49 protein-coding genes, 2 tRNA genes and 1 pseudogene are annotated in these 41031 nt (G+C 69.7%); 22 read left to right on the top strand and 30 right to left on the bottom strand.

The window, feature by feature from the left end:
• Positions 1-36 precede the first annotated feature (36 nt).
• From ABT085_RS11030 to ABT085_RS11050, 5 genes are all read left to right on the top strand, one after another.
• On the top strand, positions 37-390 hold the full coding sequence (locus tag ABT085_RS11030) for a hypothetical protein (protein ID WP_351604581.1): 354 nt from the start codon (positions 37-39) through the stop codon (positions 388-390).
• Positions 358-435 (top strand) — tRNA-Ser (locus ABT085_RS11035). The genes ABT085_RS11030 and ABT085_RS11035 overlap by 33 nt, the downstream gene beginning before the upstream one ends.
• A gap of 608 nt (positions 436-1043) precedes the next feature.
• Positions 1044-1370: a hypothetical protein gene (locus ABT085_RS11040; RefSeq protein ID WP_351604583.1), complete on the top strand. Its 327-nt coding sequence runs from the start codon at positions 1044-1046 to the stop codon at positions 1368-1370.
• Positions 1364-1440: transfer RNA gene (locus tag ABT085_RS11045), tRNA-OTHER, on the top strand. The genes ABT085_RS11040 and ABT085_RS11045 overlap by 7 nt, the downstream gene beginning before the upstream one ends.
• A 192-nt stretch (positions 1441-1632) precedes the next feature.
• Positions 1633-2115 carry a hypothetical protein gene (locus ABT085_RS11050; protein WP_351604585.1) on the top strand — a complete coding sequence of 161 codons (483 nt, stop codon included), beginning with the start codon at positions 1633-1635 and terminating at the stop codon, positions 2113-2115.
• 359 nt (positions 2116-2474) lie between these two features.
• On the opposite strand, the gene ABT085_RS11055 is transcribed toward ABT085_RS11050, so the two are convergent.
• Positions 2475-2939: an NUDIX hydrolase gene (locus ABT085_RS11055; RefSeq protein WP_351604587.1), complete on the bottom strand. Its 465-nt coding sequence runs from the start codon at positions 2937-2939 to the stop codon at positions 2475-2477.
• 18 nt (positions 2940-2957) lie between these two features.
• On the opposite strand from ABT085_RS11055, the gene ABT085_RS11060 reads away from it, so the two are divergent.
• The 11 genes from ABT085_RS11060 (at position 2958) to ABT085_RS11110 (ending at position 10222) form a co-directional block, all read left to right on the top strand.
• Complete coding sequence (locus ABT085_RS11060; protein WP_351604589.1) at positions 2958-3737, top strand: GntR family transcriptional regulator; 780 nt, start codon at positions 2958-2960, stop codon at positions 3735-3737.
• A gap of 138 nt (positions 3738-3875) precedes the next feature.
• The gene (locus ABT085_RS11065; protein WP_351604591.1) at positions 3876-4238 is read left to right on the top strand and encodes an SCO3933 family regulatory protein; all 363 of its coding nucleotides are present in this window, start codon (positions 3876-3878) and stop codon (positions 4236-4238) included.
• Between the two features lie 2 nt (positions 4239-4240).
• Entirely contained in the window at positions 4241-5602 is a 1362-nt protein-coding gene (locus ABT085_RS11070; RefSeq protein ID WP_351604593.1) for an FtsK/SpoIIIE domain-containing protein, read from the top strand.
• Between the two features lie 83 nt (positions 5603-5685).
• Complete coding sequence (locus ABT085_RS11075) at positions 5686-5889, top strand: hypothetical protein (protein WP_152891730.1); 204 nt, start codon at positions 5686-5688, stop codon at positions 5887-5889.
• Positions 5889-6566, top strand: a complete 678-nt coding sequence (locus ABT085_RS11080; RefSeq protein WP_351604595.1) for a DUF2637 domain-containing protein — start codon at positions 5889-5891, stop codon at positions 6564-6566. The genes ABT085_RS11075 and ABT085_RS11080 overlap by 1 nt, the downstream gene beginning before the upstream one ends.
• A gap of 19 nt (positions 6567-6585) precedes the next feature.
• Positions 6586-6777 (top strand): mobile element transfer protein, encoded by a 192-nt coding sequence (locus ABT085_RS11085; protein WP_351604597.1) that lies wholly within the window; start codon positions 6586-6588, stop codon positions 6775-6777.
• 12 nt (positions 6778-6789) lie between these two features.
• The gene (locus ABT085_RS11090) at positions 6790-6945 is read left to right on the top strand and encodes a hypothetical protein (protein ID WP_202919750.1); all 156 of its coding nucleotides are present in this window, start codon (positions 6790-6792) and stop codon (positions 6943-6945) included.
• 24 nt (positions 6946-6969) lie between these two features.
• Positions 6970-7287 (top strand): SpdD-like protein, encoded by a 318-nt coding sequence (locus ABT085_RS11095; RefSeq protein ID WP_351604599.1) that lies wholly within the window; start codon positions 6970-6972, stop codon positions 7285-7287.
• Positions 7288-7374: 87 nt separating this feature from the next.
• Positions 7375-8793, top strand: a complete 1419-nt coding sequence (repSA, locus tag ABT085_RS11100) for a replication initiator protein RepSA (protein ID WP_351604601.1) — start codon at positions 7375-7377, stop codon at positions 8791-8793.
• On the top strand, positions 8790-8987 hold the full coding sequence (locus ABT085_RS11105) for a helix-turn-helix domain-containing protein (protein ID WP_152894571.1): 198 nt from the start codon (positions 8790-8792) through the stop codon (positions 8985-8987). Before repSA ends, ABT085_RS11105 begins: the two co-directional genes overlap by 4 nt.
• Positions 8987-10222 carry a tyrosine-type recombinase/integrase gene (locus ABT085_RS11110; protein WP_351604604.1) on the top strand — a complete coding sequence of 412 codons (1236 nt, stop codon included), beginning with the start codon at positions 8987-8989 and terminating at the stop codon, positions 10220-10222. The genes ABT085_RS11105 and ABT085_RS11110 overlap by 1 nt, the downstream gene beginning before the upstream one ends.
• Before the next feature lie 336 nt (positions 10223-10558).
• On the opposite strand, the pseudogene ABT085_RS11115 reads toward ABT085_RS11110, so the two are convergent.
• Positions 10559-10894: pseudogene (locus ABT085_RS11115) on the bottom strand (UTRA domain-containing protein); the annotation flags it as partial.
• Between the two features lie 2 nt (positions 10895-10896).
• Here ABT085_RS11115 and ABT085_RS11120 point away from each other — a divergent pair.
• Entirely contained in the window at positions 10897-11109 is a 213-nt protein-coding gene (locus ABT085_RS11120; RefSeq protein ID WP_351604606.1) for a hypothetical protein, read from the top strand.
• A gap of 387 nt (positions 11110-11496) precedes the next feature.
• Here the strand turns inward: ABT085_RS11120 and ABT085_RS11125 are convergent, their stop codons facing one another.
• The 3 genes from ABT085_RS11125 to ABT085_RS11135 all read right to left on the bottom strand — a co-directional run bounded on the left by ABT085_RS11125 (position 11497) and on the right by ABT085_RS11135 (position 13609).
• A complete protein-coding gene (locus ABT085_RS11125) occupies positions 11497-12114 on the bottom strand; it encodes a hypothetical protein (protein WP_351604608.1) in 618 nt (205 codons plus the stop codon).
• Between the two features lie 432 nt (positions 12115-12546).
• On the bottom strand, positions 12547-12708 hold the full coding sequence (locus ABT085_RS11130) for a hypothetical protein (RefSeq protein ID WP_351604610.1): 162 nt from the start codon (positions 12706-12708) through the stop codon (positions 12547-12549).
• Positions 12709-13231: 523 nt separating this feature from the next.
• Complete coding sequence (locus ABT085_RS11135) at positions 13232-13609, bottom strand: hypothetical protein (protein ID WP_351604612.1); 378 nt, start codon at positions 13607-13609, stop codon at positions 13232-13234.
• Positions 13610-13748: 139 nt separating this feature from the next.
• Here ABT085_RS11135 and ABT085_RS11140 point away from each other — a divergent pair, with 139 nt between their 5' ends.
• The gene (locus ABT085_RS11140) at positions 13749-14249 is read left to right on the top strand and encodes a YfbM family protein (RefSeq protein WP_351604614.1); all 501 of its coding nucleotides are present in this window, start codon (positions 13749-13751) and stop codon (positions 14247-14249) included.
• A 1058-nt stretch (positions 14250-15307) separates the two neighbouring features.
• On the opposite strand, the gene ABT085_RS11145 is transcribed toward ABT085_RS11140, so the two are convergent.
• Positions 15308-15868 carry a hypothetical protein gene (locus tag ABT085_RS11145; RefSeq protein WP_351604616.1) on the bottom strand — a complete coding sequence of 187 codons (561 nt, stop codon included), beginning with the start codon at positions 15866-15868 and terminating at the stop codon, positions 15308-15310.
• A gap of 586 nt (positions 15869-16454) precedes the next feature.
• Here ABT085_RS11145 and ABT085_RS11150 point away from each other — a divergent pair.
• Both ABT085_RS11150 and ABT085_RS46680 read left to right on the top strand, forming a co-directional pair.
• Positions 16455-17927 (top strand): sialidase family protein, encoded by a 1473-nt coding sequence (locus ABT085_RS11150; RefSeq protein ID WP_351604618.1) that lies wholly within the window; start codon positions 16455-16457, stop codon positions 17925-17927.
• 110 nt (positions 17928-18037) lie between these two features.
• Positions 18038-18112 carry a 50S ribosomal protein bL37 gene (locus ABT085_RS46680; RefSeq protein ID WP_100661309.1) on the top strand — a complete coding sequence of 25 codons (75 nt, stop codon included), beginning with the start codon at positions 18038-18040 and terminating at the stop codon, positions 18110-18112.
• A 71-nt stretch (positions 18113-18183) separates the two neighbouring features.
• Here ABT085_RS46680 and ABT085_RS11155 read toward each other — a convergent pair whose 3' ends face one another.
• The 6 genes from ABT085_RS11155 to rpsB form a co-directional block, all read right to left on the bottom strand.
• On the bottom strand, positions 18184-18873 hold the full coding sequence (locus tag ABT085_RS11155; protein ID WP_351604620.1) for a GNAT family N-acetyltransferase: 690 nt from the start codon (positions 18871-18873) through the stop codon (positions 18184-18186).
• A gap of 170 nt (positions 18874-19043) precedes the next feature.
• Positions 19044-20333, bottom strand: a complete 1290-nt coding sequence (locus ABT085_RS11160; RefSeq protein WP_351604622.1) for a phosphatidate cytidylyltransferase — start codon at positions 20331-20333, stop codon at positions 19044-19046.
• A complete protein-coding gene (frr, locus tag ABT085_RS11165; RefSeq protein ID WP_351604624.1) occupies positions 20333-20890 on the bottom strand; it encodes a ribosome recycling factor in 558 nt (185 codons plus the stop codon). The genes ABT085_RS11160 and frr overlap by 1 nt, the downstream gene beginning before the upstream one ends.
• A gap of 184 nt (positions 20891-21074) precedes the next feature.
• Positions 21075-21833, bottom strand: a complete 759-nt coding sequence (pyrH, locus tag ABT085_RS11170) for a UMP kinase (RefSeq protein ID WP_351604626.1) — start codon at positions 21831-21833, stop codon at positions 21075-21077.
• Between the two features lie 202 nt (positions 21834-22035).
• Positions 22036-22872: a translation elongation factor Ts gene (tsf, locus tag ABT085_RS11175; protein WP_351604631.1), complete on the bottom strand. Its 837-nt coding sequence runs from the start codon at positions 22870-22872 to the stop codon at positions 22036-22038.
• 94 nt (positions 22873-22966) lie between these two features.
• The gene (rpsB, locus tag ABT085_RS11180; RefSeq protein ID WP_351604633.1) at positions 22967-23863 is read right to left on the bottom strand and encodes a 30S ribosomal protein S2; all 897 of its coding nucleotides are present in this window, start codon (positions 23861-23863) and stop codon (positions 22967-22969) included.
• A gap of 369 nt (positions 23864-24232) precedes the next feature.
• Between rpsB and ABT085_RS11185 the strand changes: the two genes are divergently transcribed.
• Positions 24233-24868 (top strand): peptidoglycan DD-metalloendopeptidase family protein, encoded by a 636-nt coding sequence (locus ABT085_RS11185; RefSeq protein ID WP_502982709.1) that lies wholly within the window; start codon positions 24233-24235, stop codon positions 24866-24868.
• 143 nt (positions 24869-25011) lie between these two features.
• Here the strand turns inward: ABT085_RS11185 and ABT085_RS11190 are convergent, their stop codons facing one another.
• From ABT085_RS11190 to proS, 18 genes are all read right to left on the bottom strand, one after another.
• Positions 25012-25569: a TetR/AcrR family transcriptional regulator gene (locus ABT085_RS11190; RefSeq protein ID WP_351604671.1), complete on the bottom strand. Its 558-nt coding sequence runs from the start codon at positions 25567-25569 to the stop codon at positions 25012-25014.
• Positions 25570-25693: 124 nt separating this feature from the next.
• Positions 25694-26536, bottom strand: coding sequence for an RNA polymerase sigma factor WhiG (gene whiG, locus ABT085_RS11195; protein ID WP_351604635.1), 843 nt, complete (start codon positions 26534-26536; stop codon positions 25694-25696).
• A 278-nt stretch (positions 26537-26814) separates the two neighbouring features.
• Positions 26815-28005 carry a DNA-processing protein DprA gene (dprA, locus tag ABT085_RS11200; protein ID WP_351604637.1) on the bottom strand — a complete coding sequence of 397 codons (1191 nt, stop codon included), beginning with the start codon at positions 28003-28005 and terminating at the stop codon, positions 26815-26817.
• Positions 28002-29624, bottom strand: coding sequence for a YifB family Mg chelatase-like AAA ATPase (locus tag ABT085_RS11205; protein WP_351604639.1), 1623 nt, complete (start codon positions 29622-29624; stop codon positions 28002-28004). Before ABT085_RS11205 ends, dprA begins: the two co-directional genes overlap by 4 nt.
• Before the next feature lies 1 nt (position 29625).
• Positions 29626-30027: a YraN family protein gene (locus ABT085_RS11210; RefSeq protein WP_351604641.1), complete on the bottom strand. Its 402-nt coding sequence runs from the start codon at positions 30025-30027 to the stop codon at positions 29626-29628.
• A 77-nt stretch (positions 30028-30104) separates the two neighbouring features.
• Positions 30105-30413 carry a DUF2469 domain-containing protein gene (locus ABT085_RS11215; protein WP_003965949.1) on the bottom strand — a complete coding sequence of 103 codons (309 nt, stop codon included), beginning with the start codon at positions 30411-30413 and terminating at the stop codon, positions 30105-30107.
• A gap of 56 nt (positions 30414-30469) precedes the next feature.
• Positions 30470-30979, bottom strand: a complete 510-nt coding sequence (locus ABT085_RS11220; RefSeq protein ID WP_351604643.1) for an NUDIX hydrolase — start codon at positions 30977-30979, stop codon at positions 30470-30472.
• Positions 30969-31748, bottom strand: a complete 780-nt coding sequence (gene lepB, locus ABT085_RS11225; protein ID WP_351604645.1) for a signal peptidase I — start codon at positions 31746-31748, stop codon at positions 30969-30971. The genes ABT085_RS11220 and lepB (ABT085_RS11225) overlap by 11 nt, the downstream gene beginning before the upstream one ends.
• 117 nt (positions 31749-31865) lie before the next feature.
• Complete coding sequence (lepB, locus tag ABT085_RS11230; protein WP_351604647.1) at positions 31866-32855, bottom strand: signal peptidase I; 990 nt, start codon at positions 32853-32855, stop codon at positions 31866-31868.
• Positions 32743-33843: a signal peptidase I gene (lepB, locus tag ABT085_RS11235; protein WP_351604649.1), complete on the bottom strand. Its 1101-nt coding sequence runs from the start codon at positions 33841-33843 to the stop codon at positions 32743-32745. Before lepB (ABT085_RS11235) ends, lepB (ABT085_RS11230) begins: the two co-directional genes overlap by 113 nt.
• Positions 33836-34552, bottom strand: coding sequence for a signal peptidase I (gene lepB / locus ABT085_RS11240; protein ID WP_351604651.1), 717 nt, complete (start codon positions 34550-34552; stop codon positions 33836-33838). The genes lepB (ABT085_RS11235) and lepB (ABT085_RS11240) overlap by 8 nt, the downstream gene beginning before the upstream one ends.
• A gap of 45 nt (positions 34553-34597) precedes the next feature.
• The gene (rplS, locus tag ABT085_RS11245) at positions 34598-34948 is read right to left on the bottom strand and encodes a 50S ribosomal protein L19 (RefSeq protein ID WP_152892233.1); all 351 of its coding nucleotides are present in this window, start codon (positions 34946-34948) and stop codon (positions 34598-34600) included.
• 134 nt (positions 34949-35082) lie between these two features.
• Positions 35083-35916, bottom strand: a complete 834-nt coding sequence (gene trmD, locus ABT085_RS11250; RefSeq protein WP_351604653.1) for a tRNA (guanosine(37)-N1)-methyltransferase TrmD — start codon at positions 35914-35916, stop codon at positions 35083-35085.
• A complete protein-coding gene (gene rimM / locus ABT085_RS11255) occupies positions 35913-36470 on the bottom strand; it encodes a ribosome maturation factor RimM (RefSeq protein WP_351604655.1) in 558 nt (185 codons plus the stop codon). Before rimM ends, trmD begins: the two co-directional genes overlap by 4 nt.
• A gap of 141 nt (positions 36471-36611) precedes the next feature.
• Positions 36612-36851, bottom strand: coding sequence for an RNA-binding protein (locus ABT085_RS11260; protein WP_095579114.1), 240 nt, complete (start codon positions 36849-36851; stop codon positions 36612-36614).
• Between the two features lie 2 nt (positions 36852-36853).
• A complete protein-coding gene (rpsP, locus tag ABT085_RS11265) occupies positions 36854-37273 on the bottom strand; it encodes a 30S ribosomal protein S16 (protein WP_351604658.1) in 420 nt (139 codons plus the stop codon).
• 273 nt (positions 37274-37546) lie between these two features.
• Entirely contained in the window at positions 37547-38146 is a 600-nt protein-coding gene (locus ABT085_RS11270; RefSeq protein ID WP_351604660.1) for a hypothetical protein, read from the bottom strand.
• Positions 38147-38407: 261 nt separating this feature from the next.
• Complete coding sequence (gene proS / locus ABT085_RS11275; RefSeq protein ID WP_351604662.1) at positions 38408-39823, bottom strand: proline--tRNA ligase; 1416 nt, start codon at positions 39821-39823, stop codon at positions 38408-38410.
• A 198-nt stretch (positions 39824-40021) separates the two neighbouring features.
• On the opposite strand from proS, the gene ABT085_RS11280 reads away from it, so the two are divergent.
• Positions 40022-40885 (top strand): SAM-dependent methyltransferase, encoded by an 864-nt coding sequence (locus ABT085_RS11280; protein ID WP_351604664.1) that lies wholly within the window; start codon positions 40022-40024, stop codon positions 40883-40885.
• The last annotated feature ends 146 nt before the right edge of the window (positions 40886-41031 follow it).

Below are 41031 nucleotides of genomic sequence, written 5' to 3' on the forward strand. Positions count from 1 at the left end.
GGGTGGTACTGGTCATGAGCGGGTGGTTCTCCTGTCGTGCCCTCTCAGGCTAACCCGACGAAGCGGGACGTCTCACCCAAGGCTGACAGAGAGGGGATCGAGGCGCTCGCGCTGACTCATCACGCGTCGATGTGGGCCAAGCAGATCACAAAGATCACTGGTGATGACGTCGATGGCATCGAACTTGATGCCATGGAACCGGTCCTGGAGGTAGAAGGCCTCGCTGACAACTGGTGGCGCGGTACGGATTCGCTGGTCGCGATCTACACAGGCGAGGCGCGATGCCTGTCCTTTCCAAGGGGGCGTACTGCGTTGATCTACTCCGGCCTTGACAAGTGGGGCCTATACGGAGGTGTCGGCGACGGATCGCCTCGGGCGGAGCAGTCTTGAAATCTGCCGGCTTCGCCTTCCCAGGTTCGAATCCTGGCGCCGCCACCCTAACGGGAATCGGCCCCTGACCAGCAAGTTTGGTCAGGGGCCGTTCTCGTTCCCGGCTCACGTCAGTGACCGCCGCTCCCCGCTGTTCCCCGCCCGTTCTGGCACGGCCGTGGCACACGACGTGACCTTGATCATGCGGCGGCGTTCCGCGCCTGCTTCCTTGATCGGCGGTACCGACGCCACTTGGGCGCGAGCTCACCGCACGCGGTCACCCAGACGGCAAGAACAGCGCAAGAAACGATGCCCTCGTGCTCTCCAGTGAGCCTGCCCACCGCCCACAGGGCTGGCGTCGTGATGAGCCAGGCCACGAGCAGGTGTCTCGTCTTCGGCCACCAGTGCGGATTCTTCACAGGCGGGACGGTATCAAGGGCCATCGGTCCGTCTGGCGACGGCAAGAGGTCGGCAAGTCGGGCAGCCTACGCCGGGATAGTCGCGAGCTTTGAAGCTGTGGCCTCATCCTTATCAGGTCAATCACGGGAAGCTGTTGAGGCCGGTTGACCAGCTAGGCGCTTCGGTCAAGCGTCCGCCGAGATCTGGTGCTGGCCATCGCTGTTCGCGCTTGTTGGTGTCAGGCGCTGATGTCAGCACCCGGGATCATCGCTCGCATGACACAGAACCAATACGTGCTGAGGATGGCCGATCTCCGGCGGGCCTGCTCTGTACTCCTAGATGAGACAGAACGCCGGTTCGGACTGGAGGTGGACCTCTCCAGGGTGTCCACGGACTACTACTGGACTCTCGACCTTGCGACTGCGTTCGACATGAGCGAGACGCCAGCAGCACCACTTGGCTGCGGACAGGTCAGCGACGATGTCGCCGAGATTGCGGCGCTTGTGCGACGCGATCCTGAGGACGTGATCCCCCTCTGGCACGACCTCGATCACCTCGCTGGTGTGCTGCGTCTCCTTGCGCACCTCGACCTGCCGCGGTGAGGCCTGGCAGGCAGTCTTGAAAACCGTCGTGGCGCGAGTCACCGTGGGTTCAAATCCCACACCCACCGCAGGTGAACGGCCCCTGACCAGGCATCCAGGTCAGGGGCCGTCGCATGTCCACCCACCGTGATAGCCCGGTGTTCCCCGTGGTTTCCCGCTCGAACGGGCACGGTAGGGGCACGCTTCCCATCCCCGGCGATGCCTTCGACTGGCCTGTGCTGCGTGCAGAGGCGCGCTCAGAAGCAGACGGCAAGATGACCGTATGGTCGACGACGAGAGCACGGGCTTCAGCCTGCCGCGAGGAGCGACGGGCTTCTACAGCCCGAAGGACGGCCCGCTTCCCGAAACTGATCTGCGGGTTTTCCGAAGCGCTCTGCACGCGGCCGCTCGCGCCGCCGGAGGCAGGGTGGGCAAGGTGGAGGGCCGGGCATACCCGCGTACGTTCCACACCGCGTCGGTCGTCAATGACGAGGGCAAGCCCAGCAGCATCATCTTGTGTCACGCCTATCACCCGTGGATCGCGTTCGCTCGGGAACGTCGGGACTGGTACAGCGAGGAGTTCCTCGAACCGCCATCCTGGGCCGGCGCCTTCGCGCACGCTGGGTTTGTGGTGCTCAACCGCGAGCAGCTCACTACTCCGCTTTCCGACGTGGACACCTCGGTGCTTACACAGGGCGAGTGGCGCGAAATTCGCTTCTACGGCATCACGACGCTGGGCGGGGTGATCTTCAATGCATGGGACTGACGGGGCGAGGTTGACCACGCGGTCGGCGGAGCGGCTTTGGGCGGGAGCTGCCATGGGGCGAGTGATCATGGCCCCTTAAGCTTCCGGCGAGTCGGGCAGTCTGTGGACCTGCCCGTTAAAGCACGACGTTGGGGCCATGATCTTCGAGGCTCGCCCCATGGTGGCTGCCTAAAGCCGTGGAGCCGACCGCCCCAGCCACGACGGGTTCTCACCTCATGCCGCCGGCCAACCCTCTCCAGGGCGCGCGTCGGCGCAGCGCGGGCGGAGCGGGCCGAAGGCAGGAGCGGCGCCCGGCGCGGAGCCGGGAGCGCGCCCGGCGGAGCGGAGCGCAGCCGGGACTTGATGATGGAGAGAAAGTCTTATCCCGTTGGGATGAGGTGCCGACCGTCGTGGCTGCGAACGTGGGGTCCGTTGCCGTCCAGGGCGTCCAGGAGCCTGACCGCGAAGGCTTCGGACATGCGCTCGCTGACCTCGTTCGGCGTGAGCCATGAGACTGCCGTGGACTCTGTCGAGGTGCGTTCGGTGCCGCTGGAGGGCTTGCAGCGGAAGACCAGGGCGATGATGCCGCGGGGCATGTTCTTGTAGACGCCGGTGAGTTCGTCCACCTCGACGTGGATGCCCGTCTCCTCCAGGACCTCGCGGGTGACGCCGGCCTCGGGGGTCTCGTCGAGTTCGAGGATGCCGCCCGGGAGCTCCCAGTTGCCGTTGTCGGCTCGGCGGATCGCCAGGAGGCGGCCGTCCTCCCGCACCACTACTCCGGCAACGGACACAGAGTGCAGCGGGGGCGGTGTCGCTTCCTGTGGTTGACTCATATAGAGGAGCATAGGAGGCAGGGAAGGACTATGGGAACTGCGGCGGGTGGGGTCGGTTCCGGGCCTCGGTACGTACAGATCGCGGACGAGATCGTGCAGCAGATCCGGGCGGGGGTTCTCAAGCCTGGCGACATGGTGCCGAGTGAATCGGAGCTGGTGGAGCGCTACGGCGTCGCCGGCGGAACGATTCGTAAGGCCATGGTCGAGGTGCGGGCGAGTGGGCTGGTTGAGACCCGGCACGGCAAGGGTTCGATCGTGAAGAGCCGACCTCCGGTGCGGCACCGCTCGTCCGATCGCTTCCGGCGTTCGCTCCGGCGGGGAGGGCAGGCGGCCTATCTCGCGGAGTCCGCGCAGTCCGGGGCCACTGCCAAGGTCAGCGTCCTCTACATCGGGCCCCTGGAGGCGCCCGAGGATGCCGCCGCACGTCTGGGTGTTCCCGTCGGTACTCAGGTGCTGGCGCGTCGGCGTCTCTACTTCCGCAACGGCACGCCCGTCGAGACCGCCACGTCCTACCTTCCCTGGGACGTCGTGAAGGACATCCCCGAGCTGTTCGCCGAGAACCCCGGCGGCGGTGGCATCTACGCCCGGCTCGAAGACCACGGGCACGAGTTCGCCGAGTTCGTCGAGACGGTGCAGGCGCGGCCGGCCTCCAAGGCGGAGGCCTCGGAGCTCGCGCTGAGCCCCGGTGCGCCCGTGGTTCACCTGATCCGGGAGGCTCGTACGACCGCGGGTCGCGTGGTCGAGGTGTGTGACACCCTCATGGCCGCTGACCAGTTCGTTTTCGAGTACCGGATCCCCGCCGAGGACTGACGCACGCTCAACTTTCCGCAGCCCGCCACGAGTTCTTCTTCGTGGCGGGTTGACTCATGTATAGGAGTGAGGCACTCTTCTTCATGTCACTCATATACATGAGTGACGGAGTGCAACATCTATAGAGGAGTGATCTCTGTGCGTCAGATTCCTGTCGACACCTCCGGTGCGGTCGTGATGGTTGCCAAGTCTCCGCAGGTCAAGGTGCGTGACCGCCGTACCGGTGAGATCGCCACTGACACCGAGACCGGGGCGAAGCTGATGACCGTGGACGTGATGTTCGCGGCGAACGAGGAGGTGGAGATCCTGTCCATCACCGTCCCCGAGCCGGGCATCTCCGGTGAGCTGGCCATGGGTACGCCGGTCGCACTCACGGGCCTGATCGCCCGCCCTTGGGAGAACGACTTCAACGGCCAGCGGCGGCACGGCATCGCGTTCCGCGCGGTCGCAGTCACCTCGCTCGCCAGCGCTGCCGTCGCCGCAGGGTCCAAGGCGGCCTGATCGTGACCCGCTTCGCGGTTGTTCTGGTGCTGGTCGTCGCTGCCGCGGGTCTCCTGCGGTGGCGGCGCCCCGCCTGGTACTGGTTGACCTTCGGGGTCACGTTGGCCGTGTTACGGGTCCTGACCCGGTACCGGACGGTGATGGACGCGTGCGGGCTGACCGTCCCGCCCGCGCGGTGGCGGCTCGCCCTCGCCCGTGCCGCCAACCGGCCGATACCTGAGCCGCGTCCGCCGCGCATCCTGCGGCTGCGGCCGACTCGTACCGGCCTGGTGCTGCGGCTCAAGCTCCGCCCCGGCCAAGACGCGTTCGACATCGCCGCCGCGTCGGACCGGCTCCGACACTCGTTCTCGATGTACGGCGTGACCTCGCGCGAACTGCGCTCCGGCGTCGTCGAGGTGCGGATGACCGGCTACGACGTACTCAAGCGGGTGCAGATGCCTGCCAAGACCGATCCGCAGCCGATGCGGGTGCCGGTCGCCCTGCGGGAAGACGGCTCGGTGCACTACCGCGACTACCGGGCGGTACCCCACGCCCTCACCCTGGGCGCCACGGAGTCCGGCAAGTCCGTCTACCAGCGCAACCTGGTCGCGGGGCTCGCCCCGATGGACGTCGCCCTCGTGGGCATCGACTGCAAGCAGGGGGTCGAACTGTTCCCGCTGGGGCGCCGGTTCTCCGCGCTGGCCGACGATCCCGACACCGCCGCGGAAGTGCTCGACGCGCTCGTGGAAAGGATGGGGCGCGTCTATCAACTCATCCGGTCCCAACAGCGAATCACGTCCGACGTGCCGGACGCGGAGATCGCCGCCGACATCTGGGACCTGCCCGACGACCTGCGCCCGGTCCCGGTCGTGGTCCTGGTCGACGAGGTCGCCGAACTCGCCCTGTACGCCAACAAGGAGGAGGAGAAGCGCCGGGACCGGATCATCACCGCTCTGGTCCGCCTCGCCCAGCTCGGCCGCGCGGCCGGCATCTACCTCGAAATCTGCGGGCAGCGCCTCGGCTCCGAACTCGGCAAGGGCATCACGATGCTCCGCGCCCAGCTCACCGGCCGCACCGCCCACCGCGTCAACGACGAGACCTCGGCCAACATGGCCTTCGGCGACATCTCCCCAGACGCCGTCCTCGCCGCCATCCAGATCCCGGCCGAGCTGCGGGGGATCGCCATCGCGGGCGACTCCTCCGGCGGATGGCACCGCATCCGCGCCCCGCACACCTCGCTCCGCCAGGCCGTGAACATCTGCAACCGGCACGCCGACCGGACCCCGGACGTGCCCGAGCTGGCCCTGTTCCGGCCTGCTCTCCTCGGCTCCGCGCCTGACTCTGCGCTCATGCCGCTGGTCAAGGCCTCCTCGGCCACCGCCTGATCCCTGCCCCGTCCCCACGGCAGGCGCGACCGCCTTCGCGCCAAGTCCCTACCCCGCCATGCCCAGAGAAGGGAGATCCCGTCATGTGCCCGGACTGCGAGGACTTCGCCCGGACCGTGCTCCTGCTCGGCCAACTCGCCCTGTACGCCGACACGGTCGGTGCGGACCTCGACTTCGTGGCCGTCGTCAGCCCGTCGCTCGCCGTCTCACTGCCCGAGCCGCCGCCCGGCCTGTTCCCGGACGACTACGACCCCGACGGCGGCCCTGCCTACCCCGGTGACTCTTGATGGGCGGCCGTCACGGCCTCCGTGTCGACGCGGTCCTGATTCAGGCCGTCATCGCCGGGGCCCTGTCCTTCGCCCACCTGCACGACCTGGCCGCCGCGGCCGGACAGAACGGCTGGAAGGCCTGGGCCTACCCGGTCAGCGTCGATCTGCTCCTGGTCGCCGCCTGGCGACGCCTGCGCAGTGAGGGACCGTCCCGGCTGGCCTGGTGCTGGTTCGTCGTCGCCCTGTTCGCCTCGCTCGGCGCCAACGTCGCCACCGCCGGATTCCTCGACCTGACCGACCCGCCCGCCCTCCTCCGCCTCGGCATCGCCGGATGGCCCGCGCTCGCCTTCCTCGGGGGAACGCTCCTCGCGCACTCCCCGGCCCCGGAGCCGGAGACGGCTCCGCCGGCACCAGTCACCCCGATGCCGGACGCCGCGCACTCGCACGAACTGCCGTTGCCGGACGCCGATCCCGTATCGGTCACGGAAGCCACGCCCGAGCCTGCTGCGGCCCCCGTCCCCACCGCGGAAGTCACCACTCCCCCGCAGGTCCCCGCCGTCCTGGTCGACCACGCACGCAAGGTCGCCGACGAATACCGCGCCCGTACCGGCTCCGCGATCGACCCCGACACCCTCCGCTCCCGCCTCGGCGTCCCGCCCCACCTCGCCGATGCCATCGCCGCCCACCTCAGCTGACCGCAAGGGAGAACAGACCATGCCCGCCCGCGACAACTTCCACTCGCTGATGCGGATCGGCCCCGTGCAGATCGGCACCCACCGCGACCGCAACGGCCGCATCACACACGCCGCCGTCTGCACCACCGACCGCTGCGGCTGGTCCGCCGACTACTCCAGCCAGACCGCCGCCCAGCTCGCCGCCCGCACCCACCGCTGCCGCGTCGCTTAGGAGACACCGTCCGTGGACGTCCCCCTCTGGTTCGCCCTGCTCGCCGTCGGCTACCTCGGCGTCAAGCTCGTCCGCCCGCCCTGGTGGCTGATCTGCGTGCTTCTCCTCGGCGGCTACCTCCTCGCCGACAGCCTCTTCGCTCCCGTCATCGACACCGCCGTCAAGTAGCCCGCCGCGAAAGGAGAAACGCCCATGTTCCGGCCCAAGCTCCCGACCATGCCCCAGCCCACCGGCCTGTTCACCCCGCCCGCCGTCATCCGGTCGACCACCATCACCCCGGCCGCCCCGGTCCCGCAGCCGGCCCCCATCACCCCCGCGCCGACCCGCCCGGCCGTCCAGCTCACCCCTGGCACCGCGCTCGCCCTCGTCGGCGGCGGCACGGCCGTCGTCCTGGTCCTCGGCGCCGTCCTGGTCTCGCTGCTCTTGGCGGTCGCCATCACCGGCGCCTCGGTCGCCGTCTGCGCGGTCGTCCTGCGCTCCCTACTCACGGCCGACGCCAAACGTCGCTGACCGGCCCCCGAGCGGCCTCGATACCGCCAAGCATCCGCCGCCCGGGAGCCGTCCCCACCGATCTCGCAACCGGAAGGAACCCCCAGCATGGCCCACCGGGCCTCACCCGCGACACAGAAGACGTCCACGTCCGCCCCGCCGCTCGACCCGATCACCCTCGGAGACATCCTCAGGGTGGCCTCGGCCTCGGACTACACCCGCTGGGAGGACCAGATCCGCCGCACCGGCGGCTGCTCCGACCCAATCCACCTCACCGGCTGGACCCTCCACAAGGACAAGACCACCGGCGAGACCCTGCACTACTACTCCACCGAGAACGAGCCGGGCGGACGTCTGCGCCTCGCCTGCGGCAACCGCCGTGCCTCGCGCTGCCCGTCCTGCGCCTGGACGTACGCGGGCGACACCTACCACCTGATCCGCGCCGGTCTCGCCGGAGACGACCGCCGAGACATCCCCGCCGCCGTCCGCGACCACCCCCGCGTCTTCGTCACCCTCACCGCCCCCTCGTTCGGCCCGGTCCACAACCGCCCCGACCACAGTGGCGCCTGCCGCTGCGGCACCGCGCACACCCCCGACTCCCCCGAGCTGGGCACCGCCCTCGACTCCGATACCTACGACTACGCGGGCGCCGTCCTCTTCAACAACCACGCCGGACAGCTCTGGCAGCGCTTCACCACCCGCCTGCGCCGCGAACTCGCCGCCCGCGCCTGCCTGCCCCGCCGCGAACTCGCCGACCACCTGCGCGTCTCGTACGGCAAGGTCGCCGAGTTCCAGAAGCGTGGCGCGCTGCACTTCCACGCCGTCGTGCGTCTCGACGGACCGGAGGGGCCCGGGACACCCCCGCCCGCCTGGGCCACAGTCGAACTCCTCTCGGACGCGGTACGCACCGCCGCAGCGCACTCGTACACGTCCGTGTCGGTCCCGGCCGCCGATGACCAACCGACTCGGACGTTCCGATGGGGAAGACAGCTCGACGTCCGACCGGTGAAGGCCTTCGGCGACGGCTCCGACATCACAGAACAGGCCGTCGCCTCGTACGTGGCCAAGTACGCGACCAAAGCCGCTGAGAACACGGGGACCCTGGACCGCCGTATCGGCGAGCTCGCCGAACTCGACCGCCACCGCGTCCCCGATCACACCCGCCGACTCATCACCGCCTGCCGCGACTTGGACGCCCTGTACCCGGACCGGCGCCTCTGGGCCTGGGCGCACATGCTCGGCTTCCGCGGGCACTTCTCGTCCAAGTCGCGCAGCTACTCGACTACCCTCGGCGCCCTCCGCCAGGAACGCGCCGACTTCCGCGCGGCACAGGAGGCTTCCGTCCTCGGCTTCGACGACCGCGAGCCGGACACCGTCCTCGTCCTGACCGACTGGCAGTACGCCGGCCACGGCCACACCCCGGGCGAGGCCGCCCTCGCCTCGACGATCGCCCATGACCTCCTGGCCAACCGCGAGACCGCCCGCGAAGCCTTGCGAGACCTGGCAGTGGAAGGAGCCGCGGCATGACCGTTCGCACGCTTCCCGAGCGGTACCTGACTCCGGCCGATGTCGCTGAGCTCCTGGGTGTTCCGGTCGAGACGCTGTACCAGTGGCGGCGCAAGCGCTCGGGTCCTCCGGCCTTCCGGGTCGGGAGGCATCTTCGGTACGACCCTGTGCGGCTCCGCCAGTGGGTCGACGGTCTGACCGAGGCGGCCGCCTGATGCCGGGTCATGTGCAGGATCGCTGGTACAAGACGGAACCGGGTCCGGACGGCAAGCCCGTCAAGGCCAAATCGGACCGATACGGCACCGGCTTCCGCTACCGGGCCCGGTATGTCGGGCCGGACGGCACCGAGAAGAGCCGCTCCTTTCCCGACCGGCAGAAGCGCAGGGCGGAGGAGTGGCTGGCCGAGACGGCCGCCGACATGTCCCGGGGGCAGTACATCGACCCCAAGGCGGCACAGACGACCTTCCAGCAGTATGCGGAGCGCTGGATCACCGGGCAGACGACCGACCTGAACACACGCATCGGAGCGGAGACCCGCCTTCGGCTGCATGCCTTCCCTCGTATCGGGTCGCGCCCGCTCGGGTCCTTCCGACCGCTCCACATCCGCGAGTTCGTGCGGGATCTGGAGAACGACTCGATAAGCAGCACGTACGCCCGCAACATCTACGCCAACGTCCGAGCGGTGCTGTCTGCCGCCGTGGACGACGGCCACCTTCCCCGAAACCCGTGCTCGGCGGCGTCGGTCCGACCGCCTGCCGTCTCCGCCACACGGGTCGTACCCTGGCTGCCGTCCCAGGTGCGTGCGGTCCGTGACGCCCTGCCCGAGCGCTACCAAGCCATGGTCGACGTGGGCAGCGGCTGCGGTCTCCGGCAGGGTGAGATCGTCGGCTTGGCCGAGGACACGATTCAGCTCGACAGCGACACGCTTCATGTCACCACTCAGGTCAAGCTGATCCGGGGCGTCGCGGTCTTCGCTCCGCCGAAGGGCAACAAGGAACGGGACGTGCCGCTGCCGTCCTCGGTGGCCTCCGCCTTACGGCAGCACATGACGAGTCACCCGCCCGTGGCGATCAAGCTGCCGTGGATCCGGCCGGACGGCCCGCTCACCGAGCGGCGGCTGATCTTCACCAACACGGCCGACGGAATCGTCTGGCGAAGCAACTTCAACGCCCTGGAGTGGAAGCCCGCGCTCGCGGCGGCCGGCCTCATCCCGACGCCCGGGCCCGGGGAGCCGTACGCCTCCGCCCGGCAGCACGGGATGCACGCCCTTCGCCACTTCTACGCCTCGGTCCTCCTGGACGCGGGCGAGAGCATCAAGGCCGTGAGCGAATACCTCGGGCACTCCGACCCGGCGATGACGCTGCGGGTGTACGCGCACCTGATGCCCAGCAGCCGCGAGCGAGCTCGGAGGGCCCTGGACGGGGTCTTCGGCACGGCCCAGGAACCCTGACGGCCCAGGGACGGCCCAGCGGGTACAAGACAGCCCCCTATTGGCGACATCGTCGCTGGTAGGGGGCTTCTTCGTACCCCGGGAACGTTCGTTCTCCGGGTGCAGGCATAACACCTTCAGTGTGGCAGATCATCTGCGGGTCCCCAGGCCAGAGCGGGGTGGGGGTGGTCACCCCTGGGCGGTCCCTGTCAGCTTCTGTCGACCTCGCACGGCCCAGGGACGACCCTGGGACGATCTTGGAGGGAGCCCCTGACCGGCCACGACCGGTGGCAGGGGACGAGTCGGGGGCGATCGCGGGGCATCAACACCCACGACCGCCCCCGCCTCCACCGACGATCAACGATTCATCGGAATCTCGTAGACGATCTCGCAGTGAGCGACGGGAACCACGATGTCCGCCGTCTCGACGGGCCGTCCGTCGTCGCTGTAGCACGTCCGCCGGATGTGCGTGACGAGCGCGGCCTTCTGAATACCGAGCAACGACGCCTCCTCGGCGGTCGCCGTCCGAGGCTCAGGCTGCTCCGCGGCATGGCTGATGGTCACACCGATCGCAGCCATGCGGTTCACGACACCGGCCCCGGCGTGCGGACCTCCCTCGGGGAGGACGACGAGAGTCCCCGAGGTGAGGTCGTACGGCTCCCAGCTCGTCGACAGCCGCACCGGCCTGCCGTTACATGTCCCGCCTCGCAGACAACATCGAGTCGGTCCAACTCGGCACGGCGACCGAACTCCTTGAGCAGGCTCCGAAAACCCTCGGCACTGAGAACACGGACCCGGATGAACTGCGACGACTGACGAGGCAATTGGCCGACGCCCTACGGGACGTACTCCGCATCGCCACCAGCCGCGGCCACCTACTGGCGGCCAGCGAACCGAACCACATCTGACGAAGGGCCGCGACCAGTCTCATCGCCGATCACGGCCCTTCCATCCCGCACAGAGCAACTTCAGGTCCGGCAGCAAGGGCCTGACCAGCAACCAGGTCGTCTCCGTCGGCCCCAGGACCGTCGGACTGACGGCTTTGTAAGGTAGGTCAACTCCCATGCGAGTGCCCGGCGTTGGAACTTGCACCAGACCCGTTGATGTCAGCCGTGGATGTCAGCCACCGCCGATCAGGCACGACTTCGGAGGCCGCTGCGACTTCCGGCGTGGTGCTGATCAAAGACGAACGATGCTCCTTCGCTCAGGCGTCAATCCACGAATGTGCGGCAGCTCGGCTGGCCCGTACGTTATCGCCTGAACCGTCCCGGGCAGCCGCGGAGCCATTGTCGACGTCAAATGGAGACGTCAGAGGTAACTGACGCGCCGTTCCCGAGAAGGAGCTCGAGCAGGGCAGCGTCGTGGGGGCGAAGCCAGTAGGACTCGGTGCCGAGATCCACAGCTACGGTGTACCCCATTCGGGCCTGCGTGCCATTCTGCTGCTGGCGCTCCCGACGTACAGCCACCGGGCCCTGAAGGTTGATCGGCTGGTCAGTACTTCCCTTCCCGCGCTTGCGCCAGGCCAGACAGACCTCGCCGTTCGAAGACTGGTGCAGGAGCACATGGCCGAGGGTCTGACTGCCGTCACGCAGGCCAAGCGAGAGCATGCTGAGACGCACTCCTTGCCGAAGCCTCGCGGCGTCGGCCTCGACCGTACGGGAGGCTCCCAGTCCGAGGCGGGCGGTCAGTTTTGCGGCCCAGCCACGGTACAGGGCACAGGTCGCTTGCGCCCCCTTCGGAGCCGTGAGGAAGGAAACCGGAAGTAGCGCCCAAATCAACGGCTGAAGAACAAAAAGGAAGATCACGAACCCCAGCAGACCGAGCGGCGCCCCTCCCAACATCAGGCCGCCGAAAAACAGGCCGAAGCCGACAGCAAACAGGATCAAGAGGTGTATCTGAGTACGGACGTTCACGGTTCCCACCAGTGTGCTTGCTGTTCCCATTAGGCGAACCGGCAGGCTACCCGATGATCAGAACTCGTTGACCATGGAGAACGCAGTGGTTCTCAGGCTGGCCTCGGGCGGGAGTGCGGACACACGCGGGCGTCGGCGCGATCTTTGGCCGAAGGCACGCCCGGAGTGGGGTCGAGCATGGCCAGGGAGCCGTACGCCAGCCGCGAATGCGGCTGGCTTCTGCCTGCCCGCAGCAAGATGTGATGACCTCGGCGCGACACGCGGCAAGGCCATCGCTTTCTGATCCATAGCTCTAGAGAGATCGGTCAACGGTGGCCGTACAGGTCACCTCGCGGTCTCCAGCGGGCACTGCTGGACGGGAAAGGGTGCTGTGGTTGCTGTACTTCGCTCCTGTACGCGAGCGTTCCGCTCTCCGATGTCGGCAGCCATCTCCTAGACGGCGAGCAGAGCGGCGAGAAGCAGAGCCGCCACCGCAGTGAAAAACCGCGACTTCTTCCAGCTCGGCCTTGAAGCCTGGCGGGTGAGCTCCCAGGCACACACGAGGCCGCCACCAAGGCCAAGTGCGCTCCTCAGCAGGAAAACGGTGGTCTGCATGGGAAGCCTCCAGGCGTGTTCCGAACAGACGGGAAGGCTATCCCTAGGGCCCGGGTGGCGGTTCTGCGGGGACCAGCCTCAGTTCGGAAGCTCTGGGGTTCGCCGCTGCACGTCGTACGGGGCCTCTCGGTGCCAGACGCGTCGCCACTCCCGGGCAAGAAGTGCGCCAACCGCGAGAAACAGGAGTGATCCAGGCCAAGTGATGTGGGGCATCTCTATGAATGTGGAGATTGGGGCGGCCACCCAACCACAAGACACCAAGGCGAGCACCACAAGGCGCCCTGCTCGCCCAGGAAACCTGGACACATCTGCCATGCCGTCGTCCTCCATGCCTTGCCCCTCGAACTGCGAGCGGCAGTGTACGCGCAGTCGGAGGAACGGCTTGGAGGTGTGGCCTCATCCATATCAGGTCGATCGTGGGGACCGTCGACGTCGGACAACCGGGCCTGCGCCTCGGCCGATCGTCCACCGCGGTCCGGCGTCGGTCGCCGCTGTTCGCACTTGTTGGTGTCGGCCGTTGGTGTCAGCCGTCGCACGCAATCTTGACGAGTGCGGCTTCTCTGTCCGGCGGTGCCCCAACCGGGGGTGCTGCGCCGTGCACGTCGCAGGCATCGATGCGCTCTTCGGCCACATCATCGGCAGGCTCTCCGTAGCGCAGCACGACGTGCGCCGGCCGAAACGGGATCGCGCGCAGGCCAGGTTCCATGACCCGGTACAGAGCTTCCGCATCAGGGCCGTAGGCGAAGATCACAACCTCGCCGCCACCGAACTCGGTGCCATCGACTTCGCCGACATCCGCGGCTTCTACCGCGACTCCCATCGCCCGCTCCGCTTCGAAGATCAGCGACCACTGGTCAGACTCACCAAGATCGTCACCGCCCAGATGGAACGGAGCGATCACTGCGTGTTCCGGAGGCATCTCCGGCAAGTGGAAGAGTTCGGCTTCCGGTCTCGGCTGAACGCTGGTGAGCCAGGCTGAGACGGAGACTGAGACGGTCCGTCCGGCGGTCGTTGTCAGTGGCCACGCCTAGCCTCCGACCATGAGCATGATCGGTGAGTACCTGCGTGTCACGGCGATTGAGCTTGATCGAGCAATCCGAGATCCCGACTGGGCTCTGGACTTCGTCGAGGAGGTCCAGGACGCCGAGGAGGAGACGGAACCTGCGCCGGCCGAGGCGCGCCACTTCAGTACGTACAAGACCTGGGACATGCTCCGCTTCCTGCTGGCGCGCGCAGAGTTTCCCGTGAACGTGATCCACGGTGAGGAGCCGTTCGCCGAGGATGAGGACTGGGGCTACGGGCCTCCCAGGTACTTGCGGCCTGAGCGGGTCCGGCTCGCGGCGGAATCTCTGCGGGCTGCCGACTATGACCAGCTCATCAGTGGTGTGGATCCCGCCGAACTGACCAGCGCCGAGGTGTACCCCCTCGGATGGAGCGAGCCCGGCGCACTGGAGTGGGGTCGTCACTGGTACGACGCCCTCACTCAGTTCTTGGAGGCCGCCGCCGGAGCGGACGATGCGGTGCTTGTCTGGTTGGACTGACAGGCAGGTACAGCGGTGCGACCTCAGCCTGGGAAGCTCGTGTGTTTTGGCCGCGTCTCGCTCGTTGACCTGCGGCCACATGTGTCCGTGCCGTAGACGGCCGTCGAGTGATGGCGCTGGCGTGTCCGGCTTCGTCTCCGCGAGGCAGTTGCGGCTGGCAGAGCACACAAACACGATGCCAGTCCTGGTGGATCTCTTCCCTGAGCGCGGACGCAAAACGCTTATCCGGACCCGAATCGCCGGCAAGAGTGACTTCGAGAACCACCCGCCCACGAGCTGGACCGCCGCCGCCCTGGGGCGGGATCGAACTCCCAAAGCGAGTGCCGCAGGTTCGAATCACGTACGAGGCGTGGGGCGTGCGATTGCCGGGTGCTGACTGACGCTGCTGGCCGTGGTCGTTGATGTCAGCCTTAGATGTCAGCGAAACAGCTGCGGTATAGGACAGACCTCCCATGGCCCGTCCGGCCTGTCGGCCCAGCGCCACCAGACATGTCGGTCGGCGCACTTCCACAGCGATCGACAGATCCGCCGGCCGTCGTCCTCCCGCGTGGAGAGCACGAGGCCACCGAACCGCATGGGCTTGCTGCACTCGGGGCAGACCGGAACGTCATCGCTCATACGACGTACCTTAGCGACGCGACCGCTTCGCCCCGAAGCAACTTGGGATGCTCGAAGTCCTCGGCCCGCTGGGCCAGTTACCTGCGCCGATGGCCCGTTGACGTCCACGGTTGTTCGCAGTTGCGCGTCGTGGTTGTCACGCAGTCGGACACTCGGTGAGCCTTACGCTTCGGGCCGTGGCGCACGCTCCCAGAGGCCGCGTAGCGCCTCGTACAGGTTGGCGCCGCAGGAGGCCCAACAGACGACGCTGCCATCCTCATGCAGACTGCCCATGTACCAGCCGTCGTCATCGACAGGCCTGACGAGACACAGGCAGCTGCCGAACCCGAGAACGATCTCTGATCGCGGCATCTCGTGCTCCTCGCCGACGCCGGCGGGAGGTGACGAGCCCCCGCCCTCCGACTCGTTCCGGAGGGCGGGGGCCCGGGGTGCGCATGCGATCAGTTGCTGTTCTTCATTCTGGAGCCGGTTCCTCCCGGCTCCTTCGGCGCCCAGTCGGGAGCATGAGTGGCGTCCTTGAAATCGGCCGACTTCATCAGGACCCGCCAGTCCTCCTTGCCCGCGTCGCCATCGAGGCGAACGGTGAACTCTGCGACCTGGCCGGTGTCATGGAAGTACAGGATCACGACTTGGCGCTCTGAGCCGTCGTCATAGAAATCGCCTGTCACATTGCGACGTGCGCCGGCACCGAAGCCCTTGATCCAGTTCTCGGCGGTTTTCCGAGCGTCCGTCTCGCTGCTGTCGCTGGTCGCCAGCTTGCGGAGTTCATCCGTTTTGCCGTCGGCGATGTCCCACACGAGCTTCTGCACCAGTAGCAGAGAGCCGGTGGAGGGGTAGCCGACCACGTGCAACGGCTCGTGGTCGGCGTACGCCTGCTCGTAGGACGCGCCCGGCCCTCCGGCATCAGCAGAGCCGCTGTCGAGGACAGCACATCCGGACGTCAGCAACACTGCTGTTGCCAGCCATCCGGCTGCCGTACGGCTCTGCTTCAACCTGCGCATCCCACATCCTTGCTGATTGCGGGTCTTGGGCCTGACGATCGTGACCTTCTCGATCGGGTTCGCGAATCGGTGCGGCTTCGGGACTCGCGATCAGGAGGATGGAGGGGCTGATGCGTGGGTTCCCGGTCGGCCGTGTGTTTCGCGCGGCATCCGATCCGGAGCACCTGGACGACGCCTCGGTAGCCGCAGGTGGGCTTGCTGCTCCGCAGCAGTTTCAAGGGCCCACTGGATCTGTTCGTTCGAGCGCTGCCGGTTGCGGTGAATTGCCTTGCGGAGATGCGGAACTCGGGCACTCCGACCCGGCGATGAGGCTGCGGGTGTACGCCCACCTGACGCCCAGCAGCAGCGAGCGCGCCCGCCGGGCCCTGGACGGCGTCTTCGGCACGGCCCAGGAGCCCTGACGGCCCGGGCGGTTCAGGAATGATCTTGGGCTCCGTCGTTCGGCCCATCAAGGGCGTCGGCCGCGGCGCCGAAAAGGACCAAGCGGAGTCGGCCCACCCTCGCCTTCCGGTACGCCTCCGTGCCCCAGGCCGCCCCGATGACGGCGGTCCCGTACCCCCGCCGACAGGCCCGGAGGAGATCCCGCATGCGCGTCTTCCTGCCCCCGACCGCCGTCACCGCCGCCGCGCTCCTGCTCGTCACGGTCACCGGCGCGGCTCCCGCCGCCGCAGACCGGAAGCCCGCCGGCACACCGCTGGTCAGGGTGTCCTACGGCGACCCGTACGCGAAGTGCACCGTCGGAGCGAGGTCGCCCGACAGCATCGTCTATCCGGGCACCGAGGTCGAGCCGTACCTGTCCGTCGATCCGCGCGACCCCAAGCGCGTGGTCACCGTGTTCCAGCAGGATCGCTGGAACGACGGCGGCGCGCGTGGCCTGGTGGCCGGCTGGGCCACGGACGGCCGCACCTTCCACCGGAGCACGCTGCCGTTCAGCCTGTGCGCTCCCGGCGGCGCGGACTACGAACGGGCCACCGACCCCTGGGTGAGCACCGGACCGGACGGCACGGTCTACGCCGGCGGGGAGGGCGTCGACTTCACGAAGAGCACCCGCACCGCCCTGCTGGCAGTCACGTCCCGCGACGGCGGCCGCACCTGGCAGCACCTCACCACCACGCACGTCGACGAGCAGCCGTTCTTCAACGACAAGCCCTCACTCACCGCCGACCCGATCCGCAAGGGCACCGCCTACCAGGTCTGGAACCGCCTCGACAACGACCCGCCCGGCCCCAGCTCCCTCGACGGGCCCGGCTACATCTCCCTCACCCGTGACGGCGGCCGCACCTGGAGCAAGGCCCGGCAGTTCGTCGACACCAGTGCCGTGCCCGACACCCAGACCATCGGTCATCAGATCGTCGTCGACCGGCGCACCGGCACCCTGTACGACTTCTTCGACCGGATCACCTACTCCGCCGATCTGAGCACCGTCGTCGAAGCCCGCTACGAGGTGGTCGCCTCGACCGACGCCGGAAGGACCTGGAGCGCCCCGGTCATCGTGGCCCGGGACACCTCCGTACCCGAGGTCGACCCGAACGACCCCGCCAAACTGCTGCGCGACGGGACCACCCTGCCGAGCCCGGCCGTCGACCCCAGGACGGGCACGCTGTACATGGCCTACGAGGGCTCGGACTTCTCCGGCGGAGCGTTCGACGCCGTCCAGCTCGTGCGGTCCACCGACGGCGGACGCACCTGGGGGACCCCGGAGCTGATCAGCCCCGAGGGCGTGCCGGCCTTCTCACCGTCGATCGCGGTCACCGAGCGGGGCACGGTCGCGCTCACCTACTACGACCTGCGCTTCCTCAAGCCCGGCAACACCACCACCCTGCCCACCGCCTACCAGCTGGCCACGCTGCGGCACGGAAACCCGAAGCTCCGGAGCGAACGACGGATCTCGCGGGTCTTCGACTGGCTCCAGGCGCCGTTCTCCGGAGGCTACTTCCTCGGCGACTACCAGGGCCTGGTGGCGACCGGCAAGGGCGTACGGGCGGTCCTCACCGAGACCCACTCCGGCGCACCGCGGAACCGTACCGACGTCTACACCGGCAGTTTCCGCACCCGCTGACCGGCGCGGACGCCTGCGACCGGCTGCCGCGGTACCGCTGATGCGGGCACTCTGCGCCGAATCTAGACTGGCGAAGCCGTAGAAAGCCCCACATTAGGGAGATATCCACCATGGCCAAGCGAGGGAACAAGCGACGCGCCCGTAAGAAGAAGAAGGCGAACCACGGCAAGCGTCCCAACGCCTGAGCCGTCCCCCGAGCACATCACCGAGGACCCCTGACCGAAGAGCCGACCCCGACGAGACCGGGGCCGGCTCTTCAGAGATGTGCGGACTCTTCCCAGGCGCGAGGGCGCTTCAGCGCCTCCCATTCGGGGCGCAGCAGGGAGAAGACGGCGAGGTCGTGGCGGCGGCCGCGGTGGAGGCAGGCGGAGCGGCTGACGCCCTCCTGGACGAAGCCGGACCTGGCGAGGACGGCGAGGGCCGGGGCGTTGTCGGTGTGGGTCTCCGCCGCGAGCCGGTAGAGCGGGAGTTCGCCGAACGCCAGGTCCACCAAGGCGTCGAGGGCGGCGACGGCATGGCCCTGACCACGATGCCCGGGGGCCAGCATCAGCTCGACCTCCGCCGTGCCGTCGCCGATGTCCTGGTTGCTGAGGACGGCGTGGCCGACCGGGGTGAGGTCGGGGAGCAGCACGAGGAAGTCGTCGCGGTCGTTGTCGTCACAGTCACGCTCGATGCGCTCGCGCGTCGCGGTGCGCGAGCGTGGCCAGATGCCCATCCCATGGGCGGCCACCGGGTCGGATCGCCAGCCGTGCAGCAGGTCGGCGTCGTCCACGTCGAGAGCCGCGAGGCCGACGGTTCCGGCGGGCCAGACGATGTGCCTGACCGTCCCGGCCCCGCGGTCCGCGTCGTCCTCGTGGTCCGCGTCGTACTCGTGGTCCGCGTCGTACTCGTCGGCCGCGTCGCCCATGGCCTTGTCGGCGGCCGCGGGCCCGGTGTTGTCGATCATGGGGGGATGCTAAGCGCGCCTTCGCGGCCGCACCACCAGGTTTCCGGGGGCGTCCGGTCCGCTCCGGACCCGTACACGGCAAAAACGTTCCACCCCTCCCGCGGCGCGGATCACGAGGAAGTGATCGCAGTTGCGGAAGGGGTGGTGACGAAGACGGACGGAAACGGCCGTCAGCCGGAGCCCACGAAGATCACGAGCAGCAGCCACACCACGGGAGCGGTGGGCAGCAGCGAGTCCAGCCGGTCCATGATGCCGCCGTGCCCCGGCAGCAGCGTGCCCATGTCCTTGATGCCGAGGTCCCGCTTGATCATGGACTCGCCGAGGTCGCCGAGCGTCGCGCTGGCGGCCACCGCGAGGCCGAGCAGGAGCCCCTGCCACCACGCGCCGTCGTCGATCAGGAACTGCATGCACAGCGCGCCCGCCACCATGGCGAACGACACCGCGCCCAGCAGCCCCTCGCGGGTCTTGCCGGGACTGATGCGCGGGGCCAGCTTGGTCTTGCCGAAGCGCCAGCCGACGGCGTACGCGCCCGTGTCGCTGACCACCGTCAGCAGCAGGAACGTCAGGACCCGCCACGGTCCGTCGTCGGCCGTCAGCATCATCGCCACGAAGGTGGCCAGGAACGGCACGTAGAAGGCGGCGAAGACACCCGCGGTGACGTCCTTGAGGTAGCCCTCCGGCGGTTCGGTCATCCGCCATACGAGTACGGCCAGCGACGTGAGGGCCATGGCGACCCAGGCGCCCTCCGCCCCGCTGACGTAGCCGGCGACGACCATCGCCGCGCCGCCGACCGCCAGCGGCACGAGAGGGGCCTTGATCTCCTTGCGCTCCTGGAGACGGCTGGTCAGCTCCCAGAGGCCGACGACCACGGCGACCGCCACGACGCCGACGAACACGGCCTTGACGACGAACAGCGAAGCGATGATCACCGCACCGAGCCCGACGCCGACGCCTATGGCCGCGCCCAGGTCACGGCCCGCGCTCTTCTTCTGCGGTGCGGGCGCCGGGTGAGAGGCGTCGGGCATGGGCTCCGGTTTCTGCGGCACCGCCGCAGGGGGCTGTGCCGACGGGATCTCGTCGCGGTACGGCTGGTGGCCGTACGTCTGGTCTGGGGAGGACTGGTCCCGGAAGGACTGATCCTGAAGGGACTGATCCTGGAAGGGGTGGTCCTGGAAGGACTGGTCTCGCAAGGGTTCGTCTCGGAACGGCTGGTCGTGGAACGGTCGGTCGTGGAACGGCCCGTCCCGGAACGGGGGGCCGCTCGACGAAGCGGCCCCCCGGTCGTCATCCTGGTCGCCGCCGTACGCGGGCGGGCCGGGCACGATGGGCATGGGGCGAGTGTGCTGCGCCTCAGGCGCATCGTACGCGGGACCCGCCGGGACAGCCCCCTGGGCAGGCCCCTGGTCGGACGGCCCCCAGTACCCGGCTCGGGGCGGTGCTCCCCAGGAAGAGTCGTTCATCAGACCTCGAGAAGCTCTGCTTCCTTGTGCTTCAGGAGCTCGTCCACCTGGGCGACGTACTTCGCGGTGGTGTCGTCGAGCTCCTTCTCCGCACGGCGGCCCTCGTCCTCGCCGACCTCGCCGTCCTTGACCATCTTGTCGATGGCGTCCTTGGCCTTGCGGCGCACGGAACGGATCGAGACCTTGGCGTCCTCGCCCTTGGTCTTGGCGACCTTGATGTAGTCCTTGCGGCGCTCCTCGGTCAGCTCGGGGAACACCACTCGGATGATGTTGCCGTCGTTGCTCGGGTTGACGCCCAGGTCGGAGTCGCGGATCGCCTGCTCGATGTTGCGCAGAGCGCTCTTGTCGAACGGGGTCACGACGGCCATGCGCGGCTCCGGCACGGAGAACGAGGCCAGCTGGTTGATCGGCGTCAGCGCGCCGTAGTAGTCGGCCACGATCTTGTTGAACATCGCCGGGTGCGCACGCCCGGTGCGGATCGCGGCGAAGTCCTCCTTGGCGACCACGACGGCCTTCTCCATCTTCTCCTCGGCCTCGAGGAGGGTCTCTTCGATCACCACTTGCTCCTGCGTGTCTTGAGTAGGCCCGGCTTCGGTTCCCTGCGGGGACCCGGCGGCCGGCTGCGTCGCGTCTTCTTCCTGCACGGTTCCCGACCGGCAGGACATTGTCCATCCCCCGGTCGGGGTCCGTCCCGTCCGTCCCCGGACGGGTGTCGTCCCCGTGGACGGGGTCGTGCTCCGGTCAGTTCCGGCTGCTCTGGTCACCCACGAGCGTGCCGATCTTCTCACCCTTGACGGCGCGCGCGATATTGCCCTCCGCCAGAAGCTCGAAGACCAGGATCGGAAGCTTGTTGTCGCGGCAGAGCGTGATGGCGGTGGCGTCGGCGACCTTGAGCTCGCGGGTGATGACCTCGCCGTAGCCGAGGGAGTCGAACTTGACGGCGTCAGGGTTCTTCTTCGGGTCGGAGTCGTAGACGCCGTCCACGCCGTTCTTGCCCATCAGCAGGGCCTCGGCGTCGATCTCCAGGGCGCGCTGTGCGGCCGTGGTGTCGGTGGAGAAGTACGGCATGCCCATACCGGCGCCGAAGATGACCACGCGGCCCTTCTCCAGGTGCCGCACGGCGCGCAGCGGGATGTACGGCTCGGCGACCTGGCCCATGGTGATGGCGGTCTGGACCCGGCTGTCGATGCCCTCCTTCTCCAGGAAGTCCTGGAGGGCGAGGCAGTTCATCACTGTGCCGAGCATGCCCATGTAGTCGGAGCGCGCGCGGTCCATGCCGCGCTGCTGGAGTTCGGCGCCACGGAAGAAGTTGCCGCCGCCGATGACGACCGCGATCTCCGCACCGTCACGGACGACGGCCGCGATCTCCCGGGCGATCTTGTGCACCACGTCGGGGTCCACACCCAGGCCCCCGCCACCGGCGAAAGCCTCTCCGGACAGCTTCAGCAGAAACCGGCCGCCTACTTTGCCGTCGTCGCTCTTCTGGGCCTTCGTGGTCATGGAGATCCGCCTCTTTCACGTGGTGCACATACGAAGAAGGCCATTGCCGGTGGGATGTGGTTCGCAACCCGTGCGCGGCAATGGCCTCCTCGTCAGATCTGCTGTCGTCCGTCACGCGCGTGCGTGACGACGCCGTACGCGGACGACTGCTTCGACCCTAGCGAAGTTCCACCAGGAGTCGCGCGCCGATCGCGATACGGACTCAGATGCCGACCTTGATGCGCGAGAAGCGCTTCAGGGTGACACCCGCCTCGTCCAGAACCTTCTGGACCGACTTCTTGTTGTCGAGCGCGTACGGCTGGCCGAGCAGCGTGGCGTCCTTGAAGAAGCCGTTCAGACGACCCTCGACGATCTTCGCGATCGCGGCCTCGGGCTTGCCCTCGGCGCGGGTGGTCTCCTCGGCGATACGACGCTCGGAGTCGACGACCTCGGCCGGGACGTCCTCCTGGGCGAGGTACTTCGGCGCGAAGGCGGCGATGTGCTGGGCGACACCGCGGGCGACCTCGGCGTTCGGCTTGTCCAGCTCGACGAGGACACCGATCTGCGGGGGCAGGTCGGGCATCGTGCGGTGCATGTACGACGCCACGTAGCCGTCGGTGAACTGCGCGAAGCGGTCCAGGACGATCTTCTCGCCGAGGTTGGCGTTGGCCTCGTCCACGAACGCCTGGACGGTCTTGCCGGGCTCGATCTCGGAGGCGAGCAGCGCCTCGATGTCGGCCGGGGAGGTCTTGGTGACGTGCTCGGCGATGGCCTTGGCCACGGCCTGGAACTTCTCGCCCTTGGCGACGAAGTCCGTCTCGCACTTCAGCTCGACGAGGACGCCGGCGGAGTTGTCGTCGGCGATGATCGAGACCACGGCGCCGTTCTCGGCGGAGCGGCCCTCGCGCTTGGCGACGCCCTTCTGGCCCTTGATACGGAGCGCCTCGACGGCCTTGTCGACGTTGCCCTCGGCCTCGTCCAGCGCCTTCTTGCAGTCCATCATGCCGGCGCCGGTGAGCTCGCGGAGCTTCTTGACGTCAGCGGCGGTGTAGTTCGCCATGATTCCTGGAATCTCTCTCGGAGTCTGAAGATCTACGGGCTGGACGGCGGGGGCTGTGCTGCCCCCGCCGTCCGGACCCGAAGGAGTGAGGGGGTCAGGCCTGCTCGGCGTCCGCGGCAGGGGCCTCAGCGGCGGGGGCCTCTTCGGCCGGAGCCTCGGCGGCAGCAGCCTCGGCGGCGGGGGCCTCGGCGGCGGGGGCCTCGGCCTCGTCGGCCTTCTTCTCGCCCTCGAGCAGGTCGCGCTCCCACGCGGCGAGCGGCTCGCCCGCGCCCTTCTCGCCCTTGTCGCCGGTGGCGACGCCGGAACGGGCGATGAGGCCCTCGGCGACGGCGTCGGCGATCACACGGGTGAGCAGGGTGACGGAGCGGATCGCGTCGTCGTTGCCCGGGATCTTGTAGTCGACCTCGTCGGGGTCGCAGTTGGTGTCGAGGATGGCGACGACCGGGATGTTGAGCTTCCGGGCCTCACCGACCGCGATGTGCTCCTTCTTGGTGTCCACGATCCAGACGGCGCTGGGCACCTTCTGCATCTCGCGGATACCGCCGAGGGTCTTCTCCAGCTTGGCCTTCTCGCGCGAGAGCACGAGAAGCTCCTTCTTGGTGAGACCGGAGGCCGCGACGTCCTCGAAGTCGATCTGCTCGAGCTCCTTGAGGCGCTGCAGACGCTTGTAGACGGTGGAGAAGTTGGTGAGCATGCCGCCCAGCCAGCGCTGGTTGACGTAGGGCATGCCGACGCGGGTGGCCTGCTCGGCGATGGCCTCCTGCGCCTGCTTCTTCGTGCCGACGAACATGACCGTGCCGCCGTGGGCGACGGTCTCCTTGACGAACTCGTAGGCGCGGTCGATGTACGACAGCGACTGGAGCAGGTCGATGATGTAGATGCCGTTGCGCTCGGTGAAGATGAAGCGCTTCATCTTCGGGTTCCAGCGACGGGTCTGGTGACCGAAGTGGACGCCGCTTTCCAGCAGCTCCCGCATCGTGACGACGGCCATGGCCGTTCTCCTTGAGTTTCTCGGTTGCCGCGGATACCGGACGGCATCCGCGCCTGACGCCCGCGGTGCGCCGTGCCGCAAAGGACCGAGGGGCGCTGACAGGGACCGTTGCCGGCCGCCCTGTCGGGGCGTGCGAAGTCGACCCGGTGACCCGGATCGCCAGAAGAAGTGTACGGGACCGGGGAGGTGACGGGTGACGCCGCTGTCCACAACCGGCGAGTAGCCCACAGATGCCGGTCATGTCCGGATGTTCCGCGGGACGGTTCCCGTATGCCTCTGACATCCCGGACTCGTACGAAACGACGATCGCGCCTGTCGCTCCTGCCCCCGGCCGCCCTGCCGTCACTGGCCCTGGCGGCCCTGCCCGCGCTGGCCCTGTCAGCCCTGACCCTGGCGGCCCCGGCCCTGCCCGCTCCGGCCCTGGCGGCCTCGCCGTCGGCTGCTCGGGCGAGCGGCGCGGACCTGCCGGCGACGGCTCGCGCAGGCACCGCGGTCCCACCGGTGCCCGCCCGGACCGGCGCCCCGCCCGGATCCTCGGAGCCGGTGCCCGCCCTCGCGCGGGCCTGGCCGGTGGGGTCGCGTCCCCGGGTCCTGCGCGGCTGGGAGCCACCGCCCACGGACTACGGTCCCGGTCACCGCGGTGTCGACCTGGCGGCCGAGCCGGGAGAGCCGGTCAGGACGGTGGCCGCGGGCCGGGTCTCCTTCGCGGGCCGCGTGGCCGGCCGGGGTGTCGTCGCGGTGGAGCTGACGGGCACGGGCGAGCCGCCCCTGCGCACAACCTACGAGCCGGTACGGCCGTCCGTGGCGAAGGGCGATGTGCTCAAGGCCGCGGACCAGGTCGGCACGGTGGAGGCAACCGGCGGACACTGCCCGGTCGGCTGCGTGCACTGGGGCCTGCTCAGGGGGCGGACCTACCTGGATCCCCTGTCCCTGCTGCCGCCCCGGCTGCTGCGCCGGGGCCCGTCGAGACTGCTGCCGGTGCTGGGCGTTCCGCTGCCCCGCTGACCGCCTCGCCCTGCCGTACCCAGCCCCGACCTGCGCGCCCCGAGGCACCCGCGCGGCCCGGACGGATGCGCGGATGTGGGCAGGCGGGCACGGGGAGAGCGCCGGCGGGCAGCGGTACGCCGTCCGCCGCACTCCCGGCGGGCTCAGCCCCGGACGCCTCGCAGCACCATGCCGACCGCCGCTTCGGTGATCGCCGAAGGATCCTCCGCGGCGCCGAGCTCGATCCGCCGCACCGCCGCGTCGACCAGTCCCTGGAGCAGCATCGCCGCCAGCCTCGGCTGGGCGTGTCCCATCTCGCCCAGCGCCTCGACGATCATCGCCACGAGCCCGCCGTGCGCGGCCCGGATCTTCTCCCGGGCGCCCGCGTCGAGCTCGCTCGCGGAGATCGCCACCACGGCCCGGTGGCGGCGGTCGCCGACCAGCGCGAGCTGCCGGCGCACATACGCCTCGACCTTGGCCTCCGGGGTGGCCGCCGCGGCCATCGCCGCCGACACCTCCGCCGCCCAGACCGGGAAGTCGACCTCGCACAGCTCCTCGACCACGGCGGCCCGGGAGCGGAAGTACTCGTACACGGAAGAACGCGCGAGCCCCGTCCGCTCGGCGAGGGCCGGGAAGGTCAGCGCTTCCGTCCCGCCCTCGGACAGCAGGGACCGTGCGGCGTCCAGCAGGGCGGCTCGCTGCATCGACCGGTGCTCGGCCACAGAGGCCGCTCGAATCCTTGGCACGTCAACCACTTTACGGACGTACCACCGTCGGCGGGAGCGACTCCCCCCGACGCGTCCCGCGGCATCCCGCCGCGGCCCGTCGTGCCCCGCCTCGGCCGGGTCAGCGTCCGAAGCTCGCCAGCTTGGCGCGCAGCTGGAGCACGGACTTGGTGTGGATCTGACTGACCCGGCTCTCGGTCACCCCGAGCACGTTGCCGATCTCGGCGAGGGTGAGGCCCTCGTAGTAGTACAGCGTGACGACGGTCTTCTCCCGGTCGGGCAGGGTGTTGATCGCCCGTGCCAGGAACCGCCGCAGCTCGCGGTCCTCGGCCACCTCCACGGGGTCGTCGGCGGCGGTGTCCTCCAGGGTGTCCATGAGGCTCAGCCGGTCGCCGCCCTCCCCGCCGACATGCAGCAGCTCCTCCAGGGCCACCACGTTGGCCAGCGACAGCTGCCCGAAGACCGCGTGCAGTTCGTCCACCGCGATGCCCAGTTCGGCGGCCACCTCGGTCTCCGTCGGTGTGCGGCGCAGCCGGGCCTCCAGGGTGGCGTAGGCCCGTTCCACGTTGCGCGCCTTCTGCCGTACCGACCGCGGGATCCAGTCCAGCGCCCGCAGCTCGTCGATCATCGCGCCCCGGATCCGCGTGATCGCGTACGTCTCGAACTTGATCTCGCGGTCGACGTCGAACTTCTCGATCGCGTCGATCAGTCCGAACACTCCCGACGACACGAAGTCCGCCTGCTCGACGTTGGGCGGGAGTCCGACGCTCACCCGTCCCGCCACGTACTTGACCAGCGGCGAGTAGTGCAGGATCAGCTGCTCGCGCAGCCGCTCGTCCCCCGTCGTCTTGTAGGACCGCCACAGCTCGTCGAGTGTCGAGGGAGCCGGCGGCCGCACGCTGCCACCGTCGCGGGCGGCTGGGGGGATCGCCGCCCGGTCGGACCCGGAGGTGTGCTGGGGCATTCGTCGCCTTGTGCCGTTCTGCCGTGGAGGAGGTGAACCAGGGGGGACTGGGTGGAAGGTCGGGCTGGTACGAGTTGGTGGTCCGTGTCCGGATCCTTGTGAGCGTAGCGTGACTGGGGAGTCGCGGTGAGCGAAGAACGGGGCCGACGCCGTGCGCAGATACGTTCTTCTCGACGCTCCACCGAGGCGCGCCGGTCGCCCCGGCGGACTGCCGGAAAGCATCAACTGCGTGAATTCCCAAGGGCTTAGGGCATCCCCCGGACGGACGAACCCGCCGGTCAGTGCGGACCGTGACCGGCCCCGGGGGAGATCATCGACTCGCGTGTCAACTTCCAGCCGTCGCCGTGTCGTTCGACATAACCGAGTGCGCGCAGTTCGTACAGTCTCGCGATCGCGTCGTCCTCGGCCGTCTGCGCGCCGCGCGCGATCTCGCCCACGGCCGCGTCCCGGTGTGCGGGCAGCGCGGCCAGTACCCGTCGGGCGGCAGGCTCCAGCAGGTCGCGCGGGAGCACCGGCCCGCGCCGGACCGGCGCCAGCTCCCCCATCTCGCCCACCTGTTCGACGATCTCCGCCGCGTCCGTGACCAGGACGGCGCCGCCGCGCAGCAGTTCGTGCGCCCCGGCCGAGAGGCCGCTGGTGGCCGGCCCCGGTACCGCCATGGTGTGCCGGCCCAGCCGCTGCGCCGCCCGCGCCGTGACCAGCGAGCCGCTGCGGCAGGCGGCCTCGACGACCACGGTTCCCCTGGTCAGCGCGGCGATCACCCGGTTGCGCACGATGAACCGGCTCGGTGTCGGGTGATCGCCGGGCGGCAACTCCCCGACGACCAGACCCTGTTCCGCGATCCTGGTGAGCAACGCGGTGTGTCCGCGCGGATAGGGCCGGTCGACACCGCAGGCGAGGACGGCGACGGTGGCTCCGCCGGCGCCGAGGACTCCCCGGTGGGCGGCGCCGTCGATGCCGTAGGCGCCGCCGGAGACCACCACCCAGCCGCGCTCGGCCAGTCCGGCGGCGAGGTCGGCCGCCATGTGGGCGCCGTACTGGGTGCAGGCGCGTGCGCCGACCAGGGCGACCGAGCGCAGTGCCCATATCCGCAGGCTGGGGCGGCCGCGCAGCCACAGCCCCAGCGGACGGGCGTCGCCGAGGTCGTCGAGCGGGCCGGGCCACTCCCCCGCGCCGGGCACCACGAACCGCACCCCGGCCGCCCGGGCGACGGCCAGGTCCCGCGCGGGCTCGGCCCGCTCGGCCCGCGCCCGCAGCCCCGTCCACCGCTGCGCGCTCACCCCGGGCAGCGGCGGACCGTCCCGCAGCCGCCGCGCCACCTCCCGCACCCCGTGCTCGCGCACCCACCTTCCGCCGATCTCGTCGCCGGGTTCGACGACCCGCGTGAGCAGGACCCGGGCGAGCAGGTCGGCGTCGGTACCGTCCGCCGTGCCGGGGACCGCTCCGTCCGGGGCCGCGGCGCCGCTCATGTCAGGGCTCCGATGGCCATCGGCACACCGCGCGGCACGCCCGTGCGCAGTTGTACGGCGAGCGCGACGTCCGTCGCGTCGGGCCGGTCATGGCCGACGAGGTCCGCGACGGTCCAGGCGACGCGCAGGACCCGGTCGAGCCCGCGCGCCGTGAGCACGCCGCGTTCCAGGTTGCGTTCGGCCTCGTCCATCGCTCCGGCCACGGCGTGGAAGCGGGAGCGCAGTTCCCGTCCCGGCACCTCGCCGTTGGTCCGCCAGGGGCTGCCCGCGTATCTGGCGGCAGCCCGCTCGCGCGCCGCCCGGACCCGGTCGGCGACGGTCGCCGTGGACTCGCCCGCCGCACCGCGCCGCGCGAGTTCGGCCCGGCCCACCGGTTCGACCTCGACGCGCAGGTCGACCCGGTCGAGCAGCGGACCGGAGAGTTTGGCCTGGTAGCGCCGGACGGCCGAGGGAGGGCACTCGCACAGCGTGTCCCGCAGCGAGAAGCGTCCGCAGGGACAGGGGTTGGCCGCGAGGACCATCAGGAATCTTGCCGGGAACCGCAGCACCCCCGCACTGCGGGCGATGACGACATGGCCCGACTCCAGGGGCTGGCGCAGGGCGTCGAGGGCCCGGCTGCTGAACTCGGGACTCTCGTCGAGGAAGAGCACGCCGCGATGGGCGAGCGAGACCGCGCCGGGCCGGGCGATGCCGGCGCCTCCGCCGACGAGGGCCTGCATGGTGGCCGAGTGGTGCGGCGCGCAGTAGGGCGGGACGTCGATCAGGGGTTTGCCCGGGGGCAGCAGTCCGGCCACCGAGTGGACGGCCGTGACCTCCAGCGACTCCTGCCGCACCAGCCGGGGCAGCACCGCGGGCAGCCGCTCCGCGAGCATGGTCTTGCCCGCGCCGGGCGGGCCCTCGAGAAAGAGATGGTGTCCGCCCGCGGCGGCCACCTCCACCGCGGTGCGGGCGGAGATCTGGCCCACCACGTCGGCGAGGTCGCACCCCTGGCCGTACACGGCGTGCAGGCCGTGCATCCCGGTGGCCGCTCCCGCTCCGGGCATGCGCAGGCCGGCCAGGAGCGGGCCCGGGCGTCCCGGTTCGTCGGGGTCCTCGTCGGGGACCGGTTCGTCGGTCAGGACGGCGATCAGCTGCCGCAGGCTGCGCACACCGAGCACCGAGACACCGGGGACCAGGGAGGCCTCCGCGGCAGCGGACTCCGGCACGACCACCTGCACGAACCCGGCGTCCGCCGCGGCGAGCACGGCCGGCAGGACGCCCCGCACGGGCCGGACCCGACCGTCCAGGCCCAGCTCGCCGATCATCACGACGTCCGCGAGCGCGCGCGGGTCGATGCGTTCGGCGGCCCCCAGTACCGCACAGGCGACGGCGAGGTCGAACCCCGAGCCCGCCTTCGGTACGGACGCCGGGCTCAGCCCGACCGTGAGTTTCTTCTGCGGCCACTCGCCGCCCGAGTTCACCACCGCCGCCCGGACCCGGTCGCGGCTCTCCGTCAGGCTCTTGTCCGGCAGTCCGACCAGGGTGAAGGCCGCGATGCCGGGTTCCAGGTCGGCCTGCACCTCCACGACCACGCCCTCGACGCCCACCAGCGCCACCGAGCACGTACGCGCGAAGCCCATGTCAGGCCACCCCCCGCAGATGCTCGGCCACGGGTGCGCCGCGGCGCGGCAGCAGCACGGCGACCAGGTCGATGCGGACCCCGCCGGGCGGCGCTCCCCCGTGCTCCTGCGTCCACCGCTGGGCCAGCGCGCGCAGGCGGTGCGCCTTCGCCGGGGTGACCGCCTCCGCGGGGTGCTGGAAGGGGCCTGCCCTGCGGGTCTTGACCTCGCAGATCACCAGGACGTCGCCGTCCCTGGCGACGATGTCGATCTCGCCGGTCCTGCCGCAGCGCCAGTTGCGCTCCAGGACGGTCAGTCCGGCTTCCGTCAGCCGCCGCGCGGCCAGCCCCTCGCCGTACCTGCCGAGTGCGTTGCGTGCCTGCTGTGTGCTCATGTCGGCACCACCTCCGGCACCCACGGTCACGCGTCCGCCCCAACGAAGTGGATCTTCGTTGACTACTCGGCGGTTGTGGATATCCGCGTCACCCCCGCGGGGGACCGTCAGCCGCCCGGCAGCTCCAGGTCGCTCTTGTTCAGCTCCTCGATGTTCACGTCCTTGAATGTCAGCACGCGGACCTGCTTCACGAACCGGGCCGGCCGGTACATGTCCCAGACCCAGGCGTCCGCCATGGACACCTCAAAGAACACCTCACCCTGGACCGAGTGCACCTGCATCTCGTAGTCGTTGGTCAGGTAGAAACGCCGCTCGGTCTCGATCACGTATTTGAACAGACCGACGACATCGCGGTACTCCCGGTAGAGCTTCAGCTCCATCTCGGTCTCGTACTTCTCGAGGTCCTCGGCGCTCATGGCATGTTCCCCTTCAGCCGTGCGATCCCACCATTGTGCGCCAGCGCCGGGTGCACCTAGACGATTTCTGTGTCAAGGATCTCGGGTCCGGCCGGGGGACCCTCGTCGAGCACCCTGCGCAGCAACTCGGCAAGCCTGGTCGGATACACCGTCTCATGCGCCTGGCTCAGTTCCTCACACGTCCACCAGCGCGCTCCGGCCACACTGCGCCGTTCCAGCTCGGTGAGCGCCAGCGCCCGCGTCGCCGTCTGGGCGGTACGGGCCAGGTAGTACCACTCGTCCTGGTCCCAGCGGCGGCCGGCGAACGGGAAGGAACACCGGCGCCGCCACAGCACCGGACCGAGCTCGACCTCGGTGATGCCCGTCTCCTCCGCGAGTTCCCGCAGCGCCGCCTGCTCCCGGGTCTCGTCGCCCTCCAGACCGCCGCCGGGCGTGAACCACCAGTCGTCGGCCGGATCGTCCGGCTCGTGGCCGTGCAGCAGCAGGATGCGGTCCGCGGGATCGAGCAGCACGACCCGGGCCACCCGTCGCGGTCCGTCGCCGGGGCCCTCCGGGTCAGCGGGCACCGGCGGGTTCCTTCCGGGAGCGCCCGCGGCGGCCCAGCAGCTTGGCCACGGGCCCGTAGGCGCCTCCGGCCAGGACCAGCACGCCGCCGACGACGATCATGAGCCCGATGGTGCGCAGCGGCCCCGGCTCGGAGAGGGCGCCGAGCGTCTCGAAGCCCGTGGGGCGCTTCAGCATGCCCCGCATGGGCCAGATGACGGCGTCGACACGGGCGCTCACCGCGTTGCTCGCCACGGTGCCGCGGGCGGCGTCCGCGAGGTGCGCGGTGGAGTCCAGCGAGCCCTGCCGCTCGTCACCGAGGAGGAAGAGGCGCCCCGCAGGGACCGTCACGGTCGGGAAGCCCTTGATCTCGGCCAGGCTGCCCTTGGGCAGATACGGTTCCTCGATCTGCTTGCCGTTGACCGTCAGCTTGCCGTTCGTACAGCAGGCGACCGTGTCCCCGCCGACCGCGACCACCCGCTTGACCACGGCGGAGTTGTCGATCCAGGTGCTGTCGCGGAAGACCACGACATCGCCCCGGCGCACCTCCCCGGCGTCGACGCGCTGCGCCAGCACCCGGTCGCCGGCGGAGATGGTGGGGGTCATCGAACTCGTGGGGACGGTGTACGGCCGGTAGGTCAGCGCCACCCAGGCGAATCCGGCCAGGAACAGCACGAGGCCCAGCGCGACGGCCAGGCCGGACAGTCGCTGTCCGGTCCGGCTGCCCACCGGGCCCGTGCTGGTGCCGCCGCCGCTGCGCGGGGCCGTACGTGTAGTGCTCTCGCCACCCATGGACCCGCACCCTACCCGGCGGTACCGAACCGGGGCAGCCCCTCTCCTGTCACCGGAGTCACAAGCTCCACCGCGTCTTCGCGGGGCGGGCCGGGAGCGGACGCGTCCCTGTCTTGCTCAGCGGGCCTCGGACGCCGCCTTCAGGCTGCGCCGACGCCGCCACACCGCGACCGGCACCACACCGGCCAGGGCGACGCCCTGCGGGGCGACCGTCAGGGCCGCGGAGGCCGTGGTCTGGTCGTTGATGCCGGGCTGGTCGAAGGTGTCCGGGATCGGCAGCGTGCCCCAGCGGGTGATCGGCCAGGCCTTGACGATGGCGCGGCCGACGACCTTGTCCACGGGGACCATGCCGTGGTTCTTGTCGCTCTGGTTGTAGCGCGAGTCGCGGGAGTTCTGCCGGTGGTCGCCCATGACCCAGAGGTAGCCCTCGGGCACCTTCACCTTGAACTGACCGCCCACGTCGTCGACCGTGCACGGGGTGTTGCCGGGGTAGACGAACGACGCGTCGTCGAGCGGCTTGCCGTTGACCAGCAGCGGGCCCGTGCCCTTGCACTCGACCGTGTCGCCGCCGACGCCGATGACCCGCTTGATCAGGTCCTTCTCCTCCGCCGAGGGCATCAGGCCGATCCAGCTGAGGACGGTCTGCAGGGCGTTCGGGTTGGCCGTGGGCTCGCCCGCCAGCCAGTCGTCGGGGTCGTGGAAGACGACGACCTCGCCGCGCTCGGGCTTCGAGCCGAACCAGGGGGTCAGCTTGTCGACCAGGACGCGGTCACCCTGCTGGAGGGTGTCCTGCATCGAGTCGGAGGGGATGGAGAACGCCTGCACCAGGAACGTCTTGATCAGCAGGGCGAGGACCAGAGCGATGCCGATCAGGATCGGCAGCTCCTTCCAGAAGGAGCGCTGCTTGCGCTGCGCGGGCGCAGAGCCGCCCGATCCGCGGCCCTCGGTCTGGTCCAGCTCGTCCATCATCATGCCGTCCTCGGCCGTTCCGGCGTCATTCCCGGAGGTCACGGCGCTGTCCGCGGCCGGGACATCGGCTCCCGCAGGACGCCCACGATGCTCCTCGCCGTCGTGTCCGGACCGTGCGCCAACCGCCACATCCCCCACGCCAACTCCTTACTCCGTGCCGCCGCCTGTCCCGTATGCGGTACAGGCCCACCACTCCCATAACGAGCGGGAGTTCCGCAGGGCTCGGGAGTTGGATCGATCCGTTCGGACCTTCTGAGGCAACCCTATGCGACAGCCGGGGAGCAGCAGTCGTCCCGGACCCCGAGTCGGACACGGAAGAGAAGGTTTGTGGCTCCTTGAGCCGGTTCCAGTGACCGAGCGGCCAGGCGATCACCATGGCGCGGCCCACCACCTCGTCCTCTGAGACCGTGCCGCCGTAGTCGGTGTTCTGGTGGTAGCGGGAGTCCGCGGAGTTGCCCCGGTGATCGCCCATCACCCACAGCCGCCCGGTGGGGACGGTGATGTCGAACTTGACGTCCGACGGGTTGTTCCCCGGATACAGGTAGTCCGACTCGCTGAGGGGGACGCCGTTGACGGTGAGCCGCCCCTGCGCGTCGCAGCACTTGACATGGTCCCCGCCGACTCCGACGACCCGCTTGATGAGGTCCTTCTCGTTGTCGGACGGAAGCAGGCCGATGAAGGTGAGTCCCTCCTTGACCTGCTTGACGACCACCGGGTCGTCCTTCTTCACGGTGGTCTGCTCGTCCTTGAGCCAGCCGCCGGGATCCTTGAAGACGACGACGTCACCACGCTGCGGCTTGGAACCGAACCACGGGGTGAACTTGTCGACCAGCACCCGGTCGCCGATGCGGATCGTCTGCTCCATGGAGCCCGAGGGGATCACGAACGCCTGGACGAGGAACGTCTTCAGCACCAGCGCGATGAGGACCGCGACACCGACGAGGAGGGGTATCTCCCTGACCGCGCCGCGTCTGCGTTTCCGCTTGACCTTGCGCTGGAGCTTGCGCCGCTCGGCCCTGCTCCGGCCCGCGGACGCGCCGCCGCCGGCTGCGCGCCGGGCGCCGGTGGGCAGGAGGTTGTCGACGGCGGAGCCCTGGACGCCGCGCGGTCGGCCGCGGTTACCCATGCGTGCCCTCCGCCGCGGGCACGCGCGCGTAGCCGCCGGGACGCTCCAGGCGGGTGAGGTGGCCGGCCGGCCAGACGATCCAGTCGGCCCGGCCGATCACGGCGCCCACGGGGATCATGCCGCCGCCCGGTGAGCCCAGGTGGTCGCGGGAGTCGCTGGAGTCGCTGCGGTGGTCACCCAGGACGAAGAGCGTGCCCTCGGGCACGTCCACGTCGAAGGACACCGAGGACGGGCTGTCGCCGGGATACAGGAACGTCGACTCGTCGACCGACCTGCCGTTCACCTCGATCCTCCCCTCCTTGTCGCAGCAGAGCACGTGATCTCCCCCCACACCCACAACGCGTTTGATGTAGTCGGCGTGCCCGAAGTAACCGGTGCCGTCGAAGACGACGACGTCACCGCGCTGCGGCGGGGCACCGAAACGGTACGCCAACTTATCTACGAGAACGCGGTCCCCGATCCTCAATCCGTTCTCCATGGATCCGCTCGGAATCTGGAACGGTTGCACCACAAACGTGTTGAGGAGCAGCAAAAACACCAGGCCGAGCAGCACGCCCAGGGAGAGACGTCCGCCCGGCAGCCACTCGGCGATCCACGACACCAACGCAGAACGCGACCGTTCCTCCGGCCCCTGTGTGTCCGGGATCTCTTCGGATCCGGAAGGGCGGGAGGAGCGGTCGCGCTCGGTCGGCTGTGCTTCGGTGTCCATCGGAGCCAGATGTTATCCGGCTCCGCCGTGAACCCCGACGCGCGATCAGTTGTCGCGCTTCTCCTTGATCTTCGCGGCCTTGCCGCGCAGCTCACGGAGGTAGTACAGCTTCGCGCGACGCACGTCACCGCGGGTGACGAGCTCGATCTTCTCGACGATCGGGGTGTGCACCGGGAAGGTGCGCTCGACGCCGACGGAGAACGAGACCTTGCGGACCGTGAAGGTCTCGCGGACACCGGCGCCCTGGCGACGGATCACCACGCCCTTGAACTGCTGCACACGGGAGCGGTTGCCCTCGATGACGCGGACGTGGACGTTGACGGTGTCACCCGGGCGGAAGGCCGGGAGGTCGCTGCGCAGCGACGCGGCGTCGACGGAGTCGAGCAGGTGAGACATTTTGTCTGCTTTCTTCGGTGATGCCACAGGTCATCAACGGAAGCTAGGTGTTCTGGATGAATGCCGTGCGGGTCGGAACGGGCGTCGTGTCCCCCTGTGGCAGGGGCGCACGCCGGACGGCGCACAACAGCGACCTATTCTTCCATGCTCCCGGTGCGCTGCCAAAATCGGCCGTACGGCTCGCCTGCCGGATCCGGTGCCCAGCCCAGGATGGAGAGCATCTCGCGGTCCTTCTTGTCGAAGGCGGCGGGGTCGCAGCGCTCGATCAGGTCGGGCCGGTGGGCCGTGGTGCGCTTCAGCGCCTCGTCCCGGCGCCAGCGGGCGATCTTCCCGTGGTGCCCGCTGAGCAGCACCTCCGGGATCTCCCGGCCGCGCCACTCGGGCGGCTTGGTGTAGACGGGCCCCTCCAGGAGGTTGGCCATGGCGCCGGGCGCGAAGGAGTCGTCCCGGTGGGACTCGGCGTTGCCGAGCACCCCGGGCAGCAGCCGCGCGACGGCCTCCGTGATGACCAGGACGGCCGCTTCGCCGCCGGCCAGGACGTAGTCGCCGATGGACACCTCCTGGACCTGGATCCGGGTGGCGTACTCGTCGACGACGCGGCGGTCGATGCCCTCGTAGCGGGCCGGTGTGAAGATCAGCCAGGGGCGCTCGGCGAGCTCGACGGCGAGTTCCTGGGTGAAGGGGCGCCCGCTGGGCGTGGGGACGATCAGCGTGGGCGCGTGGGCGCCCGACTCGTAGCCGTCGGCGAGGGCCGTGTCGAGGGCGTCGGCCCAGGGGCCGGTCTTCATGACCATGCCGGGGCCGCCGCCGTAGGGGGTGTCGTCGACGGTGTTGTGCCGGTCGTAGGTGTGGGCGCGCAGATCGTGCACGTGCACCTTGAGCTGTCCACGCGCGCGTGCCTTGCCGACGAGCGAGACGTTCAGCGGTTCGAGGTACTCGGGGAAGATCGTGACGACGTCGAGCCTCATGCGCCGTCGTCCTCGGCCGCGTCGCGGGCGGAGGCGATCTCCGCCCGGTCGTCGATCAGGCCGGGCGGCGGGTCGATGACGGCCCGCTGCTCCTCCAGGTCAATCTCGGTGACGATCTCCTCGACGAAGGGGATGAGGACCTCGCTGCCGTCGGGGCGCTCGACGATGAACAGGTCCTGCGAGGGCAGGTGCGAGATCTCGGCGATCCGGCCGATCACGGTGCCGTCCGCCGTCACCACGTCCAGGTCCATCAGCTGGTGGTCGTAGTACTCGTCCTCGTCCTCGGGCGACTCGTCGGGGTCGACGTCGGCGATCAGGAGGATGTTGCGAAGGGCCTCGGCGGCGTTCCGGTCGCGTACGCCGGCGAAGCGCAGCAGGAGGCGGCCGCTGTGGACGCGGCCTGTCTCGATGGTCAGCGGGCCGGCCGAGGCCGGGTCGGTGGCCAGGACGGCGCCGGGCGCGAGCCGCAGTTCCGGCTCGTCGGTTCGTACCTCGACGGTGACCTCGCCCTTGATGCCGTGGGCGCGGCCGATCCGTGCGACTACCAGCTGCACTGTGCTTGCTCTCCTGTCATACGACTCATCCCCTACGACTCGGCCGACGGGTACCACGGGCCGTGCGACGTCGGCCGGTACGACATCGGGCCGGGGACGGCCCAGTGGCCCTCCCCGGCCCGAGCCGGTGCTGCGAATGCGTCAGCGGACTTGGTCCACGTCGACGAGGTCGACGCGGACACCACGGCCGCCGATGGCGCCCACGACGGTGCGCAGAGCGCGCGCGGTGCGGCCGTTGCGGCCGATCACCTTGCCGAGATCGTCGGGGTGGACCCGGACCTCGAGAACGCGTCCGCGACGCAGGTTGCGCGAGGCGACCTGCACTTCGTCGGGGTTGTCGACGATGCCCTTCACGAGGTGCTCGAGAGCCTCCTCGAGCATGCTCAGGCCTCGGTCGACGCGGACTCGGCCGCGGCCTCGTCCTTCTTCTCAGCCTTCTTCTTCTGGGTGATGGCCTCACCCTTGCCCTCGTCGTCGCCACCGAGGGCGTCGAACGACGGACGCACGGCCTTCGGAGCGGCAACGAGCAGCGGAGCCGGGGCGGGCTCGCCCTTGAACTTCTGCCAGTCGCCGGTCTTCTTCAGGATGGCGAGCACGGGCTCGGTCGGCTGGGCGCCGACACCGAGCCAGTACGCGACGCGGTCGGCGTCGACCTCGATGATCGAGGGGTTGTACGTCGGCTGGTACTTGCCGATCTCCTCGATGGCCCGGCCGTCACGGCGGGTACGGGAGTCGGCGACGACGATGCGGTAGTGAGGCGAACGGATCTTGCCCAGACGCTTCAGCTTGATCTTGACTGCCACGGAAGTGGTGTCTCCTGGTCTTGACGTGGGTGGGCACGGCGAGATGGCCGCGTGGGGTTGCGGTACCCGAGTGCCCGATGGACGCGTCAGCCGGAGGAGAGAGGGGTCCTGTGCGACTGTCGAGTACAGCTAGACATTCTGCCACACCTTGAGAGGTACGTCCGTCGGAGGGCTCCCTGGCATGCCTGAGGTGCACCCGGCGCCGGCAGGGCCGTCCGCCGGGTGCACCCCGGTCCGCGCCTGACGGCGCGGCTGCCACGAGCAGCCGCGCCGTCAGCTCGCCGCGCCCACGATCTCGGGAATCCGGAACGGCTTCCCGCAGCCGCCGCACACGATCGGCGCCTGGGCCAGGACGGAGGGGACGACCCGTACGTTGCGGCCGCAGTCGCAGACGGCCTTCACGCGCACCCCGCCGCCGGAGGAGCCGTGCCGGGCGGCCGGGCCGCGGAAGGCGCGGGTGGTGTCGGAGGAGGTGGCCACGGTGTGCGCCTTCAGGGCGCGCTGGAGGCGCTCCATGGTCGGGCGGTAGCGGCGCTTCGCCTCGGGGCTGAGCGTGACCAACGAGAATCCGCTGCTGGGGTGCGGCTCCTCGGAGTGGTCCAGGCCCAGCTCCTCGGCGATCGCGAGGAATCTGCGGTTGTGGTAGCGGCCGGCACGGGAGGTGTCGCGGACACCGCGGGCGGCGGCGATGCCGTGGACTGCTTCATGGAGCAGTCGCTCGAAGGAGAGTTCGTGCCCGCACGCGGACGACGACTCCCCGATCAGGGACTCTGGCGCGGCAAGGTCGGGCAGTTCGGGGTGGTACCGCTGAATGTCGGCCCACGCCTCTGCCAGCTCTGCGGCGAGAACAGGTGGTGTCTGTGTCGTGCTCACGTAATGACAACGAGCCTGAGGGCCCGTGTGTTCCGATTCCGGGCCATCTCAAATAATTTGCACGTACCCGTCAGTTGCCGCTGATGCGTCCCGACGAGGGCGGGTGCGCTGATCTGCGGAGAAGCCGCACAGCTCGTAACAAGCTGGTGCGTAGGCTGACGTACGCCCCGGCGCGTAGACAATGTCCACGCGCCGGAACTCCTGTGGTCCGCGGATGCGCAAGACGTCTTTCGGTCGCTCTGGTGGCCCGAGGACGCTACCTCAGTAAGCGCGCGCGACGATCGCGACGTTACCGGGTGCGTCACCGTCGTCCGGCACCGACCCGTCCTCGGCGACCAGACAGCGTACGGTCACCCCGTGCTCGGCCAGTGCGGCCTCGCCCGCCTCGCCCAGCGCCGCCCACGGGATGCGCGCCCAGCCGCCGCCGACGGCGGCCTCGACGGCCTCCGTGAACGTCGTCACCTCCGAGGTGCGCGACTCACGGCGCTCGCGGGACTGGCGCAGCAGCAGCGCCTGGTCCTCGTCGAGGATCCGGGGCAGTGCCTCGGCGAGGGCGTCGATCGGCATCGGCTCCTTGCCCCCCGGGATGCGCCGGACCAGCGTCGCGGTGCCGTTCGCCAGGTCACGGGGGCCGATCTCGATGCGGACGGGTACGCCCTTCAGCTCCCAGTCGACGGCACGCCGGCCGAAAGGGACGTCCGTACGGTCGTCGACCCGGACGCGGATCCCGGCCGCCCGCAGCCGGTCGCCGAGTTCGCGGACCTTGGCCAGAACGGCCTCGTCGTCCTTGACCGCCAGCACGACGGCCTGGATCTGCGCCAGCCGGGGCGGCACGCGCAGCCCGCTGTCGTCGCCGTGCATCATCACCAGGGCACCGATCATCCGGGTGGTCGAACCCCAGGACGTCTGCCAGACCAGTTCCTGCCGGCCGTCCTTGGACAGGTACGAGGTGTTGAAGGCCTTGGCGAAGTTCTGGCCCAGTTCATGGCTCGTGGCCATCTGGAGTGCCTTGCCGTCACCCATCATGCCTTCGAGGGTGAGGGTGTTGACGGCACCCGCGAACCGTTCCTTGACGGTCTTGCGGCCGGGCACCACGTCCATGGCGAGCACGTTCACCATGAAGTCCTCGTAGACCTCACGGTGGATGCGGGCGGCGAAGGCGCGCGCGTCCTCGTACGTCGCGTGCGCCGTGTGGCCCTCCTGCCACAGGAACTCCGACGTCCGCAGGAAGAGCCGGGGCCGCAGCTCCCAGCGCACCACGTTCGCCCACTGGTTGATCAGCAGGGGCAGGTCGCGGTAGCTCTGCACCCACTTCGAGAAGTAGTCGTTGACGATCATCTCGGAGGTGGGCCGGACGACGGCCGGCTCCTCCAGCTCCTTGCCGCCGCCGTGCGTGACCACGGCGAGCTCCGGCGCGAACCCCTCGACGTGGTCGGCCTCCCTGGCGAGGTACGACTGCGGGATCAGCAGCGGGAAGTAGGCGTTCTGAGTGCCGGTCTCCTTGATGCGGGCGTCCATCTCGGCCTGCATCCGCTCCCACAGGCCGTACCCGTACGGTCGGATCACCATGCTGCCGCGCACCGGGCCGTTGTCGGCCAGCTCGGCCTTGGCGATCAGATCCTGGTACCAGCGCGGGAAGTCGTCCGCCCTGGGCGTGAGTACGGGTGCCTTTGCCATGGCGCGATGGTACGGGCCCACGTTGCCGGGATGTGAATTCTCGCCACCCGCGCCAACAACCCGCAAAGCGGACTCCGAGACCCCTGGACGGCATCGCGAGCCGGGAGTTTCCTGGCATACGGAGGGTGTGCGCGCGCACGTCACAGGGTGACGGATCGGAGCGCGGCGCCGACTCCCGACGGATTGGGGCGCTTTCCTATGACACCTACGCTCGTGCGGCAGCACCGTCCTCACGCGGGCCCGGCGCCCCGTGTCGACCTGGCTGCACGCGCGCGTGACTGGTCCGAGATCCAGGAACGCATGTTGGTTCCGCTCTACGAGGCCGCCTACGAGCGGCTGGAAGTGGGCCCCGGCACGCGGCTGCTCGGCCTCGGCTGCGGCTCCGGGCTGGCCCTGCTGATGGCCGCCTCCAGAGGCGCCTCGGTCACCGGTGTCGAATCCTCCTCCCCCGAACGGCTGGCCCTGGCGCGCCGACGGCTGCTGCCGGCCGCGTGGGACACGCACGCGCGTACCGGCACGCGGGCGCGGCTCGTGGCCGGATCGCCCAAGGACGCGGCCGACGCGGGGACGGCCCCGTTCAACCTGGTGACCGCCTTCGAGCCCATCGGGTGCCTCGCGGGCGACTCCGACGGGCTGGCCCGGCTGCTCACCGCGGCGACGCCGTCGGCCGGACGGGGCACGCCGGTGGTGCTGGCCGGCTGGGGGCCGCCGGAGCGCTGCGCCACGTCGTCCGTGCTGCGGGTGGCCACGCGGCTCGCCGATCCGCTGCGCGGTACGGACGGACCGCGCCGCGCCCGGCGCGACGACCTGGAGGAGGTCGCCCAGCGGGCCGGTCTCAGGCCGGACGGTTCGGGGCGCGTGGCGTGCCCCTTCGGGTACGCCGACATGGACAGCGCGGTACGCGGGCTGCTGTCGACGGGGCTGTTCGACGCGGCCGTCGCCGCCACCGACCAGGCGCAGGTCGACAAGGAGCTGACGGAGGCGCTGCATCCCTACCGGCGCACGGACGGAACGGTCTGGATGCCGAACGTCTTCCGCTACCTGATAGCCCGCACACCGTAGGGGCGCACGGCACGGGACGGCGCCGAAAGCCGGTGCAGACGCGCGTACGGCGCCGGGGGGGGGACCCCCCGCCCCGGCCCGCGACCCCGCGGGGCGGCGGCCCGGGCGCCCGGACCCCCAAAACTTGATTTAAAAGAGCGGGCGGC

The organism is Streptomyces sp. NPDC002265 (assembly GCF_040296125.1).
Lineage (GTDB): Bacteria > Actinomycetota > Actinomycetes > Streptomycetales > Streptomycetaceae > Streptomyces.

Bases quoted from the DNA above. Each gene is read 5' to 3' on its own strand.
- ABT085_RS11040 (WP_351604583.1), top strand. From the start codon at position 1,044: ATGACACAGAACCAATACGTGCTGAGGATGGCCGATCTCCGGCGGGCC.
- ABT085_RS11050 (WP_351604585.1), top strand. From the start codon at position 1,633: ATGGTCGACGACGAGAGCACGGGCTTCAGCCTGCCGCGAGGAGCGACG.
- ABT085_RS11055 (WP_351604587.1), bottom strand. From the start codon at position 2,939: ATGCTCCTCTATATGAGTCAACCACAGGAAGCGACACCGCCCCCGCTG.
- ABT085_RS11060 (WP_351604589.1), top strand. From the start codon at position 2,958: ATGGGAACTGCGGCGGGTGGGGTCGGTTCCGGGCCTCGGTACGTACAG.
- ABT085_RS11075 (WP_152891730.1), top strand. From the start codon at position 5,686: ATGTGCCCGGACTGCGAGGACTTCGCCCGGACCGTGCTCCTGCTCGGC.
- ABT085_RS11080 (WP_351604595.1), top strand. From the start codon at position 5,889: ATGGGCGGCCGTCACGGCCTCCGTGTCGACGCGGTCCTGATTCAGGCC.
- ABT085_RS11085 (WP_351604597.1), top strand. From the start codon at position 6,586: ATGCCCGCCCGCGACAACTTCCACTCGCTGATGCGGATCGGCCCCGTG.
- ABT085_RS11095 (WP_351604599.1), top strand. From the start codon at position 6,970: ATGTTCCGGCCCAAGCTCCCGACCATGCCCCAGCCCACCGGCCTGTTC.
- repSA (WP_351604601.1), top strand. From the start codon at position 7,375: ATGGCCCACCGGGCCTCACCCGCGACACAGAAGACGTCCACGTCCGCC.
- ABT085_RS11105 (WP_152894571.1), top strand. From the start codon at position 8,790: ATGACCGTTCGCACGCTTCCCGAGCGGTACCTGACTCCGGCCGATGTC.
- ABT085_RS11110 (WP_351604604.1), top strand. From the start codon at position 8,987: ATGCCGGGTCATGTGCAGGATCGCTGGTACAAGACGGAACCGGGTCCG.
- ABT085_RS11120 (WP_351604606.1), top strand. From the start codon at position 10,897: ATGTCCCGCCTCGCAGACAACATCGAGTCGGTCCAACTCGGCACGGCG.
- ABT085_RS11130 (WP_351604610.1), bottom strand. From the start codon at position 12,708: ATGCAGACCACCGTTTTCCTGCTGAGGAGCGCACTTGGCCTTGGTGGC.
- ABT085_RS11140 (WP_351604614.1), top strand. From the start codon at position 13,749: ATGAGCATGATCGGTGAGTACCTGCGTGTCACGGCGATTGAGCTTGAT.
- ABT085_RS11145 (WP_351604616.1), bottom strand. From the start codon at position 15,868: ATGCGCAGGTTGAAGCAGAGCCGTACGGCAGCCGGATGGCTGGCAACA.
- ABT085_RS11150 (WP_351604618.1), top strand. From the start codon at position 16,455: ATGCGCGTCTTCCTGCCCCCGACCGCCGTCACCGCCGCCGCGCTCCTG.
- ABT085_RS11155 (WP_351604620.1), bottom strand. From the start codon at position 18,873: ATGATCGACAACACCGGGCCCGCGGCCGCCGACAAGGCCATGGGCGAC.
- ABT085_RS11160 (WP_351604622.1), bottom strand. From the start codon at position 20,333: ATGAACGACTCTTCCTGGGGAGCACCGCCCCGAGCCGGGTACTGGGGG.
- pyrH (WP_351604626.1), bottom strand. From the start codon at position 21,833: ATGACCACGAAGGCCCAGAAGAGCGACGACGGCAAAGTAGGCGGCCGG.
- tsf (WP_351604631.1), bottom strand. From the start codon at position 22,872: ATGGCGAACTACACCGCCGCTGACGTCAAGAAGCTCCGCGAGCTCACC.
- rpsB (WP_351604633.1), bottom strand. From the start codon at position 23,863: ATGGCCGTCGTCACGATGCGGGAGCTGCTGGAAAGCGGCGTCCACTTC.
- whiG (WP_351604635.1), bottom strand. From the start codon at position 26,536: ATGCCCCAGCACACCTCCGGGTCCGACCGGGCGGCGATCCCCCCAGCC.
- dprA (WP_351604637.1), bottom strand. From the start codon at position 28,005: ATGAGCGGCGCCGCGGCCCCGGACGGAGCGGTCCCCGGCACGGCGGAC.
- ABT085_RS11205 (WP_351604639.1), bottom strand. From the start codon at position 29,624: ATGGGCTTCGCGCGTACGTGCTCGGTGGCGCTGGTGGGCGTCGAGGGC.
- ABT085_RS11215 (WP_003965949.1), bottom strand. From the start codon at position 30,413: ATGAGCGCCGAGGACCTCGAGAAGTACGAGACCGAGATGGAGCTGAAG.
- lepB (WP_351604645.1), bottom strand. From the start codon at position 31,748: ATGGGTGGCGAGAGCACTACACGTACGGCCCCGCGCAGCGGCGGCGGC.
- lepB (WP_351604649.1), bottom strand. From the start codon at position 33,843: ATGGGTAACCGCGGCCGACCGCGCGGCGTCCAGGGCTCCGCCGTCGAC.
- lepB (WP_351604651.1), bottom strand. From the start codon at position 34,552: ATGGACACCGAAGCACAGCCGACCGAGCGCGACCGCTCCTCCCGCCCT.
- rplS (WP_152892233.1), bottom strand. From the start codon at position 34,948: ATGTCTCACCTGCTCGACTCCGTCGACGCCGCGTCGCTGCGCAGCGAC.
- trmD (WP_351604653.1), bottom strand. From the start codon at position 35,916: ATGAGGCTCGACGTCGTCACGATCTTCCCCGAGTACCTCGAACCGCTG.
- ABT085_RS11260 (WP_095579114.1), bottom strand. From the start codon at position 36,851: ATGCTCGAGGAGGCTCTCGAGCACCTCGTGAAGGGCATCGTCGACAAC.
- proS (WP_351604662.1), bottom strand. From the start codon at position 39,823: ATGGCAAAGGCACCCGTACTCACGCCCAGGGCGGACGACTTCCCGCGC.
- ABT085_RS11280 (WP_351604664.1), top strand. From the start codon at position 40,022: ATGACACCTACGCTCGTGCGGCAGCACCGTCCTCACGCGGGCCCGGCG.